Annotated in this window: 51 protein-coding genes and 1 tRNA gene (2 of these 52 running past the window's edge); 25 read left to right on the top strand and 27 right to left on the bottom strand. The window is 66.8% G+C overall.

Annotated elements, in window-relative coordinates; all coding sequences use genetic code 11:
• The 10 genes from imuA to DBV10_RS14170 all read left to right on the top strand — a co-directional run.
• A protein-coding gene (gene imuA / locus DBV10_RS14215) for a translesion DNA synthesis-associated protein ImuA (protein WP_124514266.1) crosses the window boundary here: on the top strand, positions 1 to 529 show its 3' portion. 353 nt of this gene lie to the left of the window's left edge; the window shows 529 of its 882 coding nt (coding positions 354-882); its start codon lies beyond the left edge, outside the window; its stop codon occupies positions 527 to 529.
• Positions 489 to 2,024 carry a DNA polymerase Y family protein gene (locus DBV10_RS14210; protein ID WP_124514265.1) on the top strand — a complete coding sequence of 512 codons (1,536 nt, stop codon included), beginning with the start codon at positions 489 to 491 and terminating at the stop codon, positions 2,022 to 2,024. The genes imuA and DBV10_RS14210 overlap by 41 nt, the downstream gene beginning before the upstream one ends.
• A gap of 20 nt (positions 2,025 to 2,044) precedes the next feature.
• Positions 2,045 to 5,317, top strand: a complete 3,273-nt coding sequence (locus tag DBV10_RS14205) for an error-prone DNA polymerase (RefSeq protein WP_124514264.1) — start codon at positions 2,045 to 2,047, stop codon at positions 5,315 to 5,317.
• A gap of 451 nt (positions 5,318 to 5,768) precedes the next feature.
• Entirely contained in the window at positions 5,769 to 6,722 is a 954-nt protein-coding gene (locus tag DBV10_RS14200; RefSeq protein WP_233589926.1) for an HlyD family type I secretion periplasmic adaptor subunit, read from the top strand.
• A 48-nt stretch (positions 6,723 to 6,770) separates the two neighbouring features.
• Positions 6,771 to 7,172, top strand: a complete 402-nt coding sequence (locus DBV10_RS14195; protein WP_124514263.1) for a hypothetical protein — start codon at positions 6,771 to 6,773, stop codon at positions 7,170 to 7,172.
• Between the two features lie 113 nt (positions 7,173 to 7,285).
• Complete coding sequence (locus DBV10_RS14190; RefSeq protein ID WP_124514262.1) at positions 7,286 to 8,179, top strand: hypothetical protein; 894 nt, start codon at positions 7,286 to 7,288, stop codon at positions 8,177 to 8,179.
• 3 nt (positions 8,180 to 8,182) lie between these two features.
• Complete coding sequence (locus DBV10_RS22915) at positions 8,183 to 9,250, top strand: hypothetical protein (protein ID WP_199740104.1); 1,068 nt, start codon at positions 8,183 to 8,185, stop codon at positions 9,248 to 9,250.
• The gene (locus DBV10_RS14180) at positions 9,247 to 10,044 is read left to right on the top strand and encodes a hypothetical protein (RefSeq protein WP_124514261.1); all 798 of its coding nucleotides are present in this window, start codon (positions 9,247 to 9,249) and stop codon (positions 10,042 to 10,044) included. Before DBV10_RS22915 ends, DBV10_RS14180 begins: the two co-directional genes overlap by 4 nt.
• Before the next feature lie 12 nt (positions 10,045 to 10,056).
• Complete coding sequence (locus DBV10_RS14175) at positions 10,057 to 10,488, top strand: calcium-binding protein (protein ID WP_124514260.1); 432 nt, start codon at positions 10,057 to 10,059, stop codon at positions 10,486 to 10,488.
• 57 nt (positions 10,489 to 10,545) lie between these two features.
• On the top strand, positions 10,546 to 11,457 hold the full coding sequence (locus DBV10_RS14170; protein WP_124514259.1) for a pseudouridine synthase: 912 nt from the start codon (positions 10,546 to 10,548) through the stop codon (positions 11,455 to 11,457).
• 95 nt (positions 11,458 to 11,552) lie between these two features.
• On the opposite strand, the gene DBV10_RS14165 is transcribed toward DBV10_RS14170, so the two are convergent.
• On the bottom strand, positions 11,553 to 11,915 hold the full coding sequence (locus DBV10_RS14165) for a hypothetical protein (RefSeq protein ID WP_124514258.1): 363 nt from the start codon (positions 11,913 to 11,915) through the stop codon (positions 11,553 to 11,555).
• 234 nt (positions 11,916 to 12,149) lie between these two features.
• On the opposite strand from DBV10_RS14165, the gene DBV10_RS14160 reads away from it, so the two are divergent.
• The 4 genes from DBV10_RS14160 to DBV10_RS14145 all read left to right on the top strand — a co-directional run bounded on the left by DBV10_RS14160 (position 12,150) and on the right by DBV10_RS14145 (position 15,048).
• A tRNA-Gly gene (locus tag DBV10_RS14160) sits at positions 12,150 to 12,223 on the top strand.
• A 222-nt stretch (positions 12,224 to 12,445) separates the two neighbouring features.
• Entirely contained in the window at positions 12,446 to 13,414 is a 969-nt protein-coding gene (locus tag DBV10_RS14155) for a sulfurtransferase (RefSeq protein ID WP_124514257.1), read from the top strand.
• A gap of 134 nt (positions 13,415 to 13,548) precedes the next feature.
• Entirely contained in the window at positions 13,549 to 14,742 is a 1,194-nt protein-coding gene (locus tag DBV10_RS14150) for a YeeE/YedE family protein (protein WP_233589925.1), read from the top strand.
• Positions 14,743 to 14,802: 60 nt separating this feature from the next.
• A complete protein-coding gene (locus DBV10_RS14145; RefSeq protein ID WP_124514256.1) occupies positions 14,803 to 15,048 on the top strand; it encodes a hypothetical protein in 246 nt (81 codons plus the stop codon).
• Positions 15,049 to 15,324: 276 nt separating this feature from the next.
• Here DBV10_RS14145 and DBV10_RS14140 read toward each other — a convergent pair whose 3' ends face one another.
• From DBV10_RS14140 to gabT, 6 genes are all read right to left on the bottom strand, one after another.
• Positions 15,325 to 16,821, bottom strand: coding sequence for an NAD-dependent succinate-semialdehyde dehydrogenase (locus DBV10_RS14140; RefSeq protein ID WP_124514255.1), 1,497 nt, complete (start codon positions 16,819 to 16,821; stop codon positions 15,325 to 15,327).
• A 187-nt stretch (positions 16,822 to 17,008) separates the two neighbouring features.
• Positions 17,009 to 17,827, bottom strand: a complete 819-nt coding sequence (locus DBV10_RS14135) for an ABC transporter permease (protein WP_124514254.1) — start codon at positions 17,825 to 17,827, stop codon at positions 17,009 to 17,011.
• A gap of 31 nt (positions 17,828 to 17,858) precedes the next feature.
• The gene (locus tag DBV10_RS14130) at positions 17,859 to 19,103 is read right to left on the bottom strand and encodes an ABC transporter permease (protein ID WP_199740107.1); all 1,245 of its coding nucleotides are present in this window, start codon (positions 19,101 to 19,103) and stop codon (positions 17,859 to 17,861) included.
• Between the two features lie 105 nt (positions 19,104 to 19,208).
• Complete coding sequence (locus DBV10_RS14125; RefSeq protein ID WP_124514253.1) at positions 19,209 to 20,246, bottom strand: ABC transporter substrate-binding protein; 1,038 nt, start codon at positions 20,244 to 20,246, stop codon at positions 19,209 to 19,211.
• Between the two features lie 55 nt (positions 20,247 to 20,301).
• Positions 20,302 to 21,411, bottom strand: a complete 1,110-nt coding sequence (locus DBV10_RS14120; RefSeq protein WP_124514252.1) for an ABC transporter ATP-binding protein — start codon at positions 21,409 to 21,411, stop codon at positions 20,302 to 20,304.
• Positions 21,412 to 21,439: 28 nt separating this feature from the next.
• Entirely contained in the window at positions 21,440 to 22,732 is a 1,293-nt protein-coding gene (gene gabT, locus DBV10_RS14115; RefSeq protein ID WP_124514251.1) for a 4-aminobutyrate--2-oxoglutarate transaminase, read from the bottom strand.
• A gap of 190 nt (positions 22,733 to 22,922) precedes the next feature.
• Between gabT and DBV10_RS14110 the strand changes: the two genes are divergently transcribed.
• Complete coding sequence (locus tag DBV10_RS14110) at positions 22,923 to 24,341, top strand: PLP-dependent aminotransferase family protein (RefSeq protein ID WP_124514250.1); 1,419 nt, start codon at positions 22,923 to 22,925, stop codon at positions 24,339 to 24,341.
• A 92-nt stretch (positions 24,342 to 24,433) separates the two neighbouring features.
• On the opposite strand, the gene DBV10_RS14105 is transcribed toward DBV10_RS14110, so the two are convergent.
• The 10 genes from DBV10_RS14105 to DBV10_RS14060 all read right to left on the bottom strand — a co-directional run bounded on the left by DBV10_RS14105 (position 24,434) and on the right by DBV10_RS14060 (position 34,248).
• Positions 24,434 to 25,108, bottom strand: a complete 675-nt coding sequence (locus DBV10_RS14105) for a GntR family transcriptional regulator (RefSeq protein WP_124514249.1) — start codon at positions 25,106 to 25,108, stop codon at positions 24,434 to 24,436.
• 62 nt (positions 25,109 to 25,170) lie between these two features.
• Positions 25,171 to 26,190 carry a TRAP transporter substrate-binding protein gene (locus DBV10_RS14100; protein ID WP_124514248.1) on the bottom strand — a complete coding sequence of 340 codons (1,020 nt, stop codon included), beginning with the start codon at positions 26,188 to 26,190 and terminating at the stop codon, positions 25,171 to 25,173.
• A gap of 57 nt (positions 26,191 to 26,247) precedes the next feature.
• A complete protein-coding gene (locus tag DBV10_RS14095; protein WP_124514247.1) occupies positions 26,248 to 27,513 on the bottom strand; it encodes a TRAP transporter large permease in 1,266 nt (421 codons plus the stop codon).
• Positions 27,514 to 27,537: 24 nt separating this feature from the next.
• Entirely contained in the window at positions 27,538 to 28,182 is a 645-nt protein-coding gene (locus DBV10_RS14090; RefSeq protein WP_233589924.1) for a TRAP transporter small permease, read from the bottom strand.
• A 150-nt stretch (positions 28,183 to 28,332) separates the two neighbouring features.
• Positions 28,333 to 29,676 carry an FAD/NAD(P)-binding oxidoreductase gene (locus tag DBV10_RS14085; protein WP_124514246.1) on the bottom strand — a complete coding sequence of 448 codons (1,344 nt, stop codon included), beginning with the start codon at positions 29,674 to 29,676 and terminating at the stop codon, positions 28,333 to 28,335.
• Entirely contained in the window at positions 29,667 to 29,963 is a 297-nt protein-coding gene (locus tag DBV10_RS14080; RefSeq protein WP_124514245.1) for a (2Fe-2S)-binding protein, read from the bottom strand. The genes DBV10_RS14085 and DBV10_RS14080 overlap by 10 nt, the downstream gene beginning before the upstream one ends.
• Positions 29,960 to 31,075 (bottom strand): FAD-binding oxidoreductase, encoded by a 1,116-nt coding sequence (locus DBV10_RS14075; RefSeq protein ID WP_124514244.1) that lies wholly within the window; start codon positions 31,073 to 31,075, stop codon positions 29,960 to 29,962. Before DBV10_RS14075 ends, DBV10_RS14080 begins: the two co-directional genes overlap by 4 nt.
• 29 nt (positions 31,076 to 31,104) lie before the next feature.
• A complete protein-coding gene (locus tag DBV10_RS14070) occupies positions 31,105 to 32,064 on the bottom strand; it encodes a 4-hydroxyproline epimerase (RefSeq protein ID WP_124514243.1) in 960 nt (319 codons plus the stop codon).
• A 32-nt stretch (positions 32,065 to 32,096) separates the two neighbouring features.
• The gene (locus tag DBV10_RS14065; protein WP_124514242.1) at positions 32,097 to 33,248 is read right to left on the bottom strand and encodes a branched-chain amino acid ABC transporter substrate-binding protein; all 1,152 of its coding nucleotides are present in this window, start codon (positions 33,246 to 33,248) and stop codon (positions 32,097 to 32,099) included.
• An 82-nt stretch (positions 33,249 to 33,330) separates the two neighbouring features.
• Positions 33,331 to 34,248 carry a dihydrodipicolinate synthase family protein gene (locus DBV10_RS14060; protein WP_124514241.1) on the bottom strand — a complete coding sequence of 306 codons (918 nt, stop codon included), beginning with the start codon at positions 34,246 to 34,248 and terminating at the stop codon, positions 33,331 to 33,333.
• A 250-nt stretch (positions 34,249 to 34,498) separates the two neighbouring features.
• Between DBV10_RS14060 and alaS the strand changes: the two genes are divergently transcribed.
• On the top strand, positions 34,499 to 37,126 hold the full coding sequence (alaS, locus tag DBV10_RS14055; RefSeq protein ID WP_124514240.1) for an alanine--tRNA ligase: 2,628 nt from the start codon (positions 34,499 to 34,501) through the stop codon (positions 37,124 to 37,126).
• A 131-nt stretch (positions 37,127 to 37,257) separates the two neighbouring features.
• Entirely contained in the window at positions 37,258 to 40,239 is a 2,982-nt protein-coding gene (locus tag DBV10_RS14050; RefSeq protein WP_124514239.1) for an HD domain-containing phosphohydrolase, read from the top strand.
• A gap of 70 nt (positions 40,240 to 40,309) precedes the next feature.
• Here the strand turns inward: DBV10_RS14050 and DBV10_RS14045 are convergent, their stop codons facing one another.
• From DBV10_RS14045 to DBV10_RS14025, 5 genes are all read right to left on the bottom strand, one after another.
• The gene (locus tag DBV10_RS14045) at positions 40,310 to 41,365 is read right to left on the bottom strand and encodes a GGDEF domain-containing protein (RefSeq protein WP_124514238.1); all 1,056 of its coding nucleotides are present in this window, start codon (positions 41,363 to 41,365) and stop codon (positions 40,310 to 40,312) included.
• Between the two features lie 39 nt (positions 41,366 to 41,404).
• Positions 41,405 to 42,163, bottom strand: a complete 759-nt coding sequence (gene trmB / locus DBV10_RS14040; protein ID WP_124514237.1) for a tRNA (guanosine(46)-N7)-methyltransferase TrmB — start codon at positions 42,161 to 42,163, stop codon at positions 41,405 to 41,407.
• A complete protein-coding gene (gene gluQRS / locus DBV10_RS14035) occupies positions 42,160 to 43,140 on the bottom strand; it encodes a tRNA glutamyl-Q(34) synthetase GluQRS (RefSeq protein ID WP_124514236.1) in 981 nt (326 codons plus the stop codon). Before gluQRS ends, trmB begins: the two co-directional genes overlap by 4 nt.
• Positions 43,137 to 44,270 carry an NAD(P)/FAD-dependent oxidoreductase gene (locus DBV10_RS14030; protein ID WP_124514235.1) on the bottom strand — a complete coding sequence of 378 codons (1,134 nt, stop codon included), beginning with the start codon at positions 44,268 to 44,270 and terminating at the stop codon, positions 43,137 to 43,139. Before DBV10_RS14030 ends, gluQRS begins: the two co-directional genes overlap by 4 nt.
• Positions 44,271 to 44,367: 97 nt before the next feature.
• Positions 44,368 to 45,306 carry a LysR family transcriptional regulator gene (locus DBV10_RS14025; RefSeq protein ID WP_124514234.1) on the bottom strand — a complete coding sequence of 313 codons (939 nt, stop codon included), beginning with the start codon at positions 45,304 to 45,306 and terminating at the stop codon, positions 44,368 to 44,370.
• Positions 45,307 to 45,410: 104 nt separating this feature from the next.
• Here DBV10_RS14025 and DBV10_RS14020 point away from each other — a divergent pair, with 104 nt between their 5' ends.
• From DBV10_RS14020 to DBV10_RS14005, 4 genes are all read left to right on the top strand, one after another.
• Complete coding sequence (locus DBV10_RS14020) at positions 45,411 to 46,112, top strand: pirin family protein (RefSeq protein WP_124514233.1); 702 nt, start codon at positions 45,411 to 45,413, stop codon at positions 46,110 to 46,112.
• Between the two features lie 53 nt (positions 46,113 to 46,165).
• The gene (locus DBV10_RS14015) at positions 46,166 to 46,579 is read left to right on the top strand and encodes a DoxX family protein (RefSeq protein ID WP_124514232.1); all 414 of its coding nucleotides are present in this window, start codon (positions 46,166 to 46,168) and stop codon (positions 46,577 to 46,579) included.
• Positions 46,580 to 46,694: 115 nt separating this feature from the next.
• Complete coding sequence (locus DBV10_RS14010; RefSeq protein WP_124514231.1) at positions 46,695 to 47,249, top strand: flavodoxin family protein; 555 nt, start codon at positions 46,695 to 46,697, stop codon at positions 47,247 to 47,249.
• Between the two features lie 104 nt (positions 47,250 to 47,353).
• Positions 47,354 to 48,238: a pirin family protein gene (locus DBV10_RS14005; protein WP_124514230.1), complete on the top strand. Its 885-nt coding sequence runs from the start codon at positions 47,354 to 47,356 to the stop codon at positions 48,236 to 48,238.
• Positions 48,239 to 48,360: 122 nt separating this feature from the next.
• Here the strand turns inward: DBV10_RS14005 and DBV10_RS14000 are convergent, their stop codons facing one another.
• The 4 genes from DBV10_RS14000 to DBV10_RS13985 all read right to left on the bottom strand — a co-directional run bounded on the left by DBV10_RS14000 (position 48,361) and on the right by DBV10_RS13985 (position 52,730).
• On the bottom strand, positions 48,361 to 49,146 hold the full coding sequence (locus DBV10_RS14000) for a sulfurtransferase (RefSeq protein WP_124514229.1): 786 nt from the start codon (positions 49,144 to 49,146) through the stop codon (positions 48,361 to 48,363).
• Positions 49,147 to 49,270: 124 nt separating this feature from the next.
• Positions 49,271 to 50,125: a MinD/ParA family protein gene (locus DBV10_RS13995; RefSeq protein ID WP_124514228.1), complete on the bottom strand. Its 855-nt coding sequence runs from the start codon at positions 50,123 to 50,125 to the stop codon at positions 49,271 to 49,273.
• Positions 50,126 to 50,135: 10 nt separating this feature from the next.
• Positions 50,136 to 50,909: a GGDEF domain-containing protein gene (locus tag DBV10_RS13990; RefSeq protein ID WP_124514227.1), complete on the bottom strand. Its 774-nt coding sequence runs from the start codon at positions 50,907 to 50,909 to the stop codon at positions 50,136 to 50,138.
• Positions 50,910 to 51,038: 129 nt separating this feature from the next.
• Positions 51,039 to 52,730: a SulP family inorganic anion transporter gene (locus DBV10_RS13985; protein WP_124514226.1), complete on the bottom strand. Its 1,692-nt coding sequence runs from the start codon at positions 52,728 to 52,730 to the stop codon at positions 51,039 to 51,041.
• A gap of 78 nt (positions 52,731 to 52,808) precedes the next feature.
• Between DBV10_RS13985 and DBV10_RS13980 the strand changes: the two genes are divergently transcribed.
• From DBV10_RS13980 to DBV10_RS23155, 3 genes are all read left to right on the top strand, one after another.
• On the top strand, positions 52,809 to 54,047 hold the full coding sequence (locus tag DBV10_RS13980) for a PLP-dependent transferase (protein ID WP_124514225.1): 1,239 nt from the start codon (positions 52,809 to 52,811) through the stop codon (positions 54,045 to 54,047).
• A 94-nt stretch (positions 54,048 to 54,141) separates the two neighbouring features.
• Positions 54,142 to 55,005, top strand: a complete 864-nt coding sequence (locus tag DBV10_RS13975) for a DUF2189 domain-containing protein (RefSeq protein ID WP_233589923.1) — start codon at positions 54,142 to 54,144, stop codon at positions 55,003 to 55,005.
• A gap of 51 nt (positions 55,006 to 55,056) precedes the next feature.
• Positions 55,057 to 55,245: a hypothetical protein gene (locus DBV10_RS23155; RefSeq protein ID WP_124514224.1), complete on the top strand. Its 189-nt coding sequence runs from the start codon at positions 55,057 to 55,059 to the stop codon at positions 55,243 to 55,245.
• A 15-nt stretch (positions 55,246 to 55,260) separates the two neighbouring features.
• On the opposite strand, the gene DBV10_RS13965 is transcribed toward DBV10_RS23155, so the two are convergent.
• The gene (locus DBV10_RS13965; protein ID WP_124514223.1) at positions 55,261 to 55,935 is read right to left on the bottom strand and encodes an arylesterase; all 675 of its coding nucleotides are present in this window, start codon (positions 55,933 to 55,935) and stop codon (positions 55,261 to 55,263) included.
• 15 nt (positions 55,936 to 55,950) lie between these two features.
• On the opposite strand from DBV10_RS13965, the gene DBV10_RS13960 reads away from it, so the two are divergent.
• A protein-coding gene (locus DBV10_RS13960; RefSeq protein ID WP_124514222.1) for an ABC transporter ATP-binding protein crosses the window boundary here: on the top strand, positions 55,951 to 56,253 show its 5' end (the start). 411 nt of this gene lie beyond the right edge of the window; the window shows 303 of its 714 coding nt (coding positions 1-303); the start codon lies at positions 55,951 to 55,953; its stop codon lies beyond the right edge, outside the window.

The following is a 56,253-nucleotide window of genomic DNA, read 5'->3' as shown; positions in this document are numbered from 1 at the left end:
AGCAGGGGCGTCGTCTGCATCGTCCGCACTGTGGGCGGCCGAGCAGGCCCTGCGCTGCCGCGATGTGCTGGCCGTGATGGCCTGGTTGCCGCAGGTGCCGCCAGCGGCGCTGCGCCGCCTGCAACTGGCTGCCGCGCAGCAGCAGCAATTGCTCTGGGTGTTCAGGCCCCTGGCGGTGGCGCCGCAGGCATCGCCCGCTGTGTTGCGGCTGCAGGTGCAGGGGCTGGGCGCAGCGGGTGGGGCGGCGGTGTTCCCGGGCATGCAGGTGCAGATCCTCAAGCGCCGGGGCCCGCCCCTGGTGCAGGGGCTGGACCTGCCCGGCTGCCACCCCCGGCTCGCGCAGGCCCTGGCGGCCCAGGCCCGGCGCCGGCAGGCCGCGCAGGAGGCTGTACTGGAGGCCGCACGGGGTGGCGGGCCGGGCATGCTGGGCATGGGGCGCAGCGAGGTGGTGCCCACGCCGGCACTGCGGGTGCCGGAGGGGAGGATGCATGCACTGGATCGCATTGCCACTGCCACGCTGGGAGGCTGATGCCCCCGCAGCCCCTCCCGCCCTTGCCGATGCCGGGGCGGCCGGCTGGTGGGCCCTGCGTTTCACGCCGCGTGTGGCGCTGGTGGACGGCGAGGCCGTGCTGCTGGAGGTGTCCACCACCGAGCGGCTGTGGGGCGGCCGCGAAGCCTTGCTGGCGCAGGTGTGCGCGGCGTGGTCGCTGGCGGCGCACGCCAATGAAGTCGATGGGGCTGATGGGGCTGATGGGGTCGCGGCAGGGCCGGGCGGCTGCCGCAGGCAGGCCCTGGACCCGCCGCAGCCGGTGTGGGGCTGTGGCCCCACCGCCCTGGTGGCGCAGGCCCTGCTGCGCTTGGCGATGGCGGGGCGAGCCCCGCCATCGCGGGTTCCGCAGGGGCTGCCCCTGCACACCCTGACCGCCTTGCGTCCCCATGTGGCCAGCCTGGAGCGCATGGGCTGCCGCACCTGGGGCGCCCTGCAGGCGTTGCCACGGGCGGGGGTGGCCCGGCGCTTCGGGGCGGGCGTGCTGCGGGTGCTGGACCAGGCGCTGGGCCATGCTCCGCAGGCGCACCTGTGGCTGGAGCTGCCCGAGCAATTGGTGCTCACGGCCGAGCTGCCGGCGCTGGCCGAATCGGCCGAGGCCCTGCTCTGGAGTGCGGGCCGCTGCCTCGCCGTGCTGCAGGGCTGGCTGCAGGCACGCCAGTTGGGCGCCCTGGGGCTGGAGCTGGCCTGGCGCCATGACCTGCGCCGCATCGACGGCGTGGCGCTGGTCCCCACCGCAGCGCTGCAGGTGCGCACGGCGCAGGCCACGCAGGACATGGCGCACCTGCGGCGCCTGCTGTCGGAAAACCTGGCGCGCACCACGCTGGCGGCCCCGGCCAACCAGATCACGCTGCGCCTGCTGGAAGCGGCCCCGCTGCCGCAGCGTAATGCCAGCCTGCTGCCGCCCGGCGGCCGTCAGGGCGGTGGCGATGCAGCATCCGCCCCGGCCGGCGAAGCCCTGCACCAGCTGCTGGAGCGCCTGTCGGCGCGCCTGGGGGCCGGCCAGGTGCAGGCGCCGGTGCTGCTGGCCGACCACCGGCCGGAGTGCATGCAGCAGTGGCGGCCTGCCGCCGAGGTGCTGGCAGGCCGGGCGGGTGCCGCAGGTGCGCCCCGCCCACCCGGGCCATCCGCCGAACCGCATGCGCCTGATGCCGCGCTGTGGCCCACCTGGCTGCTGCGCACGCCCCGGCGCCTGGCCATGCAGGGCCACCGCCCTTGCCACCATGGCCTGCTGCGCCTGCTGGCGGGGCCACACCGGTTCGAGGCCGGCTGGTGGTCCTGCGCCGAGGCCGAGTCCCCCGGGGACCCCGCCCATGTCAGCCCCAGCCTGGCGCTGCGCGACTACTTCATGGCCTACAACGACGTGGCCGGCCTGGTGTGGGTGTTCCGCGAGCGGCTGCCGCCACGGGCCGAAGACGAGGCCGAGCCCGCAGGCCTGCGGCCCCAGCGCTGGTTCTTGCACGGCCTTTTCGGGTGATGCCAGCGATGGATGCCTCCATGCTCCGCAGCGCCTCCACGGCCCCCGCAGCCTCGGTGCCTGGGGGCGGGGGCTTGCCCGGTTATGCCGAGCTGCACTGCCTGTCGAACTTCAGCTTCCAGCGCGGCGCATCACACCCTGCCGAGCTGGTGCAGCGTGCGGCCAGGTTGGGCTACCAGGCCCTGGCGCTGACCGACGAATGTTCGGTGGCCGGCGTGGTGCGCGCGCATGGGGCCGCCAAGGCATGCGGCCTGCACCTCATCGTGGGCAGCGAGTTCCTGTGGGGCCCGCTGCGGCTGGTGGCCCTGGCGCGCGATGCCAACGGCTGGGGCAACCTGTGCGAGTTCATCACCGCCGCACGCGCTGCGGCCCCCAAGGGGCAGTACCACGTGGGCCCGGCCAGCCCCTGGCATTTGCTGCAGGGGTGCGAGTTGCTGCTGGCGCCTTGCCGCGAATCTTTCGATGCTTCTGATTTGATAGCTGTTAGTGCTTTCCTGCAAAGCGCTAGAGGCCAATTTGATTCAAATTTTGACGGCCACCTCTGGCTGGCGGTGGAGCTGCACCTGGCGCCTGACGATGGCCTGTGGCTGGCCAGCTTGCAGCAGGCGGGCGCGGCGCTGGGCCTGCCGTTGGTCGCGGCGGGCGATGTGCACATGCACAGCCGCCGGCGCAAGCCGCTGCAGGACGTGGTCACCGCCGTGCAGCGCGGCTGCAGCGTGGCGGAATGTGGCTTTGCGCTGCAGCCCAATGCCGAGCGCCACCTGCGCCGGCGCGTGCGGCTGGCGGGCATCTATCCCCCCGCGCTGTTGGCGGCCACGCTCGTGGTGGCGGGGCGCTGTAGCTTCAGCCTGGACGAGATCCAGTACCAGTACCCGCTGGAGACCGTGCCCCCGGGCATGACCCCGGCGCAGGCGCTGGCCTGGCTGGTGCAAGAGGGCGTGCAAAGCCATTACCCCCAAGGCGCTCCCGAGAAGGTGCTGAACCAGATCCGCAAGGAGCTGGAACTGATCGCGCACTGCCGGTACGAGATGTATTTCCTCACCGTGCACGACATCGTGCGTTTTGCGCGCAGCGTGGGCATCCTGTGCCAGGGGCGCGGCTCGGCGGCTAATTCGGTGGTCTGTTATGTGCTCGGGATCACGGCGGTGGATCCCGAGAATTCGCACCTGCTGTTCGAGCGTTTCATCAGCCGGGAGCGCAGCGAGCCGCCCGACATCGACGTGGACTTCGAACACGACCGGCGCGAGGAGGTGATCCAGTACATCTACGGCAAATACGGCCGCGAGCGCGCGGCCATCGCCGCGGTGGTCACCACCTACCGCACGCGCAGCGCCCTGCGCGACGTGGGCAAGGCCCTGGGCGTGGCACCCGCGCTGGTGGACGCGTTCGCCAAGGACCACCACTGGTTCGACGAGGCCTTCGCCGCCGACCGCCTGCAGGAGCTGGCCCAGGCGGTGGGCGCGCCGCTGCACCGGCATACGGCCGCGCTGTGGCTGGAGCTGGCCGGCGAGCTCAAGGGTTTTCCGCGCCATCTGAGCCAGCACGTGGGCGGTTTTGTGCTCACGCAGGGCAAGCTCACGCGGCTGGTGCCGGTCGAGCCTGCGACCATGGAGAAGCGCTGCATCATCCAGTGGGACAAGGACGACCTGGATGACATGGGCCTGCTCAAGGTCGATGTGCTGGCCCTGGGCATGCTCAGCGCGCTGCGCCGCTGCCTGGACCTTCGCGCAGTGCTGCGCGGCGAGCGCTGGGGCCTCAAAAGCATTCCGCGCGAATGCCCCACTACCTACGACATGATCTGCGCCGCCGACACCGTGGGCGTGTTCCAGATCGAAAGCCGCGCGCAGATGAGCATGCTGCCGCGCCTGCGCCCGCGCGAGTTCTACGACCTGGTGGTGGAAGTCGCCATCGTGCGGCCCGGGCCCATCCAGGGGGGCATGGTGCACCCGTACCTCAAGGCGCGCGAACGCAGGCGGCAGGGCTTGTCGCTGGTGCTGGAAAAATCCGAGCTGGAAGAGGCCCTCGAACGCACGCTGGGCGTGCCCATCTTCCAGGAGCAGGTCATGCAGATCGCCATGATCGCGGCCGACTTCACGCCCGGCATGGCCGATGACCTGCGCCGCTCCATGGCCGCCTGGAAGCGCAAGGGCGGCGTGCACCGCTTCGAGGAGCCCCTCAAAAAAGGCATGAAGGCCAACGGCTACCCCGCCGAATTTGCCGACCGCATCTTCCAGCAGATGCTGGGCTTCGGCGAATACGGCTTTCCCGAAAGCCACGCCCACAGCTTTGCACAGCTGGCCTATGCCAGCAGCTGGCTCAAGTGCCACGAGCCCGCGTGTTTCCTGGCCGCGCTGCTCAACTCGCTGCCCATGGGTTTTTATACCGCCTCGCAGCTGGTGCAGGACGCACGCCGCCACGGCGTGCGTGTGCTGCCCATTGACGTGACCCACAGTCACCACGATTGCACACTGGAAGGCCCCGCCGAGCACCTGCTGCCTGCCAAGGGGCTGCCCAGGCCACGGCTGCCGCAGCCCGCAGTGCGCCTTGGCCTGTGCCTGGTCGGCAGTCTGGGCCAGGGCGCGGCAGACCGCCTGGTGCAGGCCCGCGCCACATCGCCCTTCACCACCACCGAAGACCTGGCCCTGCGCGCGCGGCTGAGCCAGCAGGACGTGCAGGCCCTGGCCGCCGCCGACGCACTGGCCGGCCTCTCGGGCCACCGGCGCCAGCAGATGTGGGACGCCGCCGCTCAGCACAGCGCCCCGGCCCTGCTGCGCGACGTGCCCGTGCTGGAGGCACCGCTGGCGCTGCCAGCCGCCCCCGAGGGCGAAGAAATCCTGTTCGACTACGCCGCCACCGGCCTCACCCTGCGCCGCCACCCCCTGGCCCTGCTGCGCCCGCGCCTGGCCCGCTGGCGCCTGCAGACCGCGCTGCAACTGGTAGCCACCCCCCATGGCCGCCAGGTGCGCGCCTGCGGCATCGTCACCGTGCGCCAGCGCCCCGGCACCGCCAAGGGCACCATGTTCGTCACCCTCGAAGACGAAACCGGCCCCGTCAACGTCATCGTCTGGCCCGCCATGGTGGACCGCTGGCGCAACGCTCTGCTCAGATCCCAGCTGCTGGCTGTGGAAGGCCTGTGGCAGTGCAGCGTGCCCGAGGGCGGCAGCGCGCATTCCACCACCTCAGGCCAGGCACCCACCGTGGTGCGCCACCTGGTTGCCCAGCGCTTCAAGGACCTGACCCCACTGCTCGGCCGCATGGCCCAGGCGCTGCAGGGCAGCCGGGATTTTCATTGAGCCAGCGGGTTGAGAATGGCGCACCACGGTCGGCAGAGACAGGTGCATGACAGGTCCACCGGAGAGCTGATACCGGCGGCACTCAGTGACGCACATTGTTGCAATCACCCGAAATCGCTCGCACTACGATGGGGCACAAACAATCAACACCGGGCCAACACGAGCAAGATCGGGCCCCTAGCAATGGCCCCAGGCCGCATCATCGTGAGCGACCGTACCAAAGTCATCCACCCCCTGGAACGCAGCGTGGTCCAGCGCATCCTCGTCAAAGACGGCGACCACGTAGAAGCAGGTCAGCCCCTGGTAGAGCTGGACCCCACCACCGCCCAGGCCGACAAAGCCAGCCTGGTGGAGACCCGCAAGGCCGCCCAGTCCGACTGGCTGCGCGCGCAGATCCTGCAGAAAATGCTATCAAAACAAGAGCTATTAGCGCACACCCATCAGGCGATAGATGCACAAAAAGGCCATAAATCAAGAGCTTCACCAGGACACCCCAGCAGACTGGACACCCGCCGACAAGGCCGACACCCAGGCCCAACTGGCCGCCGAGTGGAGCGACATCACCGCCCGCCTGGCCAAACTGTCTGCCGAACACCAGCGCCGCCAGGCCGAAATGGCCACCGTGCGCGCCATGATCGGCAAGCTCGAAGCCACCCTGCCCATCGCCCGCCAGCGCGAACAAGACTTCCAGGCGCTCACCACCCAAGGCTTCATGTCCGGCCACGCCAACCAGGACCGCACCCGCGAACGCATCGAGCTCGAACGCGACCTGGCCACCCAGCAGGCCCGGTACCAGGAAGCCCAGGCCGCCCTGACGGAGGCCGAACACACCCGCAGCGCCTACCTGGCAGAAACAAGACGCTCTTTAAGCGAACGCCAGGCCCAGGCGGACCTCAAGCGCCACCAGACCGGCCAGGAACTCACCAAAGCCACCCAGCGCGAACAACTGGCCACCCTTACGGCCCCGGTGTCAGGCACCGTACAGCAACTGGCCCTGCACACCGAAGGCGGCGTGGTCACCGAGGCCCAGGCCCTGATGGTCATCGTGCCCGATGCGGCCAGCGTCAGCGCCGAGGTCACGCTGGAGAACAAGGACATCGGGTTTGTGGCCCCGGGGCAGGATGTGGCCATCAAGCTGGAGACCTTCCCGTTCACAAGGTACGGCACGGTGAAGGCCAGTGTGGACAAGGTCACGCAGGACGCGGTGAATGACGAGAAGCGCGGGGCGATCTTCCCGGCGACCTTGAAGCTCAACCAGACAACGATCGACATTGATGGCAAACCAATAAAACTCGCGCCGGGGATGAATATCACGGCGGAGATCAAGACCGGGCAACGGAGAGTCATCGAATATCTGCTCAGTCCGATTCAAAGGGCGGGGAGTGAGAGTTTGAGGGAGCGGTGATCCTGCAATCACCGCATACATGCCAATCGACAACTGAAGGAAATGACCATGAACAACATGCAGTTTGACGAAGCGACACAAACCTACCGGGGCACGGTTGAGCTTTATCGCTGGAATGATAAAGAACAAGGCCAGACATTTATGGGGGTTAACAAGCCTTTGCAGATCACGCCCGAGTCGACAGATTGGTCATACCGAGATTTGTTTGCAAGCTATTGGCCGGACCAACTAGGCAGCGAAGGGATCTGGGAAAGCTTTTCGGTCAAGCCCGGGGTTTATATACAGCAGCATCAAACCCAGAATCCGCTAGCCCAAGCCACTGACGGCGCACTGCAGCAGCTGATGCAGGCCATGGCGAGGTTTTCGCCCGCGCCCGTGGCCGACACGGGGGGCATGATGGTGGGGGCGTATGCAGGCTTACAGATGCTTGGGGTGGACGGGGGGAACTAGAAAACTGCAAAGTCCGAGTGAATATTTTCTACTGCTAAAAATATAACAAGAAAAAATACAGGAAAACGCAGGACGCCAAAATTTCATGATCACCCCATTCACTGGAGCCTGTAATGCGTAAAAGCCAAAGAATTTCAGACCGTCTCACCCTGTCTTGGCGCCGTGCACTTTGGGGCGCCGTTCTGGCCGTGGCAGCCTGCATTGGTGACCCCACCCCTCTCGCGATGGCCGCTGATGCCCCGGTATCCGCACAGCAGCAATCACCGAAAGAGCGCCAGCGCATCGCGGCAGAGATGTTTCGCGAGCGGTGCAAAAAGGCCGGGGTGTTTATCCATCGCACGGTGGAGAACGTGGAGGGGGTTTTCTTGATGAAGCTGCGCCCGAAGGGAGTGAATTTTGATGAGCAGTATGTGCTGGATGATCCGTATGGTAGTGACGTTTACGGAGATGGATATATAAAAGAGTTTCTTGAGAGTAATTACGAATCTTGGTCAAAGATAAATCAAAACCCTTCTTCGAACCGACTTCAGAGAGGCTATGAATATGTTGAGGCTGTTGATCCCAAGGATGGGGTGAGATATCGGTATACGGGGTCTTTGAAAGCAGTGAGGCAAAAAAAAATCGATGCCCCAAATGTGCAGTTGGAGCTGAAGCGAAACCCAAACTACGATCTCAATGTCTACGATTACGTTCTCGAAAGAACCCCATCGACCGCTCCCCGTCCCCGTTACGGCGTAACCTATGACGATATTTCCACCCGTGAGGAGCGAAATCATTGGATTGCTGGCAGCTCTCTTCGAGTTGTTGACCTGCAAACCAATGAAGTCATTGCCGAGCGCATTGGGTATATGGTGGATTGGGCTCAGGGGAGCAGTGCGGGGGGGCGATCCCCCTGGTTGTTAGCTGCGAATAACGCTTGTCCAGAGTTCGCTCCTCGTCATGGCTCCCGGGCTCAGCTGGGGCAAACCATCCGTTTTGTTAATAAATCTTTGAAGCCTGAGAATTAATAAATGACCGCGCCGACTATTTCTGAATATCTCAATTATGCTCATTTGCAAATTGCCGCAGAAGCCTTCATTCGAGATGAGGTCAACGGACAACTTGCAGATGGCCAAGATCGCTATATTGCGGCCCTCGTCCGAGGAAACGACCACTCCAGCCGTTTTGTCGAGAGCCAAGCCAAGACATTCGCAGACGAATGGGAAGTCCTTGACCAAACCGCAAACACCAAAACCGGCTTCAGCGGCACGCTATTCCGCAACAGGGACGCCAATGAAACTGTCCTGAGCTTCCGCTCAACAGAATTCATCGACGACGCGGCGCGTGACAACAAGGCCACGAACGAGCTGGAGATCAAGGAGACTGGGTTTGCCTGGGGGCAGATCGCGGACATGCAGGACTGGTATGCAGAGCTGAAAGACGATGCCACCAAGCTGGGCGCAGGGCAGGCGTTCAGCGTGACGGGCTACAGCTTGGGCGGGCACTTGGCCACGGTGTTCAACCTGCTAAATGCGGGGGCGGCGCAGCGTGTGGTGACTTTCAATGGCGCAGGCGTCGGTTTGGTCAAGGACGGCACGCTGCAGGATGCGCTGAATGAGTTCAATGAGTTGCGCACCAGCCCGGATTTGTTGGCAGCGCGGTTCACCCATCCAGGGTTGGCCACCTTTTACCGGCGGCTTCAAGCGGAACTGGCCAGCGGACAAACCACCGTGGCCCAAGCCCAAGCCGATCTCAACGCGTTTTACACCGACGCCCACACCGGTGTCATGGTGCCGATCACCTTGGCCGGAGGGCAGACCGATGTGGGTTTCTCCATCGTCAACAGTGCCGATCTGGACGCCAATGTGGACGCCACCCTGACAGCCAAATTCACCAGCACCGGCGGCGCATCCACCAGCCCCGTGGCCAGCAGCAACAGCGCCACCTTGAGCCTGAAAGACACGGGCGAGGCCACGCGCCGTGTCACACACCGGTGTTGCTGGACAAAAAACGATATGAAATTAATAGCTGCTCGCGCCCGTCCAACAGGTGCTACAGGCCATAAATATCTCAAAACCTCCAGTATGGAAATCGCATGAAAACCAGCCGAACCTTTTTCTCTAAAGTCATCCTTGCTGCTTCCACATGCATCACTTTGCTGGCTTCAGCCAGCGAGCAAATAGCGCCGCCCGGCGGCATTCCTTGCGAAGCTGATTGGATCAACCGAAGTCGGTTTGACTCGGTGGCCACACTCGGATTTCTGAAGTATCTGGAAAGACAGGCAGAACAAACGGGCGATGCTGGCTTGCAACTGCGACTAGGTTTGATACGCAAGACCCGCGACGGCCTGTGGACGGCACCTTTGGACGGCAGCTATAACATCAAGTGGCTAGAAAAGGCCCAAGCTCAGGGCAGCAAGTCCGCCACCTGGCAGTTGGCCAACATCATGCACCCCAACGGGCACTATCGCGTCACGCATGAAGCCTATTTGCGTGCCGCGATGGCAGCGGCAGAGGAAGAGGGCAACCCTTGGGCGGCTACCCATTTGATGGAACTGACCAATGGACGCTACGGCCAGAGTACCAAACCGACAATTTGCATTGACGAATGGATGCCTGACGGCAAATGTGCCCCCGAAGAGCTTCTGCCCATTTCTTCCGCCCGCAAGTGGGCCGAAATCGCAGCTGAGGGCGGCAACGCGCAAGCTCAAGTGTGGCTTTGTATGGCGGCCGCAAACGGCAAACCCGAACGCGGACAACCCAAGGACGAAGCCGATGCGCGCAAGTGGTGCCAGATTGCTGTGCGCAATGCCTGTGCGTCGATTCCTGGCAGCAACTGGGTTAAGCAGCCATGGCGGCGGTCTTCAAATCATTTTTTTTCGCCAATGCAATAAGGGGAATTGGGCATGGAAAAGCACCTGACAGCAATCAATTCGAGTACGGGACAGCCATACACACTCGGTAAAACCGAGATCGCCAATGCCGTCACTTGCCTTAATGCGGAGCGCGCCGTCACCCCCAGCACTTCCAACGTCAGTGACTTGTTGCAGTGGGGCTCGAATGTTCGGCATGACCAGATCTGGTTGCGAAAAGCAGGCAATAACCTGGAAGTGAGTGTTATTGGGACAGGCGACAAAGCAATTGTTAAAGACTGGTACGTCGGCTCCAGTCGCCGTGTGGAGCAGATCTGGGCCAATGGCAAAGTGCTCACCGATGCCAAGGTGCAGTCACTGGTTGACGCGATGGCCGCTTTCTCGCCGCCGTCGGCCGGGCAGACCACTTTGCCTGCTGGCTACCAAACAGCACTCAACCCGGTAATTGTCGCAAACTGGCAGTAGTGCATGGCGCCTTGTTGTTGAGGCGGTGATCGCGGGGCACCCTAAAATCCCCGCGCCATGCATAACCCCCACCATCCCCATGTTCTGCCGGTGCGCGACGGCGTAAGCCCCAGTTGCGTGGTGCTGCCCACACATGGGCGGGGCAGCATGCTGGACTTTCTGGCCCAGCGGCTGCCGGTGGTGGCCCGCGATGAATGGTGCCAGCGGATGTGGGCGGGTGACGTGGTGGACGAGCGCGGCGAGCCGGTGGCGCCCGAGCGGCCGTTCGAGGGCGGGCTGCGCCTGTACTACTACCGCAGTCTGCCTGCCGAGCCCATGTTGCCTTTCTGCGAAGTGGTGCTGTACCAGGACGAGCACCTGGTGGTGGCCGACAAGCCGCATTTCATGCCGGTGACGCCCTCGGGCCGCTATCTGCACAACACGCTGCTGGTGCGGCTCAAGCGCCAGCTGGGCTTGCCCGAGCTGTCGCCGCTGCACCGCATCGACCGCGATACGGCGGGGCTGGTGATGCTGTCGGTGCAGCAGCGCACGCGCGGCGCCTACCAGGCCTTGTTCCGCGACCGGCAGATCACCAAGCACTACGACGCGATCGCGCCCTGGCGTGCGGATGTGGTCTTCCCTCGCGAGCATGTCAGCCGCCTGGAGGAAAGCCCGCAGCAGTTCTTTCGCATGCAGGAGGTGCCCGGCGAGCCCAACAGCCACACCCGCATGCAGGTGCTGGAGGTGGCTGGCAGTTGGGCGCGCTACCGCCTGTCGCCTGTTACCGGCAAGCGGCATCAGCTGCGCGTGCACATGGCGGCCCTGGGTCTGCCGCTGCGCAACGACCCGTTCTACCCGGTCGTCAACGATCCCCCCGAAGGCGATTACTCACGGCCCCTGCAGTTGCTGGCACGGTCGCTGGAGTTTGTGGATCCGATCACGGGGGATTCGCGGGTGTTCGAGAGCCGGCAGTCGCTGTGCCTGCTCTGAGAACGGGCCTCAAAACCGCCAATGTGGTCGGGGTGGAGGCCTCTTGGCAGGGCAGCGTGCTTGCACTTTTAGCCGCTTGGTCCCCCAGGATCAAATCAACGGAAGGGAATCGGTTTGCTCTGCGCGGGGGCATTTTGCGTGAGCCGTGAGTTGAAAAATTCGGCCAGTGCCCGCTGGGTATCAGGGTGCAGCCGCCAAGCGGTCCATCCCAATCCAATGCTTCGCAGGTAGATCGTGACATGCTCTGCTTCCAGCGGGTACTGGATAGCAATCGTGGGGTTGTCCTGCGACATCACAGGAACGCCGTTTCCGTTGCTGTCCTGTGGGGCGGGAGCGACTTCAGGCGCCATCTGCGAGCGCAGCGTAGCCAGCTCACGGATCAGGCTCTCGATCTCTGGCGCGGTAAGGGTCTTGTTGATTGCCAGGGTGGCCTGTGTGCGGTCGTCGCTCAGTTGCATGGAGCTTTTCCTTCTTTCGCAGGGAGTTGTGAACCCTCCATTGTGCTGCTTTCGGGCTGGCGTCTGCCGAAGGGTGCGAAACCACCAGCAGAAACGCCATGCTGTGGTCGTTCTGGATGCGTTTCCCGCGTGGCTACAATACGCCTGCAGTTGAAACTATGAAATGGCGAAAGCCCACTGGATAGTTTCAATCGCCTGATTGAAACGCCGTTGTAAATCAATGGCTTACAAAAGGCGGGTGTAGTTCAATGGTAGAACGGCAGCTTCCCAAGCTTCATACGAGGGTTCGATTCCCTTCACCCGCTCCAGCCCTTCCAGGCTGACCAGATTTTCCCCGCCCCTCCGCTCTTTTTGTCGGCTCTGCGTGTATGGCGTGGGTTGCTGTGCCCTTGCGGGCGGCTTTGCCAGCAAGCACTCAATCTGCATATTCATAGTCGTTTTGCTTGGTTGGGCCAAGGGTCCATCTCTTCTAAATTTCGTGCATCGGGTGCCGCAAGCCCTGGTATTTCAACAACACGGAAAGGAAGACGATGCTGACCTCGCTACGCACAACCGTTTTTTTGCAAACTGCGGGGACATGGCTTCGCGCCTCTGCGCTGGGTGGTGCCATGCTGGCCTGCAGCGCAGCATTCGCCGCCACCCCCATCCCCGCAGGCCCCCTGGTCACCACCGAATGGCTGGCGCAGAACCTGGACAACCCGCAGCTTCGGATTGTCGAGGTGAGCGTGAACCCGGGCCTGTATGAACGTGGCCATGTGCCGGGGGCAGTCAATTTTTCGTGGCACCAGGATTTGAATGACCGGGTGCGGCGCGACATTGTGGGCAAGGAGGCGTTCGAGGCGCTGCTGTCCAAGTCTGGGGTATCGCAGGACACCACGGTGGTGTTGTACGGCGACACCAACAACTGGTTTGCCGCCTGGGGTGCGTGGGTGTTTGACCTCTATGGCGTCAAGAGCGTGAAGCTGCTCGACGGCGGGCGCAAGAAGTGGGAGGCCGAGAACCAGCCATTGAACAACCGCGTGCCGGAGTTTGCCGCCACCAGCTACAAGGTGGCCAAGGTGAACACCGACCTGCGCGCGCGGCTGTCGGATGCCTTGGCCGCTGCCGAGGGCAAGAGCAACGCCAAGCTGGTGGACATCCGCTCGGTCGATGAATACATGGGCAAGATTTTTGCGCCTGCCGGGGTGCCCGAGCTGAGCATCCGTGCCGGCCACATCCCGGGTGCGGCCAATGTGCCCTGGGGCCAGGCGGTGAAGGAAGACGGCACCTTCAAGTCGGCCGAAGACCTGAAAAAGCTCTATGCCAGCGCGGGGGTGGACGGCAGCAAGCCCATCATTACCTACTGCCGCATTGGCGAGCGCTCCAGCCACACCTGGTTTGCGCTGTCCAAGATCCTGGGCTACAGCGTGAAGAACTATGACGGTTCGTGGACGGAATATGGCAATGCGGTGGGTGTGCCCATCACCAACCCGGCGGGCACCATCTGGGCCGCCAAGTGAGCAGATGGGCTGACAAGAACCTTTTGGGAAGAAGGTGGCAATGCAAGACACAAAGAAGAGATTTTGATTTTTGGTAGGGGTCTCTTTTACAGCCCGCTTCGTGCGGGCTTTTTTTATGCGCGAGGGGTGAGGTGATGGCGTTCAAGATCAATTTTTCTCATGTGGGTGCCCTGGCGCTGGTGGTGGCGCTGGGTGTTGCTGCCCACGCAGTGCAGGCGCTGCCGGGCGGGCGCACGCTGGCATTTGCACTGGTCACGGGCGGGGTGTTGGGGCTGGTGCTGCAGCGCACGCGCTTCTGTTTTTATTGCCATGCGCGCGACTGGTTTGAAGACCACAACCCGCGCGGGTTGCTGGCCATCGTGTTGGCGCTGGCCGTGGGGGTGGTGGGCTATACCGTGGTGCTGGGCAGCTGGTTGCCTGTGCCCCAGCCTGGCAAGCTGCCGCCCGACATGCACATCGGCCCGGTGAGCTGGGTGCTGGTGGCAGCGGGGCTGTCGTTTGGCGCAGGCATGGTGGTCTCGGGCTCGTGCATCAGTGCGCACTGGTACCGGCTGGCCGAGGGCTCGCCGGTGTCACCGTTTGCGCTGGTCGGATCGGCACTGGGTTTCGTCCTGGGCTTCACCACCTGGAAGTCCTTGTACAGCCTGAGCGTGGCCGACGCGCCCGTGGTGTGGTTGCCCGCACACCTGGGGTATGGCGGGGCGCTGCTGGTGCAACTGGGTGGGCTGGCCCTGGTGGCGGCCTGGTTGTGGCGCGGTTTTGCACGCGAGGCGGCCGCTGCATCGGTGCCAGGGGGCGTGCCCGGTTTGCGCACTGTGTGGCGCAATCTGTGGGCCGGGCGCTGGCCTTATTGGGTGGGCGGGCTGGCTGTGGGGCTAATTGGCGCGTTTGCGATTGTGCGCATGCGGCCGCTGGGGGTGACGGCCACGCTGGGCAGTGCGGCACGCCAATGGGCCCAGGGGCAGGGCTGGATTCCCGATCGGCTGGAGGGGCTGGATGGGTTTGCGGGCTGCGCCACTGCGCCGCAGTCCACCTGGTTCACGCCCAATGCCTTGCTCTTGGCGGGCCTGGTGGCGGGCGCGTTTGTTGCGGCCCTGGCCAGCCGCCAGTGTGCGCCGCGCTGGCCCACCTGGCGCGATGCCGTGCGGGGCCTGTCGGGTGGTGTGCTGCTGGGCTGGGGCGCGATGACAGGGCTGGGCTGCACCATCGGCACGCTGTTGTCGGGCGGCATGGCGGGGGCGCTGTCGGGCTGGGTGTTTGGGGCGGCCGTGTTCTTTGCCGTGGGGGCGGGGCTGCGGATCCAGCGGCTGTGGCCTGGCGGGCGCTAAGGATGCAGGAAAAAGGTCGTCCGATACACTGCGGCCCGCATGGATACCCGCACAAACACAATGACCCTGATGCCTTGGCGCTGGCTGGTGGCAATGGCTGCAGGCCTGGGCGGCTGTGCCTATTCACCGCCTGCACCGTTCATCGCCATCGGCAATGAGAAGGCCGTGTCCATCAACTGGGAAAACTCCACACTGGGCCCGGATGGTGCCCTCAAGGCGGCCGAAAAACACTGTGCGAAGTACGGCCTGGAGGCCGAGTTGTCCGCGCAGGTCAGCCGCTTTGAAGTGACCTATCGCTGCGTGTAGGCCTGCGGGGGGCGTGGTGGCGGCGATTTACAAGCCTTTTTGCCTGACTATGTACCTACCTCAGAGACCAACCTACCCGTTCGGGCTGAGCCTGTCGAAGCCAGGGCTTGCCGTGTGCGTGCAAGGCTTCGACAGGCTCAGCCCGAACGGGTGGGGGAGAAGTGTCTGAGGCATATACATAATCAGGCCTTTTTGGCCCTCTGCGTTCGCCCAATCAGCGCAGGTAGCTATGAAAATCATAGTGATTCACGCCGAATGGACAGCGACCAGGGGCGCTCACTTGCCGCTCTGGATGTCCCCCAGGCACAGGTACTTGATCTCCACGTAGTCGTCCATGCCGTAGTGCGATCCCTCGCGGCCCAGGCCCGACTGCTTGACGCCGCCAAACGGCACGTGCTCGGTGGCCAGGATGCCCACGTTGGCACCCACCATGCCGTATTCCAGCGCCTCGGTCACACGGAAGATGCGGCCCACGTCGCGGCTGTAGAAGTAGCTGGCCAGGCCGAACTCGGTGTTGTTGGCCGCGGCTATGGCCTCCTGCTCGGTTTTGAACTTGAAGACCGGGGCGAAGGGACCAAAGGTTTCCTCGCGCGCGCAGAGCATGTCGGCCGTGGCGTTGGCCACCACGGTGGGCTCGAAGAACTGGCCTGAGCCCAGCGTTTTCAGGCGCTGGCCGCCCGCCACCACCTGGCCGCCCTTGGCCAGCGCGTCGTCCACATGGCGCTGCACCTTGGCCAGCGCGGCTTCCTCGATCAGCGGGCCCTGGTTCACGCCCGCTTCAAAGCCGTTGCCCACCTTGGCCGTTTTCACCTTGGCGGCAAACTTGGCCACGAACTCGTCGTACACGCCTTCCTGTACGTAAAAGCGGTTGGTGCATACGCAGGTCTGGCCGGCATTGCGGTACTTGCTGGCAAAGGCGCCTTCCACGGCGCTGTCGATGTCGGCGTCGTCAAACACGATGAAGGGCGCGTTGCCACCCAGCTCCAGCGACATCTTCTTGACCGTAGGGGCCGACTGCGCCATCAGGATACGGCCCACTTCGGTGCTGCCGGTGAAGCTGATGTGGCGCACCACGTCGCTGGCGCACAGCACCTTGCCGATGGCGATGGAGTGGTCGCTGTCGGCGGGCAGGATGTTGAACACGCCGGCCGGGATGCCTGCACGCAGGGCCAGCTCGGCGGCGGCCAAGGCGGTGAGCGGCGTCAGCTCGGCAGGCTTGATGACCACGGGGCAGCCGGCGGCCAATGCGGGCGCGACCTTGCGGGTGATCATGGCCAGCGGGAAGTTCCATGGCGTGATGGCCGCGCACACGCCGATAGGCTGCTTGAGCACCATCAAGCGGCGGCTGTTGTCGAACTGCGGCAGGGTCTCGCCGTTGATGCGCTTGGCCTCCTCAGCAAACCACTCTACAAAACTCGCGCCGTAGGCGACTTCGCCCTTGGCCTCGGCCAGGGGCTTGCCTTGTTCGGCCGTCATGATGCGGCCCAGGTCGTCCTGGTGGGCCATGAGCAGGTCGAACCACTTGCGCAGGATGATGCTGCGCTCCTTGGCGGTCTTGGTTTTCCAGGGGCCCCAGGCGGCGTTGGCGGCGGCAATGGCTGCCTCGGCATCTTGCGGGTCCAGGTTAGCCACATCGGCCAGCTTCAGGCCCGTGGCGGGGTCGTTCACGTCAAAGCGGCTGCTGCCCGCCACCCACTGGCCGTTGATGAGGCCGTCGGTCTTGAGCAGGGTGGGGTCGTTCAGCAGGGCGAGGGGGGAGGTCTTCATGTCCATGGGAGGGCTTCCGGGCGAGGTGAAGGGGAACGAAATGGCGAAATGGGGTGGAGTGCAGGCGGCCTGGGCCAGCGCGACGGACTGCGTTGGCTGCCAGATGCAAATCGGCACAGGCTAGCACGCGCTGGTGGGGCGGTTGTCACCAATGTGGCACTTGCAACAGGGGCTCCTGGTGGGCACGGATGCGTCATGCGCGCCGCCCGCGCAACCACTCCAGCGCCAGCAGCAGGCTGGTGGTGAAGAGGATGAGCAGTGTGGCCACGGCGGCGATGGTGGGCGAGATGTTCTCGCGGATGCCGGTGAACATCTGGCGTGGCAGCGTGGCCTGCTCTGCGCCCGCCAGGAACAGCGTGACCACCACTTCGTCGAACGAGGTGGCAAACGCGAACAATGCGCCCGAGATCACGCCCGGCGCAATCACCGGCAGCGTGACGCGAAAGAAGGTGTTGAACGGTGTCTCGCCCAGGCTCAGCGAGGCGCGCACCAGGTTGTGGTTGAAGCCCGCCAGCGTGGCCAGCACGGTGGTCAGCACAAAGGGGGCGCCCAGGGCTGCGTGCACGATGATGAGGCCGAAGTAGCTGTCGGCCAGCCCCAGCGGCGCAAAGTACAGGTAGGTGGCCACGCCCACCACGATGATGGGCACCACCATGGGTGCAATCAGGATGCCCATGAGCAGGCCCTTGAAGGGGAATTGGGCCCGCGACAGGCCCACCGCCGCCAGCGTGCCCAGTGCCGTGGCGATCACCGTGGCCGCGGGCGCGACGATGAAGCTGTTGCGCGTGGCGCGCGCCCACTCGGCCGACTCGAACAGGTGGCGGTACCACTTGAGCGACCAGCCGTGGATGGGGTAGGCGAGGAAGGAGCTTTCGGAGAACGACAGCGGCACCATCACCAGGATGGGGGCCAGCAGGAACACGAGCACGGCCACGCACAGTGCGCGCACGGCCCACCAGCCGAGCTTGTCGGCCAGCGTGGCGTAGAGGGGGAATTGGGGAAGGCGAAACATGGTGAGCGACTTTCAGCATTGGAGGGCGTGATCAGCCCAGACTCAATTCGGCCTTGCCAGCGCGGCGGTACACGCCATACAGCAGCAGCGTGGCGGCCAGCAACAGGGCCCCCAGGGCGCAGGCCATGCCCCAGTTCACTTCCACGTTGGTGTAGCGGGCGATGTAGTAGCTCAGCATCTGGTCATCGGCCCCGCCCAGCAGGGCGGGCGTCACGTAGTAGCCGATGGCCAGGATGAACACCAGCAGCGCGCCCGCGCCAATGCCTGGGTAGGTTTGGGGCACATAGACCCGAAAGAACGCGGCGATGGGCGAACTGCCCAGCGACACGGCGGCACGCAGGTAGGTGGGCGGCACGCTTTTCATCACGCTGTACAGCGGCAGGATCATGAAGGGCAGCAGGATGTGCACCATGGCAATCACCACGCCCGTGCGGTTGAACAGCAGCGCCAGCGGTTGCTCGATCAGGCCCAGGCCCATCAGCCCCCGGTTGACCAGGCCTTCGGACTGCAGCAGCACGATCCAGGCGGCCACACGCACCAGGATCGAGGTCCAGAACGGCACCAGCACCAGGATCATCAGCACATTGGCCGAACGCGCAGGCAATGAGGCCAGCCACCAGGCCAGCGGGTAGCCCACCAGCAGACACACCAGCGTGACGACCAGGCTGACGTGGAAGGTGCGCAGCAGGATGCCGCCAAAGGCCCGCTGCTCTTCGGGCATGCGCTCGATCTGGCCAAGTGCATCGCGTTGCAGGTCCACCGAGGCGAGCAGGTAGTCGGGCGTCCAGCGCGCGCCGTTCTTGGCAATGGCACGCCACAGCGGCGCTTCGCCCCAGCGCGGGTCGGCGGCCAGCAAACGCTCCTGGATGGCCTCTGGCGGGCCTTCAAAAGGCAGGTCACGGTACGCGCCCATCACCATGGAGCGCGCGCCGGGCACCTCGGAGTTGAGCCGGCGCGCCAGGGCGCCAGCGTCGGAGCGGTCGGGCAGGCGGGCGAGGTCACCCACCAGCGCGGCATAGGCCGCAGCCGGTGGGGCGTCGCGCCGGTCCCAGCCATCGAGCGCCCGCATGGTCGCGGGCAGCGCGTTGGCCACCTCGGGGTTTTCCACCGCCCGCTGCAGCAGCGCGGCAATCGGCACCAGCAGCGTGAGCAGCAAGAACACCAGCAGGGGCAGCGTGAGGCTGAACGCCCGCCATTGGCGCCGCACCTCGGCGCGGGCCAGGGCTTTGCGCAGCGCGCCGGGCGCATGGCGGTCCGGGGCGCTGGCCTGGGCCATTTCGGGGGCGTTCATGGCGATCACGCCGGAGTGGGCTTGCATGGTGGTGGGCTCGGTCTGCTGCAGGGGGTGGCTCATGGATCGGGCGGGCGGCGGCAGCCTGGCTTACTGCGTGGCCCAGGCGGCAAAGCGCTTTTCGAGCGCCTCGCCCTGGTCCGACCAGAAGCCCACGCTGAACTGCAGGGCTTCCTTGGCATTGGTGGCCGAGGTGGGCAGGTCGTCCAGCACCTTCTTGTCCAGCTTGGCCAGCGCCTTGGTGTTGGCAGGGCCGTAGGCGATGTTCTGGGCGTACACGCTCTGGTTGTCGGCCTGCATGCCAAACGCGATGAACTTCAGTGCTGCGTCCTTGTTGGGTGCGCCCTTGGGGATGACCCAGTAGTCCAGGTCGTAGATGCCGCCGGGCCAGTAGATCTTGAGGTTGCGGCCTTCGCGGTTGGCGGCGTCGATGCGGCCGTTGTACACCGTGGTCAGCGCCACATCGCCCGCCACCAGGAACTGCGGCGCCTGGGCACCGGCTTCCCACCACTGGATGTGGGGCTTGAGCTCGGTCAGCTTCTTGAAGGCGCGGTCGGCGCCGTCCTTGGTGGCCAGCACCTTGTACACGTCGGCGGGCTTCACGCCGTCGGCCAGCAGCGCAAATTCGAGGTTGTAGCGCGCGCCCTTGCGCATGCCGCGCTTGCCGGGGATCTTCTTGGTGTCCCAGAAATCGGCCCAGCCCGTGGGCGCGGTCTTGAGCTTGTCGCCGTTGTAGGCCATCACGGTGGACCATACAAAAATGCCCACGGCGCAGTCGCTCACGGCGGCGGGCAGCAGGTCGGCCTGGGGGACGATCTTGCTGTAGTCGAGCTTTTCAAACAGGCCTTCGTCGCAGCCGCGCGCGGCGTCGGGCGACTCGACCTCGACCACGTCCCAGGTCACCTTCTTGGCCTCGACCATGGCCTTGATCTTGGCCTGCTCGCCGTTGTATTCCACGGCCACGACCTTGTTGCCCGCTTTCTCGTAGGGCTCGTAGAACGCTTTCTTCTGGGCATTGGCATTGGCGCCGCCAAAGTTGACGACAGTGATCTGTGGCTGCTGCGCCAGGCTGGGCAGGGCCAGGCAGGCAGACAGGGCGGCGCAGGCGATCAGGCTCTTGTTTTTCATGGTGCGGTTTCCTAGGGGTTGGGGGAGGGGACAGGGATCAACAAAAGAGGGAGCTTCAGTGCACGGTGGGCAGGGCGTAGATGCGCGTGGACTCGGTAGGAAACTCCAGCAGCACGGCGTCGCCGGGTGCGGGGTGGGGGTTGGCATCGGCACGGGTCAGCGGCAGCTTGACGGTGGCCTGTGCCTGGTCCGCACCGATGTCGCACACCAGGCGCAGGTGGTCGCCGTAGTAGATGGCGCGGGCCACCGTGGCGCGCAGGGCCGGGCCCTGGGGGGTTGTGCCGGCGGCATGCAGCGCAATGCGCTCGGGGCGGATGCAGGCCTCAGCGCGCGCGCCGGGCGCCAGCTGGTTCACGTTGAGCCCGGGCAGCCGCTGGCCGTCGGGCAGCTGCAGCGCACAGGCGGTGCCGTGGCCCTGCAGGGTGCCGGTGACCACCGTGCTGTCGCCCACAAAGCCCGCCACGAAGCGGTTGGACGGGGTTTCATACAGCGCTTCCACATCGGCCAGCTGCTGGATCACGCCTTCGTTGAACACCGCCACGCGGTCGCTCATGGTCAGCGCCTCGCCCTGGTCGTGCGTCACGTACACAAAGGTCACGCCCAGTTGGCGGTGCAGTTCTTTCAGCTCGATCTGCATGTGCTCGCGCAGCTGCTTGTCGAGCGCGCCCAGGGGTTCGTCCATCAGCACGAGCTGGGGGTTGAACACCAGGGCGCGCGCCAGCGCCACACGCTGCTGCTGGCCGCCCGACAGGCGCGCGGGCAGGCGGTCGGCCATGCCCGACAGGCGCACCATGTCCAGCGCCTTCTTCACGCGCTCGGCCTGTTCGGCCTTGGGCACCTTGCGCACGGTGAGCGGGTAGGCCACGTTCTGCCCCACGGTGAGGTGCGGGAACAGCGCGTAGTTCTGGAACACCATGCCAAAGTTGCGCTTGTGGGGCGGTGTGCGCGTGATCTGCCTGCCGTCCAGCAGGATGTCGCCGGCGGTGGGGGATTCAAACCCCGCCAGCATCATCAGCGTGGTGGTCTTGCCCGAGCCCGAGGGGCCGAGCAGGCTCAGGAACTCGCCGCGCTGGATGTCCAAATCCAGCGCGCGCACCACAAGCTGTTCGCCGTCGTAGGTTTTTTGCACGCCGCTGAAGCGGACCAGGGGTTCTGCGTGGTTCATGGTGGTGGGGCTGTCAGGGAAAGGGGGTTCAGCCCACGGCGGCGAAGCTGTCGGCCAGGATGGCCAGGCCTTCTTGCAGCAATTCGTCCGACGCGGTCAGGGGCACCAGGATGCGGACCACGTTGCCGTAGGTGCCGCAGGACAACAGGATGAGCCCGCGCCGCGCGGCCTCGGCCACGACCTTCTTGGTCAGTGCGGCATCGGGGCGGTGCACGTCGCCGTTCTCGAACAGCTCGATGGCCACCATGGCGCCCAGGCCCCGCACGTCGCCGATGGCGGGCACCTTGGCGGCCAGGTCCTTCAAGGCCCGGACCAGCAGCGCGCCCATGTCCTGGCTGCGGGCCAGCAGGTGCTCTTTTTCAAAGGCGTCGATCACGGCCAGCGCTGCGGCGCAGGCCACGGGGCTGCCGGCATAGGTGCCGCCCAGGCCGCCGGGGCCGGGGGCGTCGATCACTTCGGCGCGGCCCACCACGCCCGACAGCGGGAAGCCGCCCGCCAGCGACTTGGCGGTGGTGATGAGGTCGGGCGCCACGGGCCACTGCTCAGAGGCGAACCAGGTGCCCGTGCGGCCCGCGCCGGTCTGCACTTCGTCGGCAATCAGCAGGATGCCGTGGCGGTCGGCCAGGGCCTTGAGGCCGGTGATGAACTCGGGCGGCGCCACGTAGAAGCCGCCTTCGCCCTGCACGGGCTCCACGATGAACGCGGCCACGCGCTCGGGCTCCATGTCGTTCTTGAAGATCAGCTCCACCGACTGCAGCGCCTGTTCCACGCTCACGCCGTGCAGCGCGTTGGGGAACAGTGCGTGGTGCACTTCGCCGGGAAAGGGGCCGAACCCGGCCTTGTAGGGCACGACCTTGCCTGTCAGGCCCAGCGTGAGGTTGGTGCGGCCGTGGTAGCCACCGGTGAAGGCGATGACACCGGGGCGCTTGGTGTGGGCGCGGGCGATCTTGATGGCGTTTTCCACGGCTTCGGCACCGGTGGTCAGCAGCAGGCTTTTCTTGGCGAATGCGCCGGGCGCCAGGGTGTTCAGGCGCTCGCACAGTTCCACATAGGGCTCGTAGGCCACCACCTGGAAGCAGGTGTGGGTGTACAGATCGAGCTGGGCCTTCACGGCGGCGATCACGCCCGCATGCAGGTGGCCGGTGTTGAGCACGGCAATGCCGCCAGCAAAGTCGATGAAGCGGCGGCCCTCCACATCCCACAGCTCGGCGTTGCGGGCCTTTTGGATAAAGAGTTCGTGGGATTGCCCCACGCCCCGCGCCACGGCGGCGTGGCGGCGGGTGAGGAGGGCGGCGTTGGTGAAGTGGCGGTCTTGTTGCATGGCGTTGGATCGGGGAGTGGGCTGCGAAATGAAGGAATGGGGCGAATTCTGGAAGTCGCGCCACGGACCGTCCATGTACAGCGGAGCGCTGTTTTGCGCGCACTGTGCAGGTCTAAAATCCTGTACAGGCAATCCCTGATCTGGTGTGCGCCAACACGGTGCACAATTCGCCCCCTTTTTTGCTCTCCTGATGCTCACTCTCAGCCCGGACCTCCAGACACCTCTGGTCAGCCAGATCGTCGATGGTCTGCGGGGCCTCATCACCGGGCAGGTGCTCAAGCCCGGCAGCAAACTCCCGTCCATCCGTGCTTTTGCGGCGGCCCATGGGGTGAGCGTGTTCACCGTGGTCGAGGCCTACGACCGGCTGGTGGCGCAGGGCTGGCTGGTGTCGCGGGCCAATGCGGGCTTTTTCGTGAAGCGGCGGGGCGACGAGGGCGCGGCGCCCGGCGCTGGTGCGCCAGAGCGGCCGGTGCCCCGCTTTGATGCGCGCTGGTACCTCAAACAGATTTTTGAAAACCGCAACCTGCCCATGAAGCCGGGCTGCGGCTGGCTGCCCCATGACTGGCTGTTTGGCGATGCGGTCAAGCGCAGCATGCGGCAGCTCTCGTCGGATGGCCCCGAGCTGGACGGCTACGGCCTGCCGCATGGCCACATGGCGCTGCGCATGGTGGTGGCCGAGTCGCTGGCCGAACACCACCTGGCGGTGGATGCCGACCAGGTGCTGCTCACACAAGGCTCCAGCCAGGCGCTGGACCTGGTGGCGCGCCGCCTGGTCAAGCCGGGCGATGTGGTGCTGGTGGACGACCCGGGCTATCCCAACCTGCTGTTCATGCTGCGCTTTGCAGGGGCCCATCCGATCGGCGTGCCACGCACGGCCACGGGCTACGACCTGCCCGCGCTGGAAGCCCTGCTGGCCGAGCACAAGCCCACGGTGTTCTTTACCCAGCCGCGCCTGCAAAGCCCCACCTGCTCGGTGGCCTCGGTGGCGCAGCTGCACCGCCTGCTGCAGCTGGCCGACCAGCATGGCTTCATGCTGGTCGAAAACGACATCTACGCCGACATGGACACCGGCGTGCGCCCCTCGCTGGCCAGCCTGGACCAGCTCAACCGCGTGATTTACCTGGGCAGTTTCTCCAAGACGATTTCGCCCAACCTGCGCACGGGCTTCTTGGTGGCGCGGCGCGATCTGCTCGATGAGCTGGTGCAGCTCAAGATGGTCTCGGGCCTGACCTCGTCCGAGATCACCGAGCGCATCACCTTTGGCGTGGTGACGGATGGCCGCTGGCGCAAGCACCTCAAGTCGCTGCGCGAGCGGCTGGCCGAGGCGCACCGCACGGTGGGGCGGCGCCTGCTGAGCCTGGGGTTCGAGCTGTTCCACGAGCCCGAGGCAGGCATGTACCTCTGGGCCCGCCACCCGGACCTGCCCGACAGCGCCGAGCTGTCGAAGGAGGCCACCGGCGCGGGCATCCTGCTCGGGCCGGGGCAGCTGTTCCTGGTGGAGCCGCGCCCCACGGGCTGGCTGCGCTTCAACGTGTCGTTCAGCCAGGATGAGCGCATGTGGCGCTTTCTGGAGCAGCGCATCGAGCTGGGGCAGCAGACCGCCCTGTAGCCCTGCGCTTTGCCGCAAAGGCTTTTGGGCTTGTAGCGCGCGTCTGCTGTGCCCTACCAGCTATCAAATTGATAGTTTTTGTGGCGGTGGAGTTAGCGGTCGATGATGCGCCGGGCAAACCGCTCCAGGTACTCCATCAGCTGCTCGGCGCCGGCCATGGCCTGGGCTTCGTCGCCGCTGGCGATGCCCTGGGCCAGTTGCATGTGCGCGCGGGCGCCTTCGGACACCTCGCCTTCGTGCTGGTAGGCATACCAGAAGCGGCGGCACAGCACGATGAGCGGGGCCACGGACTTGACGGCCGACTGGTTCTGGCTGGCCTGGTGGGTGACCAGGTCCAGCTCGTGGTCGGCCAGCATGTAGTCGTCCAGGTGCCCTCGCTCGGCGGCTTCCATCATTTTTTCGGCACAGCGCACGATGGCCTGGCGCTGTGGCCCGGTGGCGCGGCGCGCGGCGCAGGAGGCCAGCAGGCGTTCAAGCACGCGGCGGGTCTGGATCACGTCCAGGTGGTCGGCCAGGTCGATGTTGGAGACCTGCAGGCCCCGGCGCGGCTGCTGCACGATGAGGCCGATCGACACCATGCGCAGCAGGGCTTCGCGCACGGGGGTGCGGCCCAGGCCCGTGCGTTCGGCGATGTCGGCCTCCACCACGGGGCTGCCGGGCTGCAGCTGCAGGGTGGCAATCATGGTCTCGATGGCGTCGTAGGCCACGTCCGCCGCGCGCCGCTTGGGTGCTGGTTCTCGCTGGGAGGGGGGGCTGCGGAGTGTCATCGGGCGTGGAGGGCTGGGCGTTGCGGGAGGCCGCATCTTATGGGATGCGGCCCCGGGGCCTGTCAGAGGCTGGCGCCTGCCTTGCGCAGCTCGGCAATCTGGGGCGACTTGGGCAGCCACATCTTGTCGAACTCCTGGATCAGGCCGTCGGGGTTGAAGGACGATGCGGTCTTGAAGGCGATGGAGGTGCCCTTGAACTTCTCGACCAGGCCGGCCTCGGTGGCCACGATGTCGTTGATCTGCGCATCCAGCGACTGGGCCACCAGCTTGCGGATGAGGTCCTTGTCCTTGGCGTCCAGGCCCTGCCAGATGCGCCCTGACACCAGGGGCGCGAAGGGCATGAACAGCGCATTCATCTGCAGCAGGGTTTTGGCCACCTTGTCGAAGCGCTGGTTCCATGAGAACTCGATGTCGGCCTCCAGCCCGTCCACCTGGCCGTTGCTCATCGCGTCGAACACCTGCGGCGTGGGAATGGGCGTGGGCGCGGCGCCCAACATTTGATAAAAGTCGCGGTACACGGGCGTGGGGTTGATGCGCAGCTTCATGCCCTTGATATCGGTGGGCAGGGCGATGTCCTTGGTGGAGAACACGGCGCGCATGCCGGTGATGCCCCAGCCCAGGCCGATGGTGCCCGTCTCGCGCGGCAGTGCCTCCAGCAGCTTGGTGGCGGCCGGGTGCTTGACCAGCTTGGCCACGGCGGGCGTGGAGCGCACCAGGTAGGGCGCGTTGATGGCGGCGATGCTGGCCACGCGCGAGCCCAGCTCGGCCGCCTGGATCCAGCCCATGTCGAGCGCGCCCGACTGCAGCTGCTGCATCATGGCCGCCTCGTTGCCCAGCTGGCCCGAGTGGAAGACCGTGACGCTCAGGCGGCCGTCGGTTTCCTTCTTGATCGCCTCGCCAAACTGCAGCGCCGCGCGGTTCCACGAGTGGCCGGCGGGCGTGATCAGGCCCAGGCGGAACTCCTTGGCGTCGGCGGCGCGCACCAGGGCCGGAAAGCCCAGCCCCGTGACGGTGGCTGCGGCCACGGCATGGCGCTGGATGAAATGGCGGCGGGTGACAGTGTGGGCGGGCTGGGTCGTCATGGTGAACTCCGTGTGAAAGAACCTTGGGAGGGGGACGGGGATTTGCCGGGCGGCGGGCTACTTGAGCAAACCGAGCGACAGGCTGGGGAACAGCGACAGCATCACCAGCGCCACGCAGCTGATGATGAAAAACGGCAGCGTCACGATGAACATCTTTCCGGGCTTGGCCCCAGTGACGGCGGATGCAACAAAGAAGCTCAGGCCCACGGGCGGGGTCATCAGCCCCAGCACCAGGTTGACGACGATCACCACGCCAAAGTGGCGCGGATCGATGTGGTAGACCTCGGTGGCAATGGGCAGCAGGATGGGCGCGGTCATGATGAGGCCGGGGATGCCATCGATCACGGTGCCGATGACCAGCAGGATCACGTTGGTGAGCAGCAAAAAGGTGACAGGGTCGTGCGCCACGGTCTGCACCCAGGCGGCCACCATCTGCGGCACCTTGCCGTAGATCAGCAGCCACGAGAACACCGCGGCCGCCGCCACCAGGAACAGCACGATGGCCGAGTAAATGGCCGAGCGCAGCAGGATGGCGGGCATCGCACTGAACCGGAACTCCTTGGTCACATAGCGCCCCACCAGGGCCGAGGCCAGCGCGCCCACGGCCGCCGATTCGGTGGGGTTGGCCAAGCCACTCAGGATGGAGCCCACGATGATGATGGGGATCAGGAGTGTGGGGCTGGCCTGCACCACGGTGCGCGCGCGCTGGGCCAGCGTGCGCTTTTCGCTGCGCGGGTAGTCATACACAAAACCCATGAGCGCGATCACGATGAAGAACAGCACCGTGAGCAGCACGCCGGGCAGGATGCCGGCAATCAGCATGTCGCCCACGGCCACCTGGGCCAGCACGCTGTAGACCACGAACATCACCGAAGGCGGGATGATGGGGCCCAGCATGCCGCCATACACCGTGAGGCCGGCCGCAAAGGTCTTGTCGTAGCCCTGCTTTTCCATCTCGGGCACCATCACTTGCGACATGATGGCCACCTGCGCCGTGGCCGAGCCGATGATGGACGACACCAGCATGTTGGCGAGGATGTTCACGTAGGCCAGGCCGCCCTTGACCGAGCCGATGAAGGCCATCGACAGGTCCACCAGCCGGCGCGTGATGCCGCCGCTGTTCATGATCTCGCCGATCAGGATGAACAGCGGGATGGCGATGAGGCCGTAGCTGTCCACCCCGCCGAACATCTGCAGGGGGAAGGACTGGAACAGCACCGGGCTGCCAATGCTGAGGATGTACACCGCGCCCGACAGGCACAGGCACACCCCGATGGGCACGCCCACCATCAAGGCGGCGAGGAAGAACAGGGTGGTGATCATGGCGGGGCTCTGGTGGTGGGTGTGTCAGTTGACGGCGTCGGCGTTGACCACGTCGAAGCCAGCGTGTTGCACGCGCTCGGCGGCGCCCATGTCTTCGAGCAGGTTGGCCAGGGCGTGCACGCTGAAGGTGGCCGAGAAGGCGGGCAGGATCAGTTGCAGCACCCAGGTGGGCCAGTTCAGCGTCTGGGTGCGTTCGGTGTAGAGGAAGTTGAAGCTCTCGGCCGCAAACTCCTTGGCGTCAAAGCCATGGCGCGCGATGCCCACCGGGTCCATCCACACCCAGCACATCGTCAGCATGGCCAGGCCGAACAGCAGCACGCCCGAGGTGGCCACCACCTTGAACGCCTTGGCGCCCCGGGCGCCGAGGTGGTCGGTCAGCATGGTCACGGCAAAGTCCATGCGCAGCCGCGTCATGACCGAGGCGCCCACGAAGGTCAGCCAGACCACCGTGTACACCGCCGCCTCGTCCACCCAGTAGATCGGCATGCCGGTGTAGCGCGTCACCACGTTGAGCAGGATCAGCACCACCAGCAAGGTCATGAGGGCGGTGAGCAGCTGCCGCTCGGTGCGCAGCACCTGGGTGGACAAGGCCAGCACCCAGCGGACAGGGGCGCGTGGCGTGCGTGGCAACCGGGCTTGCGGGGCAGGGGGGCTGGGGTGGGTGGACATGGTGGGGGCGAAGGAGGAGGGGTGTGCCGTGGGTGAGAGGGAAACCGTGTGTTTTTAATATCTGACAAATATATTTAAAAGCAAGATGGATGCCTGGAGGGTGCGGGTAAGCCCTGAAGAAAGGGACGGGGCGTGGCCGGAGGTGCGCCGTCAGCCCGTGGGCGCTTCGGGGGTGGCGGGCGTGGGCGTGCAGGCGGCCAGCGTGCCGATGCGTGCCGGCGCCAGCAGGTGCCGTGGCGCGGCGGGCGTCCAGCCGAACAGCTGCTGCGTGGCGGCACCGCAGATGCGCCCCTGGCAGGCGCCCATGCCGCAGCGGGTGTGCAGCTTGGCGTCGATCCAGCCCTGGCGCGGGGCCAGGTCGGCATAGGGCACGTCTTCGCAGCGGCATACGAGGGTGTCGGGGCGGGCCAGGGTGTTGATGGCAGCGTTCAGCACAAACGATGCCTGCAGGGCCTGTGCAAAGCCGTCCCAGCGTGCGAGCTGTGGGCGCAGCGCCCGGGCCTGCTGCACCTGCCCCGCCGCCGCATGGCCGGCCATGGCACCCTGCACCAGGGCGCGTTCGCTGCCGCCAAAGCCGGTGCATTCCCCGGCGGCGTATACGCCGGGCACGCTGGTGCGCATCTGCGCATCCACGGCCAGGCCCTGGCCATTGCTCAGCGGCCCGCCCAGGGCGCAGCCCAGCAGCTGCCCCAGTTGGGTGTTGGGCACCAGGCCAAAACCGCAGGCCAGGCGGTCGCAGGCGATGGTTTCTTCGCCTTGCATCCCCCGGCGCAGCCGTACCGACTGCACCTGGACGGTGCCTTGTGCCTCCAGCACATGGGTGCTTGCACGCAAATGGGGGTTGAGCAGCGCAAGGGCCTGCAGAGCCTTGGCGGGCCAGCGCGACAGTTGCGCAGCAAAGCCCGCAAGGGATGCCCAGGAGGCCTGCTCGGCAATGCGCACCACGGTGGCCCCTGCCTGGGTGGCGGTGGCTGCCGCTGCCAGCAGCAGCGGGCCTGTGCCGGCCATGGCGATGCGCTGGCCGCGCACATCCAGCCCCGCCTTGATGAGCGCCTGCAGCGCACCTGCACCCGTCACGCCGGGCAGCGTCCAGCCCGGAAAAGGCAGCAGCAGCTCGCGCGCGCCGGTGCACAGCACGGTGCGGTGGCTGTGTTGGGTCCAGCCCCGGTCGGCGTCTTCCAGCAGCAGGGCGGGGGCCTTGTCCGTGGGGTGGGTGGCCCCCAGCCCGACCACCCGGGTGCCGGTGAGCACGCGGATGTTGGTGTGCTGGGCGAGGGCGCTGCGGTGTTGCTGCGCCAGCGCGGGCAGTGCAACCTGCGGGCCGTCGCGCCAGATCTGGCCGCCGGGCTGCGGGTTGTCGTCCACCACCGTGATGGAGGCGCCGCTGGGGGCCGCCGCCAGCGCTGCGGCCATGCCGGCCGGGCCCGCGCCGATGATGAGGAGGTCGCAGTGCTCGTGAGGGGCGGAGGGCGGGGCCGTGGGGGTCATGGGCATGGCGTGGCGCTCCCGGGGGCGGTGCCCGCGTCGGTGTGGATCTGCAGGCCTTCGGTGCACATCGTCTGGCAGGCCAGGCGGATGCGGCCCTGGATGCGCACCCGGCATTCGTGGCACACGCCCATGCCGCACAGCGGTGTACGTGCCTCGCCCGTGACCGAGGTGCGCGCGTTGCCTGGCGGCTGCTGCGCCAGCGCGGCGGCCACGCTGGTGCCGGCGGGCGCCTGCCGGGGGATGCCGTCCACGGTGATCTGCACAGTGTGCGATGGGCTGGAAGGGGATGTCATGCGGCACCCAAGGAGTCAAAACGCCATGCCGCATAAGGCGTGGGGTCGATCGGGGGCGTGCCCCCGGTGATCTGTGCGGCCAGCAACTGCGCCGTGGCGGGGGCGGTGGTCACGCCCAGGCCCTCGTGGCCCACGGCCAGCCAGAGGTGGGGGTGCTCCGGGTGCGGGCCGATGATGGGCAGGCTGTCGGGCGTGGCGGCGCGAAAGCCGGTCCAGGTGCGGATGGCATTGAGGTCGGCCAGGCCGGGCAGATAACTGAGCGCCCGCTGCAGCATGCGTGCCAACACGGCGTGGTTGACGGCCGGATCGGTGGTGTCGAACTCGCGCGACGAGCCGATCAGCAATTGCCCCGTGGGCCGGGGTTGCACATTGAAGGCCACCGAGGTGCCATCGCTGTGGTGCGCGCTGGTGATGTAGCCCAGCTCCACCAATTGGTGGTGCACGGTGCCGGGGTAGCGGTCGGTGATGACGAGGTGGCCCTTCTTGGGGCGCAGCGGCAGGCCGGGACACAGCTGCGGGGCGTGCATGCCGCTGGCCAGCACGATGGCGCCCGCACTGCGCTGGCTGCCGTCGCGCAGGGCGACGGTATGGCCGTCGATGCGCGTGGCTTCGGCCTGTTCAAAAACAACGTTCCCATGCGCTGCGGCCTGGTCTAGCAGCCACTGGGCTGCGCGCGGGGCATAGACCACGCTGTCGCCCTGCACTTGGAGCGCGCCCGCCAGGCCGGGGCGCAGCGCGGGTTCGCTGCGGGCCAGGGCAGCGGCATCCAGCATGTCGCAGGCGATGCCGTGGGCCTGCAGGGTGGCGCGCTTGTCGTGTGCGGCCTGCAGCTCGGCATCGTTGGCGGCCAGCCAGAGCGTGCCGCAGGCGGTGAAGGCACAGCCTGCATCCATGCGCGGCGCCCAGGCATGCCAGAGGTCCAGCGATGTGCGGCTCAGCGCCAGTTCGGCAGGGTTGTCGTCCATCACCACCAGGTGGCCCATGCCCGCCGCCGTGGCACCCCCCAGCCGCGCGTCGATAACGCGCACCGACAGCCCGGCCAGGGCCAGCGCATGGGCGCAGGCGGCGCCGACGATGCCAGCGCCAATCACAAGGACATCGGTAGTTTGCATGGGGGCCTGTGCGGATGGCAAAGGCCGGGTTACAGCCGGATGCCCCAGCCGAAAGGGTCGCTGTCTTCGATGAGCAGGGTCGCCTCGGCGCTCATGTGGGCGCGGCCGCGCAGCGTGGGGATGAGCTTGCCATCGCCCTGCAGCGCGTAGCTGGCCTCGAACTGGCTGCCGATGATGCTGGCCTGGCGCCAGACGGCACCGGGTGCGAGCTTGCCGTCTGCGGCCAGGCAGGCAATCTTGGCGCTGGTGCCGGTGCCGCAGGGCGAGCGGTCGTAGGCCTTGCCGGGGCACAGCACGTAGTTGCGGCTATTGGCGGGGACATAGGCGGGGTCCTCGGCGTTGTCGTCGTCGGCAAACAGCTCGATGTGGTCGATCTCGCCGCCGTTGTCGCCCCGGACGCCCTGGTCCTTGAGGGCCTGCTGCACGGCGCAGCTGTAGTGCATCAGCGCCTCCAGGTTGTCGCTGGCCACGCGCTGGCCGTGGTCGGAGATCAAAAAGAACCAGTTGCCGCCCCAGGCCACGTCGCCCACCACGCGCCCATGGCCGGGTACATCCACTGCCAGTTGGTGGTGCAGCCGGTAGGCGGGCACGTTGCGCACGCTGACCGAGCCATCGGCGTGCAAGGTGGTGGTGACGGTGCCCACGGGGGTTTCGATGCGGTGCTCGCCGGGCTGGATGCGGCCCAGATAGGCCAGCGATGCCACCAGGCCGATGGTGCCGTGGCCGCACATGCCGAGGTAGCCGCTGTTGTTGAAGAAGACCACGCCCGCCGCGTTGGCCGGGTCTTGCGGCTCGCAGAGCAGGGCGCCCACCACCACGTCGCTGCCGCGCGGCTCCAGCACGGTGGCGGCACGCCAAGCGTCGTGCTCGCGCGCCAGCCGCTCGCGCCGCTCGGCCATGCTGCCCGCGCCCAGGTCGGGAAAGCCGCCGACGACCAGCCGTGTGGGCTCGCCGCCGGTGTGGGAGTCAAGGATCTGGATGCGTTTCATGGCGTTGGCTTGAGTGACTGGGCGTGGAGGGGTCAATAGCTCGCGAGCGGTACGGGCGCGGCGTTGCGGAAGGTCAGCACGGTGATGGGCGCTTGCTGGAGGTTACCTTTGTCGTCGTAGGCATAGGTGCCCGCCACGCCCTGGTAGCTGGAGCCGACCATCTGCGCACCCACCTTGGCGGGCTGGGTGGAGTTGGACTTCTGCATCGCGTCGGCCATGAACATCACCTGGTCATAGTAGGACGCGGCATAGGCGTCGGCGTCGAGCTTGAAGCGTGTCTTGTACTTGGCCTTGAACGCCGGGCCGCTGGCCACCTTGTCGAGCATGGTGCCGCCCTGCGCGCAGACCACGGTGTCGTTCACGGCGTCGCCGCCGAGCTTGCCGACTTCGGGGCTGCACAGGGTGTCGCCGCCCAGCAGCTTGGCGGTGAGACCGAGCTGCTTCATCTGCCGTGCCATGGGGGCGGCCTGGGGCGCATAGCCGCCAAAGAAGATGGCCTGGGGCTGCTTGGCCTTGAGGCTGGTGAGGATGGAGAGGAAATCGGTGGATTTGTCGGTGGTGAACTCCTGGCCCACCACCGTAAGGCCCTGCTTCTTGGCCTCTTTGGTGAACTGGTCGGCCACGCCCTGGCCGAAGGCGGTGCGGTCGTCGATCACGGCCACCTGCTTCACCTTGAGCACCTGGGCGGCATACACGGCCATGTTCGAGCCGATCTGGGTGTCGCTGGCGATGATGCGGAACAGGTTCTTGTAGCCGCCTTCCGTCACCTTGGGGTTGGTGCCCACGGTGGACACCATGGTGCCGCCGTCGTTGTAGACCCGCGACGCGGGGATGGCCACGCCCGAGCAATAGGGCCCCATGACGAACTTCACACCGCTGTCTACCAGCTTCTGCGCCACGCTCACACCGGTGCGCGCGTCGCACTGGTCGTCTTCCGACACGAGTTCGAATTTTAGCGTTTTGCCCTCGACCACGATCTTTTTCGCGTTGAGCTCCTCGATGGCCAGGCGCACGCCGTTCTCGTTGTCCTTGCCCGCAAAGGCGTTGGGGCCCGAGAGCGGGCCACTGTGGCCGATCTTGACCACCTGCTCCTGCGCGCTGGCGTGGTGGGCATGGCCCGCCAGCAGCAAGGCCGCGATGGCAGCGGGCGTGAGCGTCCGAAATCCGAAAGATGCACGTGTCATGGAAAACCTCTTGTGTGTGCTTGATGGAAAGGGCCGGTGTCTCGTCCGGCCCGGTGACGGAAACAGGTAAACGGGCGGCTTGTCAGGCCACGGACTGGTACTTTGTCGGGCGGGTTTCGAGCGCCTTGCGGACCACACGCTCGACAAACGCGCGCTCCTCGCCCACCAGCGGCAGGCGGGGGCGGCGCATGTGTTCGGTGCCCACACCCACCAGCAGGTCGATGAGCTTCAGGTTCTGCACCAGTTTGTTGGACACATCCAGGTGCAGCATGGGCGTCATCCACTGGTACAGCGGCAGCGCCTCGGCAAATTGGCCGGCCTTCATCAGGTCGTAGAGCGCCACGGTCTCGCGCGGGAAGGTGCAGCCCACGCCGGCCAGCAGGCCGTCGCAGCCCAGGGCCAGGCCTTCGTAGGCGAGGTCGTCCACGCCCAGGAAGAGCTGGTAGCGGTCGCCCACGGTGTTGCGCAGGTCGGTGATGCGGCGAATGTCGCCCGTGCTTTCCTTGATGGCGGCGATCCACTCGCAGTCGGCCAGCTCCAGCATGTGCTCGGGCTTCAGGTCTACGCGGTAGGCCACGGGGTTGTTGTAGACCATCAGCGGGCGCTGAGCCGCACCGGCCATGGCGCGCACATTGGCCATGGCCTCGCGCGCGTCGGCCACGTAGATCACCGAGGGCATGACCATGTAGCCCGCCACGCCCAGCTGGTTGGCGCCGTCGATGTAGCGCAGGGCTTCGCGGGTGCTGGTTTCGGACACATTGGCCAGCACGGGCACGCGGCCGTCGGCGGCTTCGAGGGCGATCTGGGCGACCTTCAGCTTCTCTTCCAGGCTCAGCGTGCTGGCTTCGCCCAGCGAGCCGCAGGTGACCAGGCCGTGGATGCCGTTGCGGATCTGGAAGTCGATGTGGCGGGCCGTGCCCTCAGCGTCGATGGACTCGTCGGCGTGAAACTTGGTGGTGATGGCGGGGAAGATGCCTTGCCAGCGGGGTTGGGGGTTCACAGGGGCTCCTTGGGGTGAAAAGTGGATGGGTGGCTTGGTTGTTAAATATATTAGCAAGATATTTAAAACGCGCAAGCGGAAAAACAGGGGGTGCGGCGCAGCGCTGGCAGCAGGGCGCTGTCGCAATCCGGCCACGGTGGTGAAGTTGGCAAACCTATAATGAAAGGTTGGTCCCGATAGGCGGCCTGCAGGCATTGGCCTGCAGGGCAACTAGGCATTGGCCTGCTGTGTGCAACCACTCCACCACACCATGAGCATTCCCACTTTTTCTGTCGCTGACATCCGCAAGTCCTTCCTGGACTTCTTCGTCTCCAAGGGCCACACCGTCGTGGCGTCCAGCCCTCTGGTGCCCGGCAACGACCCCACGCTGATGTTCACCAACTCGGGCATGGTGCAGTTCAAGGATGTGTTCCTGGGCACCGACAAGCGCTCGTACAACCGGGCGGTCTCCGTGCAGGCCTGCCTGCGTGCGGGTGGCAAGCACAACGACCTGGAGAACGTGGGCTACACCGCGCGCCACCACACTTTCTTTGAAATGCTGGGCAACTGGTCGTTTGGCGACTACTTCAAGCGCGAATCGCTCAAGTGGGCCTGGGAACTGCTGACCGAGGTCTACAAGCTGCCGCCCGAGCGCCTGCTGGCCACGGTCTATCAGGAAGACGACGAGGCCTACGACATCTGGACCAAAGAAATCGGCCTGCCACCCGAGCGTGTGATCCGCATCGGCGACAACAAGGGCGGCCGCTACAAGTCCGACAACTTCTGGATGATGGCCGACACCGGCCCCTGCGGTCCCTGCTCGGAGATCTTCTACGACCACGGCCCGCACATTGCTGGCGGCCCCCCTGGCAGCCCCGATGAAGACGGCGACCGCTTCATCGAGATCTGGAACAACGTGTTCATGCAGTTCGACATGGCCGAAGACGGCTCGGTCACGCCGCTGCCTGCGCCCTGCGTGGACACCGGCATGGGCCTGGAGCGCCTCGCCGCCATCCTGCAGCACGTGCACAGCAATTACGAAATCGACCTGTTCGACGCGCTGATCAAGGCCGCCGGCCGTGAGACCGGCGTGGCCGACCTGAACCACAAGAGCCTGCGCGTGATCGCCGACCACATCCGTGCCACCGCCTTCCTGGTGAGCGACGGCGTGATCCCCAGCAACGAAGGCCGCGGCTATGTGCAGCGCCGCATCGTGCGCCGCGCCATCCGCCATGGCTACAAGCTGGGCAAGAAGACCCCGTTCTTCCACAAGCTGGTGGCCGACCTGGTGCGCTTGATGGGCGATGCCTACCCGTCGCTGCGTGCGCAGGAGCAGCGCATCACCGACGTGCTCAAGACCGAGGAAGAGCGCTTCTTTGAAACGCTGGCCAATGGCATGGAAATCCTGGACGCCACCCTGGACGGCGGCGCCAAGGTGCTGCCCGGCGACGTGGCCTTCAAGCTGCACGACACCTACGGCTTCCCGCTCGACCTGACCAACGACGTGTGCCGCGAGCGCGATGTCGAGGTGGACGAAGCGGGCTTCAAGGCTGCGATGGAAAAGCAGAAGGCCCAGGCCCGCGCTGCTGGCAAGTTCAAGATGGACAAGGCGCTGGAGTACACCGGTGCGGCCAACCAGTTCACCGGCTACGAGCACTTGGCCGAGACGGCAAAAATCGTGGCCATCTACGTCGATGGGACCAGCGCTGCCGCCCTGAAGGCCGGCCAGAACGGCGTGGTCGTGCTCGACACGACACCGTTTTACGCTGAAAGCGGTGGCCAGGTGGGTGACGAGGGTGCCATCACCAGCGGCTCGGCCCGTTTTGCCGTGGGCGACACGCTCAAGATCAAGGCCGATGTGTATGGCCACCACGGCACGCTCGAAGAGGGCACGTTGAACGTGGGCGACACCGTGCAGGCGCAGGTCAACACCGCCGTGCGCGCCGCCACCATGCGCAACCACTCGGTCACGCACATCATGCACAAGGCGCTGCGCGAAGTGCTGGGCAGCCATGTGCAGCAAAAGGGCAGCCTGGTCAACGCCGATCGCACGCGCTTCGACTTTGCCCACAACGCGGCCGTGAGCAGCGCCGAGATCCGCGAGATCGAGCGCCGCGTGAACGAGGAAATCCTGGCCAACACCGCCACCGGCGCGCGTGTGATGGACATCGAATCGGCCCAGAAGACCGGCGCCATGATGCTGTTCGGTGAAAAGTACGGCGAGACCGTGCGCGTGCTCGACATCGGCACCAGCCGCGAACTCTGCGGCGGCACGCATGTGCACCGCACGGGCGACATCGGCCTGTTCAAGGTGGTGGGTGAAGGCGGCGTGGCCGCTGGCGTGCGCCGCATCGAGGCGGTGACGGGCGCGAATGCGCTGGCCTACCTGCAGAGCCTGGAAGACACGGTCAGCCAGGCCGCCAGCACCCTCAAGGCGCCGGTGGCCGAGCTCAACGGCCGCATCAGCCAGGCGCTGGACAATGCCCGCGCGCTGGAGAAGGAAGTGGCGGCCCTGAAGGGCAAGCTGGCCTCCAGCCAGGGTGACGAGCTGGTGAACCAGGCGGTGGATGTGAAGGGCCTCAAGGTGCTGGCGGCGGCGTTGCCCGGTGCCGACGCCAAGACCCTGCGCGACACCATGGACAAGCTCAAGGACAAGCTCAAGACCGCCGCCATCGTGCTGGCCGCCGTGGAGGGCGACAAGGTGCAGATCGCCGCTGGCGTGACGGCCGACAGCGTGGGCAAGCTCAAGGCGGGCGAGCTGGTCAATTTTGTGGCCAGCCAGGTGGGCGGCAAAGGTGGTGGCAAGCCCGACATGGCCATGGCCGGTGGCACCGATGCCGCCAAGCTGCCTGCAGCGCTGGCATCGGTGACCGGCTGGGTCACGCAGCAGCTGGGCTGATGCCCTCCGGCTTTGCCATGGCGGTGCTGGGGCCGCGGTGGCAAAGCCTTGCACCTGCCCAGGCGGCCGGTGCACCGGGCTTGCCAAAAAGGGGATGACGGAACAAGGATTTCGCCCCTACATTCGGCCGCATGGACGACACCCTGCGCGAAAGCCCGCCCCAGCCGCCGCCCGCCGTTTCTGGCCAATCCCCAGTCCTGATGGACCCGTCAGTGGCCGACCTGCCCTGGTGGCGGCGCATCACGGTGCCGTTCGAGGTGTTGATCGCCTCCGTCGTGGTCGCGGCCATGCTGCTGCTCACGGCGCTTTTGGTCTACCAGGTGAGCACCAGCGCACGCCAGGCCATCATTGCGGCATCGGACGACAGCGCGCAGCACATCAGCCAGCTGGTGGCCGAGCGGGTGCAGCGCATCGTGGACCCGGCCGATGCCTCCATCCGCCTGCTGGCATTCGACCCCATTGCCTCGGCCACTTCCCTGCCTGCGCGCATGCGCCGCCTGCCGGTGCTGGCGCGCCTGCTGGAGCAGAACCCGCTGCTGTCGGCCGTGTTCATCGGCTACCCCGACGGCCAGTTTTTGCTGGTGCGCCCGGTGCGCGACGAGGCGATGCGCCTGCGGCTGGATGCGCCCCGCGAAACCGCTTTTCTCGTGCAGTCCATGGCACGCGAGCGGGGCGTGAGCAGCATGGTGGGGCGCTGGAGCTACTACGACGCGGCGCTGCGCCAGATCGACTCTTCCGTGCGGCCCGAGTACCGCTACGACCCGCGTGCGCGCCCCTGGTATGCGGAGGCGGCAGAGAGAAACACCCAGATTCTGACGGCACCCTATGTGTTTTTCACCACGCAGGAGGTGGGCGTCACGCTGAGCCAGCCCAGTGAGGACGGGCGCGCCGTGATCGGGCTGGATGTGGCGCTGACCGATCTGGGGCGCGAGATTGCCGGGCTGCGCCTGATGCCCCGCACCGAAATCGCGGTGGTGGACAAAGACCTGCGCGTGCTGGCCTACCCGGACATGTCCCGGGTGCTGGCGCGCAGCGGGGAGTCACCCGGCCTGCGGCTGCGCGCGCTGGGGGATCTGGGGGTGGGCAGCCTGCAGGCCATGCAACTGCAGGGCCCGCAAGGCGGCAAGCCGCAGCGCGTGGTGGCCGATGGCGAGGAGTGGCTGGCCCGTGCCTTGCCGCTGGCGTCGATGCGCTGGCAAGGGCTGCAGATCCTCATGGCCATTCCCACCGGCGAATTGCTGGCGGACGTGAACGAGAACCTGCGGCGCCAGGTGTGGCTGTCGGTGTCGCTTATCGCGCTGATGCTGCCTTTTGGCTGGCTGGCCGGGCGGCGCGTGGGGCGCAGCCTGTCCGGGCTGGCGTCGCAGGCCCGGGCACTGGCCCGGTTCGACTTCCGCCGCCCGCCCCGCCCACTGTCGCCCGTGCGCGAGGTGCGCGACCTGGCGCAGGTGATGGACCGTATGTCGGACACGATCCAGGAGTTTCTGCACATCACCCACCACATCAGCGCCGAGTCGCGCACCGACCGGATGCTGTCGAGCGTGCTGTACGAGCTGGTGCGCGCCACCAGCTGCACCGGAGGGGCGGTGTACCTGGTGGAGCCCCAGCGTGCCGGCCTGCTGCGCGCCGCGCGCCATTGCGAGGACCCCGGGCAGCAGTCCCGCTACCCCGAACACCTGGGCATGGTGCATTTCATTAACCACACGCAGGCCCAGGAGGGGGACTTGCACGAGGACGATGACGAGACCGACGCGGTGCGTGTGCTGCGCGTGCAGCTGCGCACGCGCGACGGGCAGCCCCTGGGGCTGCTGGTGCTGCGCTATGGGGCCGGTGCGCTGCAGGACGACGCGCATTTCCGCGCCTTTGTCGAGAAGCTCTCGGGCACGCTGTCGGTGGCGATTGAAACCCGCAGCCTCATCGAGGGGCAGAAGAAGCTGCTGGACGCCGTCATCCGCCTGCTGGCCGACGCGATCGACGCCAAGAGCCCCTACACGGGCGGGCATTGCGAACGGGTGCCGCAGTTGGCCGAGGCGCTGATGCAGCGCATGTGCGAGGCCGAGGAGGGGCCTTTTGCCCAGGTGTCCATGACCGACGCCGAGCGTGACGAGTTCCGCCTGGGCGCCTGGCTGCACGACTGCGGCAAGGTCACCAGCCCCGAGCACATCATCGACAAGGCCACCAAGCTGGAGACGCTCTACAACCGCATCCACGAGGTGCGCATGCGCTTTGAGGTGCTGTGGCGCGATGCCGAGCTGGACTATTGGAAGCAGCAGGTGGCCGGCGTGGACCCTGTGCGCCTGCAGCGCGAGCTGCTGCAGCGCCGCGAGCGCCTGCAGGCCGACTTTGCGTTTGTGGCCCGCTGCAACGCCGGTGGCGAGTTCATGGCCGCTGCCGATGTGCAGCGGCTGGCCGCCATTGGCCGGCAGGTGTGGCAGCGGCATTTTGACGACCGGCTGGGCCTGTCGGCGACCGAGGCGGGGCGGCTGGTGGACGTGCCGGTGCGGCCGCTGCCGGCCAACGAGCCATTGCTGGCCGACCGGCCCGAGCACATCGTGCCCTGGGGCGCGCGCAAGCCGCCGGTGGAGGTGGGCAACCCGGCCAACCAATGGGGCTTTGACATGGTGCTGCCGCCGCAGGAGGCGCACCTGGGCGAATTGCACAACCTGTCGGTCCAGCGCGGCACGCTGACGGAGGAAGACCGCTTCAAGATCAACGAGCACATCGTGCAAACCATCACCATGCTCAGCAGCCTGCCGTTTCCGCCGCACCTGGCGCGCGTGCCGCTGATTGCGGGCTCGCACCACGAAAAGCTGGATGGCACGGGCTATCCGCGCCGCCTCAAGGCGGCCGAGCTGACCCTGGCCGACCGGGTGATGACCCTGGCCGACATCTTCGAGGCGTTGACGGCCGCCGACCGGCCCTACAAGCCGCCCAAGACCCTGACCGAGTCGTTCAGGATCATGGCCCACATGGTGCGGGAACGGCACATCGATGCCGAGGTGTTCCGCTTTTTCCTGGTCAGCGGCGTCTGGCGCGCATATGCCGGGCAGTTTTTGGCACCTGCGCAGTGCGACGCGGTGGATGTGGAGGCCCTTCTGGCGTCGCTGCCCTGAGCCTTGCCACGGGGCCGGTAGGCGGCGCGCGCACGCCGCCGGGGCGTGTCGGGGCGGCTCCGGGCCGTTGTCAGAACAGTTCGACGTCGTCGTTAGCCACCTTGGCCGCGAGGTGGCCATTGGCCACCAGGTCGTCATAGAAGCAGACCTGGTTGCGGCCATGCTCCTTGGCGTAATAGAGCGCCTGGTCGGCCTGGCCCAGGATTTCGACGGGAGAGCCTTTGGTGGTGCTGACAAAGCCCAGGCTCACCGTGACCCGGCCCACCTGCGGGAAGTGGTACTCCTGCACCGCCAGCCGGAAGCGGTTGAACACCTTGTGGGCCGTGCCAAGTGTGGTGGAGCGCAGCAGCACCACGAACTCCTCGCCGCCAAAGCGGAAGATGCGGTCGTGGCTGCGGAAGGAGCTGCGCAGGATGTTGGCGATCAGGATCAGCACTTCATCGCCGTACAGGTGCCCGAAGCGGTCATTCACCTGCTTGAAGTGGTCGATGTCCACCACCGCCAGCCATTGCTGCACGGTTTCCTGTTCGTTGGCGGCGGTGCCGTCATCGGCAAGAAAGGACTCATTCGCGGCACTTGCGCGGCTGGCCAGCCCGCTCAGCGTGTGCCGCGAGAACTGCTCGTCGAAGGTCTTGCGGTTGAACAGGCCGGTGAGCGCATCGCGCTCGCTGTAGTCCAGCAGGCTCTGGTAGTTCTGGTACACCTGGAACACGCCCATGAGCACATCCAGCTTGTGGGCCGAAAAGGGGCGCGACTGCGTGATCTCCAGGCAGGTGCTGACCTTTTCGTGCATCCACACCGGCAGCCACAGCACGTAGCGGCCCTTGCGGGGCGATGCCAGGGCGCTTTCGCCATGGGTTTCCACGCAGCCACGCAGCGCAGGGTAGTTGTCCAGCGGCTCGCGGCGGGGGTCAGCGGCGGGTTCCGAGTCGGTCGAGACCAGTTGGCCGTTGTCCACCCAGGTGCGGGGGCGCACATGGGGCACGCCCCCATGGGTGAACAACTCCAGCGCCCGGACCTCGATGATGCTGCTGAGCTTTTGCAGCGTGGACAGCACCGACACCTCCAGCCGCAGGTGGTCGCGGTGGCCAGTCATCTCCACCAGGTTTTGCAGGATGGGTTTCATGGGCGGTGTGTGGCGGGCCGGTCGGGGCATGGGGTGGGTCTAGTTGCGGCGCACGAACACCACGTCCCACACCCCATGTCCAAGCCGCAGGCCGCGGTTTTCAAACTTGGTCAGGGGGCGGTAGTCGGGTTGCGGTGCAAAGCCGGCGGCGGAGTTCTGGAGCAGGGGCTCGGCGCTCAGCACCTGCAGCATCTGCTCGGCGTAGGGTTGCCAGTCGGTGGCGCAATGCAGGTAGCCACCGGGCTTGAGGCGGGCGGCCAGCTTGGCCACCAGCGGGGGCTGGATCAGGCGGCGCTTGTTGTGCTTTTTCTTGTGCCAGGGGTCGGGGAAGAAGATGTGCACGCCATCCAGGCTGCCTGCGGGCAGCATGTGGTCGATGACCTCGACCGCGTCGTGCTGCAGGATGCGGATGTTGGTCAGGCCCTGCTCGCCGATGCGCTTGAGCAGCGCGCCCACGCCGGGCTCGTGCACTTCGCAGCACAGGAAGTTGTCATCCGGGCGCACACGGGCAATGTGGGCTGTGGCCTCGCCCATGCCAAAGCCGATTTCGAGCACCAGGGGGGCACTGCGGGCAAAGGCCGTGGCTGCGTCCAGCGGGGCCGGGGCATAGGGCAGAACGAAACGGGGGCCGAAGTCTTCAAAAGCCTTGGCCTGGCCGGTGGTGGTGCGGCCGGCACGGCGCACAAAGCTCTTGATGGTCTTGGGGTGGGTCACGCCTGCGGGCGCTGCACCGGGGGCGGAAGGAGCGGCAGCGGGCGCTGCACTCGGGGGGGCGGAAGCAAGGGTCGGTTCAATCACGGTGAGCCATTGTAGTGACGTCGCCACGCCACCACCCACTGTGCCAGCGCGTCACCGAGGCTATTGTTGTGTGGATGTTCCAGTGCCGGCAGGCCCAGTGCCCGGGCGGCCTGCGACAGGGCTTGTAGCGGGTCGGCCAGGTCCAGCGCACGGGCGCCGTTCTGCTTGGAGAGCTTCTCGCCGTTGTCGCCACACACCAGCGGGGTGTGCAGGTACCGGGGCGTGGGCACGCCCAGGGCTTGCTGCAGCCGGATCTGGCGCGGGGTGTTGTCCGCCAGGTCCTCGCCGCGCACCACGTCGCTGATGCCCTGGTCCGCATCGTCCACCACCACGGCCAACTGGTAGGCCCAGAGCCCGTCGGCACGGTGCAGGACAAAGTCGCCCACGGTGCGGGCCACATCCTGCTGCTGCGGGCCCAGGCGGCGGTCGCTCCAGTGCTGGAGGGTGTTTGCTATTGAATTGGTAGCTGCTTGGGCGCTTCTGTCGGGCGCCAGGGCCTGCTTTTGCTTGAAATCCGTGGCGTTGAAGCGCCAGGAGCGCCCGGTGCGGCCCTGCAGCCCGTGGCGGCAGGTGCCGGGGTAGGGCAGCGCGGCGTGGCGTTCGCGCGCGTGGCCGAGGGCCGCCTGGGCGTCCTCGATGTCTTTGCGCGAGCAGGCACAGGGGTAGGCGTGGCCCTGGGCCACCAACTGGTCCAGCGCCCGCTGGTAGTGTGCTGAACGTGCAGACTGCCACTCGGGCGGGGCGTCGGGCACCAGGCCGCAGGTGGCGAGCTGCTGCAGGATGAACCGGTCGGTGCCCGGCATGCAGCGGGGGGTGTCCACGTCTTCGATGCGCACCAGCCACCGGCCACCATGGGCCCGCGCGTCCAGCCAACTGGCGAGGGCCGCGACCAGCGAGCCGGCGTGCAGCGGGCCGGTGGGCGAGGGGGCAAAGCGGCCGATGTAGCGAGCGGCCCCAGGGGCCGCGCCCTCCGTCATGCAACCGCGAGTGCCAGCTCCAGGCCCGACACGAAGGCGTCTTCCACGCGGTGCCCCAGGCACCAGTCGCCGCAGGCGCCCAGGCCCATGGCGGTGTCCCACAGGTGGCTCTTGCCCAGGGGGTGGGTGGTCTGCGCATAGCGCCAGCGGCGCGTGTCGGCATGGGCGGGGGTGGCGCGGATGCCGGTGACTTCGGCAAAGGCCTTGAGGAGCTTGGCCTGCACGCGGGCTTCGTCGTCTTCGAGGTGCTCGGCCGACCAGGCGGGGCTGGCCTGCACCGTCCAGCGCTCGACCACATTGCGGCCGGGCTTGGACGATTCGCGTGCCAGCCAGGCGATGCGGTGGTGGGTGCTGCGCGCTGCGTTCCACTGCGGGCCCAGCGTGGTCAGCCCGGGGCGCACGGCCTGTGGGTAGGCCAGCATCAGCGTCCAGCAGGGGGCAATGGCCACCTTGGAGAGGGCGTCGGTCAGGGGCGTGTCCACCGCCGAGTTGGCCAGCAGCGCCTGCGCGGGCACGGCGGGCTGGGCCAGCAGCACGGCATCAAAACCGGCATAGACATGCTGGCTGCCGCCGGGGCCTTCGGTGCGCAGCTGCCAGCCTGGGGCGTTCAGGGGGTCGGGCTCGATGCGCGTGACGCGGGTGTCGGTAAGGAGCTGGCCGGCCTGGCGCAGCGGTTCGGCCCAGGTGCTCACCAGGGCCTGCATGCCGGGGCTGGCCACCCAGTGCGCTTCGCGGTGGGGCAGACCGTTGGCGGTCACGCGGCCTGCGGCGTCCAGCACCTGCACGGAGTTGGCGCTCCAGCGCTTGCAGATGCCGGGCACGGTGTCGATCGCGCGGGCAAAGCGCGGGTCGCGCACGGTGAAGTACTGGGCGCCGGCATCAAAGTTGCCGAAAGGGGTGTCGATGGTGGCGGTGCGGCCACCGGCCTCTGGGGATTTCTCGAACACCGTCACGCGGTGCCCGGCCTGTACCAGCGTGCGGGCGCAGGCAATGCCCGCCATGCCGGCGCCGATGATGGCGAAGTGGCGCTGGGGTTTGCCGGAGAACGTGACGGGGGGCGCCACGGGGGCGGTGGTCGGGGCGCTGGTGCGTCGGAGCCGTTTGGCGGGGAGAGGGTCGGGGGTGCTCATGGAAGGCCTTTCGGTGACGGTCGGCGGATGAAATGCAGTGCAGAACCAACGGTGACCACTCTACACGTGCGGCCGGGGGAGCGGCGCTTGATCGGGATCAGAAATGATGGTGGTTTTCCAGCAGAGCGCGGCGTGTGGCGGGGCTTTGCAGCTGGTTCAGCCACCACTGCAGCGCGCGGCCGGGCGCGGTGAAGCCCGGGCCGCCCCAGGCGTAGTGCACGCGCACGTTGCGCTCGGGCCGGGCCACGCGGCGCGCCACCAGGCGGCCGGCCTCCAGGTAGGGGCGCACCATGGGTTCGGGCAGAAAGCCGCCGCCCAGGCCGCGCAGCTGCACTTGCACCTTGGCCTGCATGGTGTCCACCGTGAGCACGTCCTGCCCGCCCAGCAGGCCCATGGTGGCGCCGCCGCGCGTGGCCGAATCGGCCACGGCCACGGCGCGGTGCTCCAGCAGGGTGGCGTCGGAGATGGGCTCGGGCGCGGTGGCCAGCGGGTGGTGGGGCGCCACCACGTAGATGAACAGCACATCGCCCAGCAAGGCCTGCTGCAGGCCCGCCACGTTGGAGGCCGCCACCGAGACGCCAATCGCCAGGTCGGCGCGGCCCGAGGTCAGCGCCTCCAGCGTGCCGGTCATGATGCCGTCGCGCAGCTTCAGGCGCGTGGGCGGCTGCATGGCATAGAACGCGTCCACCAGCTCCAGCATGGTGTGGGGCGAGATGATGCCGTCGATGGACAGCGTGAGCTGTGGCTCCCAGCCCGTGGCCACGCGGCGCACGCGGTGGGCCACGGCGTCGATGTCCTGCAGCAGGCGGGCGCCTTCGCGCAGCAGCTCCACCCCGGCTTCGGTGGGGCGGGCCTGGCGCGCGCTGCGGTCGAACAGCAGCACGTCGAGCGCGTCTTCGATCTGGCGCACGCGGTAAGTGAGGGCACTGGGCACCAGGCCCAGTTGCCGTGCGGCGGCGGCAAAGCTGCCCGCCTCGGCAATCACCTGCAGCATGGTCAGCGCATCGGGGGTGAGGACATCGCGGGCGTTTTGCATGGTGGCGCCATGTTAATTCAGATTATTTGAATAATCCCATCAATCCATCTGCCCCTGCTGGCGGGCCTGCAGTCCTACAGTCGAGTCTTGAAAGGAGCACTCACATGCTGACTGTTCGTAAATCGCAAGACCGGGGCCACGCCGACCATGGCTGGCTCCATTCCTTCCACAGCTTCTCGTTTGCCGGGTACTACGACCCCGCCCACATGGGCTTTGGCAACCTGCGTGTCATCAACGAAGACCGCATCGCGCCGGGCACCGGGTTTGGCACCCATGGCCACCGCGACATGGAGATCATCAGCTACGTGCTGTCGGGCGAACTGGCCCACAAGGACAGCATGGGCAACATCAAAGGCATCCCGCCCGGCGATGTGCAGCGCATGAGCGCGGGCACCGGCGTGCAGCACAGCGAGTTCAACCACGCAGAAGGTCAGACTACGCACTTTTTGCAGATCTGGATCGAGCCCAATGTGCGGGGCATCCCGCCCAGCTACGAGCAAAAGACCTTTGCCGAGGCCGAAAAGCGCGGTGCGCTGCGCCTGGTGGCCTCGCCCGATGGCGCCCGGGGCTCGGTCAAGATCCACGCCGATGCGGCGCTGTATGCCGGCTTGCTCGACGGCGAAGAGTCTGTCACGCTGGTCCTGAACACGGCACGCAAGACCTACGTGCACCTGGTGCGCGGCACGCTGAATGCCAACGGGCAGGCCCTGTCGGGCGGCGATGCCCTGCTGCTGGAAAACGAAACCACCTTGTCGTTGACCGAGGGCCACGACGCCGAGGTGCTGGTGTTTGACCTGGCCGCCTGACCGTTTGTTTGATTGATTGCTTCTCAACCCCTTTCACTCAGGAGTTCTTCACCATGTTCACAGCCCTGCAAAACCCCCTGGCCCTCGCATCGCGCCTGCTGCTGGCCGCCCTGTTCCTGCCTGCGGGCATTGGCAAGCTCACCGGCTTTGCCGGCACGGTGGGCTACATCAGTTCGGTGGGCCTGCCCCTGCCCACGGTGGCTGCAGCCGTCGCGGCGGCCGTGGAGGTGCTGGGCGGCCTGGCGCTCATCTTCGGCATCGGCACGCGGTTTGCCGCCCTGGCGCTGGCCTTCTTCACGCTGGTGGCCAGCTTCTTCTTCCACGCCTACTGGAACCTGCCCGCCGACAAGCAAATGATGCAGCAGCTCATGTTCTTCAAGAACGTGGGCGTGACCGGAGGCCTGCTGGCCCTGGCGGCCTTTGGTGCTGGTGGCTGGAGCCTGGACGCGCGCCGCTCGGACCGCTGAACCGCCCCGGAAAAGGGCCTGCTGGCTGCAGGGCCGCAGTTTCTGGCATTCAATCCGTTTCTTGTCGTTTTTTCTCCCTCGTTCGTTCACCCATCGTTTCAACAGGAGTTCTCTCATGGCACACATTGCAGTTGTTTACCACTCGGGCTACGGCCACACGCAACGCCTGGCACAGGCCGTGGCCGAGGGCGCGGGCGCCCAACTGGTCGCCATCGATGCCGAAGGCAACCTGCCCGAAGGCGGCTGGGAGACCCTGGCGGGCGCCAGCGCCATCATCTTCGGCACACCCACCTACATGGCCGGCCCGAGCTGGCAGTTCAAGAAGTTTGCCGATGCCTCGTCCAAGCCCTGGTTCAGCCAGGCCTGGAAGAACAAGCTGTTTGCGGGTTTCACCAACAGCGCCAGCACCAACGGCGACAAGCAGATCACGCTGGACTACCTGTTCCACCTGGCCATGCAGCACGGCGGCGTGTGGGTGGGCACGGGCATGATGCCCGCCAACTCCAAGGCCGCCACGCGCAATGACGTGAACTGGATGGGCACGTTCAGCGGCGCGATGTCGCAGTCGCCGTCGGACGCCTCGGCCGCCGAGATGTTCCCTGGCGACCTGGAAACTGGCAAGCAGTTCGGCCGGCGCGTTGCCGACATGGCGGCCCGGTTGGGCGGCTGAAGCTGGTAGGCTGGCGGCGTTGTTGTTGTCCAGCCTTCCAGGAGTTGCCCCATGAATCACCATCTTCTCCCTGCATCTGCCATCGGCGCCGTGGGGGTGTTGTCATGAGTGCGTCCCTGCGTCTGTCAGGCCACGCCAAGGACCTGGGTGGTGGTTTCACGGTGCGGCGCCTGTTGCCCGCCATGCAGCGCCAGGCGGTGGGGCCTTTTCTGTTCTTTGACCACTTCGGCCCGGTGACGGTGGAGCCCGATGCGGGCCACGATGTGCGGCCCCATCCCCACATCGGCCTGGCCACGGTCACTTACCTGTTCTCGGGCGCCATCATGCACCGCGACAGCCTGGGCTATGTGCAGCAGATCGAGCCCGGGGCCATCAACTGGATGACGGCGGGGCGTGGCATCGTGCACTCCGAGCGCCGCCCGGAAAACCTGGCGAACCAGGCCTATGTGAACCATGGCATTCAGCTGTGGGCCGCGCTGCCGCTGGCCCACGAAGAAGCCGAGCCCAGCTTTGTGCACACGCCGGCTGCAGCCATCCCCGAGGTGAAGGTGGGGGCGGCCACCGTGCGGGTGTTGATTGGCGAGGCGTTTGGCCAAGCCTCGCCGGTCGCCACCTACTCCCGCACGCTGTACCTGGATGTGCAGTTGCCCGCCGGTGCCACGCTGGAGATCCCTGCGCTGGTGCCCGAGATGGCGGTATATGCCGTGGATGCGCCGGTCCGTCTCAACGGCGACACGGTGGCGGCACAGGTCCTGGCGGTGGTGGAGGCAGGCCAGCCCATGCAGCTTGCGGCGGGCGACAGCGCCGTGCGGTTGATGGTGGTGGGCGGCGAAGCGCTGGATGCGCCGCGCCACATGTGGTGGAACTTTGTCTCCAGCCGCAAGGAGCGCATCGTGCAGGCCGCTGCGGACTGGGACGCCCAGGCCTTGGGCCGGGTGCCGGGCGAGGTGGAGTGGATTCCGCTGCCGGAGCACCGGTTCAAGACTTGACGGAAGGCGCTGGCGGCTGACGCTGCAGACGCACCCAGGCTTCGCCGTAGGGCGGGCTGGGGATGTGACTTCTTATTCAGACCAGATTGGGCTCTGGGGCAAGGTGGCAGAGCGCAAGTAGCTCACTTATCCATAGCATTGTCGCCGTGGGGTTTCACCGCTTCGGTGGCCAGGCCGGTGTCCAGCACCCTGCGCTCATCGAACACAAAGCAGCCGCCGTGGTAGTGCGCGCCGTCCGTCAGCTCAAAGTACTTCAGAATGCCGCCCTCCAGCTGGTAGACATGCGACAGGCCTTCCTCGCGCATGAGAATGGCGGCCTTCTCGCAGCGGATGCCCCCGGTGCAGAAGCTCACCACGGTCTTGTCCTGCAGCTCGGCCTTGTGGGCGCGCAGGGCGGGCGGAAACTCGGTGAACTTGTCGATGCGCCAGTCGATGGCATTGTCGAAGGTGCCCGCATCCACCTCGAAGGCGTTGCGGGTGTCGAGTGTGACCACCGCGCGGCCTTCATCGTCTTGCCCCTGTGCCAGCCAGCGGTGCAGCGTGGCCGGGTCCACCGACGGCGCGCGGCCTTCGGCGGGCCGGATGGTGGGGTGGTCCATGCGGATGATCTCGCGCTTGACCTTGACCAGCATCTTGCGAAACGGCACCGTGGCCGACCAGCTCTCCTTGGGCTCCAGGTCGGCGAAGCGGGCGTCGGTGCGCAGTTGCCCGACAAACCCCCGTACGGTATCGGCCGGGCCGGCCAGAAAGAAGTTGATGCCTTCCTCGGCCAGCAGGATGGTGCCCTTGAGCTGTGCGGCCACCGCGCGTTCGTGCAGCACCTCGCGCAGCGCGGCGGCATCGGGCAGCTGCACGAACTTGTAGCAGGAGATGTTGAGGACGGTGTGGGTGGTGTTGGCGGTGTTCACGGCAGTAAAAATGCACAAAGGCCCGCTGGCGGGCCTGTGGGGTCACAGTGGCCATGGCCGCGCACCGGGCACCACCATGTGGGGCACGCGCGGGCCATGCCCGGCGCGCTCAGTTCAGCGCAGGTCAGGCTGCGGGCGACAGCAGCGTGGTCTCTATCTTGTTGGCCAGCTGGGCAATGGCCAGGGCTGCCGGGCAGCCGGGGGTTTGCAGCAGCAGCAGCTGGCGGCGCATCACGGCATCGCGCACCGACGGGTCGGCCGGGATGTCGCCCATGTGGATCAGGCGCATGGGGCGGCCGGACTCGGTGCTCACAAAGCGGTCGAGCACCTGCTGCAGCTGGCTGGTGATGGCACGGCCATCGCCCGGGCGCGCCGCCTGGTTGATGACCATGCGCACATGCTGGCGCTTTTGCTGCATGGCCAGCACCTTGATGGCGGCGTAGGCGTCGGTCAGCGAGGTGGGCTCGGGCGTGGCCACGATCAGCACCTCGGAGGCCAGGGACACCGAGAACAGCACAACGTCGGAGATGCCCGCGCCCGTGTCGAGCAGCACCACGTCGTAGCGCGGGGTGAGCGCCTGGATCACGCTCAGGAACTGGTTGCGCACCTCGGGGGTGAGGCGCGAATACTCCACCATGCCGGAGCCGGCCAGCAGCACGTCGAAACCACCGGGGGCGGTGATCACGGCATCGTCCAGCGCGGCCTTGCCGGTGAACACGTCGTGCAGCGTGATCTTGGGGTGCAGGTTCAGCACCACGTCGAGGTTGGCCAGGCCCAGGTCGGCGTCCAGCACCAGCACACGCTGGCCGCGGCGGGTGAGGGCGGCCGCGAGGTTGGCCGACACAAAGGTCTTGCCCACGCCGCCCTTGCCGCTGGTGACCGCAATGATGCGGGCGCCTTGCGGGGCGGGGGCCGTGGGGGTGGCGGGGCCGGCAGGGGCTGCAGGCGTGGTAGGTTGAGGGGTCAGCGCGTCGCTCATCATCTAACTTTCAGTAGGCGCTGCCTGTGGGGTTGGGGTCCAGCGGGGGCAGGTCGCCCCAACCCGAGGGGGTGTAGAGCGGGCCAAACAACAGGCTTTTCTCTTCGGCACTGACGGTGCTGTCGGGTTGCTCCTCGATGCTGACGCGGTTGCGGCCGGCCGACTTGGCCTGGTAAAGCTGGTGGTCGGCCCGGTCGGTCCACAGCAGGGTGGTGGAGCGGATCCACTGCATGGCAAAAGCGCCACCAACGCTCACCGAGACATTCAGCTCCACCCCGGGCGAGATCCGGATGGGCGTGTTGGCCACGGCCCGGCGGATGCGCTCGGCCACCACGCGGCCAAACGCGGCCTGGCAGGCGGGCAGCACCACGGCAAACTCCTCGCCGCCGTAGCGGGCCAGGGTGTCCATGGGGCGCACGCAGGCGCTGAGCGTGCGCGCCACCGACTGCAGCACCACATCGCCCGCCAGGTGGCCGTGGGTGTCGTTCACCTTCTTGAAGTGGTCGATGTCGAGCATGAGCAGCAGGGCGGCTTCGCCCGAGCGGGTCACGCGGTCGATCTCGCGCTCGAGCACGGCGCGGAAATGCCTGCGGTTGGCCAGGCCGGTGAGGGGGTCTTTGAGGGACAGCTCGCACAGACCGTCAATCAGGCCTTGCAAGTAACGCGAAGGGGCTTCGCGGTGCAACGCTGCTTCGCTGCCGCCGGCCTGAGCCACCAGCGCGTGAGCAGTATCCAGGCGTAGTTCGCGCAGATCTACCAGATGAGAGGCCGCAGAGTCAGACACAAATGGAGCAAAGAGAGTTGGGAACGTGTTTGCAATCTCGCACAGCCTCTGGAAGATTCAGCAAACACGTTCTGGAAGTGTACCAGCGCCTCAAAGGCTGGAGGGCCGGCAGGCGGGTATAGCTAACCCTCATCCCGCCCTGGGAATGGGCTCTGGCAGCTGCTGCAGCGCCATCAGTGCTTCGGCGTCGGTGCGGTACATGGCCAGGCCTGCGCGGGGCTCCAGCAGCCCGGCCTGCCGCAGCACCTGTTCTGCGGGCAGCTTCAGGCCACTCAGGTGCAGGGTTCCGCCCCGGGACTGTAGGAGGACCAGCAACTGGGCGAAGGTCTCCACCCCGGTCACATCGATGCGGTTGATGGGCTGGGCCAGCAGGCACAGGTGCACCACGTCGGGGTGCTGGGCCAGGTGCTCGGCCACGCGCCGCTCCAGTGCGCTGGCCGAGGCGAAGTCCAGCTCCGCGTCCATGCGCAGCGCCAGCAAGCGGGGGGCCAGCGGGGGCAGGTGCCACAGGTGGCGGTCGCGCAGGCTGCCGTCCGGGTGCAGGCCCACCTCGATGATGCGCGGGTGCAGCCGCTGGTAGAGGAAGTGGCTCAGGTTGATCAGCAGCCCCACCAGCACGCCCCAGTACATGCGCGGCGCCGTGGCCAGCGTGAGGGCAAAGGTGATGCCGCTGATGATGGCCTCGACCCGCGACACCCGCCACAGCCGCAGCAGCGTGCCGGGTTTGATCAGGCTGGTCACGGCTGTGACCACCACCGCCGCCAGCACCGATTGCGGCACGTGGTAAAGCGCGGGGGTGAGCCACAGCAGCACCACCAGGACCAGGCTCAGCGCAAACAGCGTGGCCCAGCCGCTCTTGGCGCCGGCATACAGGTTGATGGCCGAGCGTGAGAACGAGGCGCTGGTGGCAAAGCTGCCGCACAGGCCACTGCTGATCTTGGCCAGGCCCTGGCCGATCAGGTCCTGGTTCTCGTTCCATTGTTCGCCGGAGCGCTGGCTCTCGACCTTGGCGCTGGAGGCGGTCTCTAGAAAGCTCACCAGCGTGACCACCAGCACGGGCATCACCAGGGCGGAAAAGCTGGACCAGGGCAGGGCGCCCGGCCAGTAGGGGGCGGGCAGGCCCGAGGGCAGGGCGCCCACCACCGCACCACCGGCGTCGGCATAGCCCAGGGCCCAGCTCAGTGCGCCCGCGGCCCCCACGATCACGATGGCGGCCGGGAAGTTGGGCCGCCAGCGGCGCGCCAGCATCAGCAGCGCCAGGCTGCCCAGCCCGAAGGCGGCTGCCGTCAGATCGAACAGGCCGGGCGATGGCGTGGTCAACAGGGTGCTCCAGTCCGCCGCCCGCAGGCCGGTGAGCGCGCGCAGCTGCGAGCCCAGGATCAGCAGCGCCGCCGCCTGCGTGAAGCCGCTGAGCACGGGCGAGGTGACCAGGTTGAGCAGCCAGCCAAAGCGCGCCACCCCCATCACCAGTTGCAGCAGGCCCGAGAGCATGGCCATCCACGCCGCCATGGCCACCCACTGGGCGCTGCCGGGCTCGGCCAGGCCGGTGAGCGAGGCGCCAATCAGCAAGCTGGTGAGTGCCGTGGGCCCCACGCCCAGGCGGGTAGATGCGCTGAACAGCACGGCGATCAGCGCCGGGATCAGCGAGGCGTAGATGCCCGTGACCAGCGGCATGCCTGCGAGCGCGGCATAGGCCACGCCCTGGGGCACCAGCATCAGGCCCACGGTCATGCCGGCCCAGAACTCGCCCTTGAGCAGGTGGCGGTCGGGGCGGGGCCATGTGAGAAACGGAAACCAGCGGGTCAGCGAGGGCGGCATCATGGCCCGATTGTCGCGTGTCAAGGCGGCTACCGCGCACCAGGTATGCGGCGGCCGGCGTGTCCCGGGCGGCGCGCTACCATGGCCGGCATGAAAGACCACGACTCCGATCTCGCCACCCGCCTCGTCCACCACGACTACCTGCCGCCCGCCGGGTTCGAGGCCCCCCAGCCCGGGGTCTACAAGGCGTCCACCGTCATCTTCCCCAACGTGGCGGCCATGCGCTCGCGCGAGTGGAAGGACAAGAGCGGCTACACCTACGGTCTGCATGGCACGCCCACCACGTTTGTGCTGGAAGAGCGCCTGTGCACACTGGAGGGCGGCCTGCAGTGCGTGCTGGTGCCCAGCGGCCTGGCCGCCATCGCCAATGTGGGGCTGGCCCTGCTCAAGCCCGGCGATGAGGTGCTGATCCCGGACAACGCCTACGGCCCTGGCAAGGACTTCGCCAACGGCGAACTCGCCCGTTTTGGCATCACCCATGCGTTTTATGACCCGTTGGACCCAGCCGACCTGGCCGCCCGCATCACGCCCGCGACCCGGCTGGTGTGGCTGGAGGCCCCGGGCTCGGTGAGCATGGAGTTCCCCGACCTGTGCGAGCAGGTGCGCATCTGCCGCGCACGCGGCGTGACCACGGCGCTGGACAACACCTGGGGCGCGGGCCTGGCGTTTGCGCCGTTTGACCTGCTGGGCGATGGCACCCTGGGGGTCGATATTTCTGCCCATGCGCTCACCAAGTACCCCAGTGGCGGCGGCGACGTGCTCATGGGCAGCGTCATCACGCGCGACCTGGGGCTGCACATGAAGATCAAGCTCACCCACATGCGGCTGGGCCTGGGCGTGGGGGTGAACGATGTCGAGGCGGTGCTGCGCGCGCTGCCCAGCATTGGCCTGCGCTACCGCGCCCACGACGACGCCGCTCGCCAGTTGGCGCGCTGGTTGCAGCAGCAGCCAGCCATCGCCCAGGTGCTGCACCCTGCGCTCGACGGATCACCCGGCCACGCGCACTGGAAGGCACTGTGTGGCGCGGTGCAGGGCGGGCAGGGCGCAGCGGCGGGCCTGTTCAGCGTGATGATCGACGCGCGCTATTCGCAGCAGCAGGTGGATGCGTTCTGCGACGGCCTGCGCCTGTTCAAGCTGGGCTACAGCTGGGGCGGCCCCATGAGCCTGGTGGTGCCCTACCACATCGCCAGCATGCGCAGCCGTCCGGCACCGCACCTGAAGCCGGGCACGCTGGTGCGTTTTTCCATCGGGCTGGAAGCGGTGGAGGACCTGCGGCGCGATCTGCAACAGGCCATGGTGCGCGCCTTCCCCGCAGCCTGAGCTGGGATTCGGGGCCGCAGCCCGGCGGTCGAGACCGGCGGGCTACGGGCTTTCCTCAGTGGCGCCGCCGCAGCTGCGGGCTTAGTGTGGCGGCATGACCGTGACATCTTCCAAGCCCGCACCGGACGCACTCAGCGCACCAGATCCGTCGGAATCCCAACACGCCGAGGCCATTGCAGACCGCGTGAAGGCCCAGACCAACCAGCCCGTGCAGCTGCAGCCGCTGCGTTTGGCCGACCCGTTCCGGTGGCTGCTGCGCGGCCTCGCGGATGTGCGCGCCGCGCCGGGCATTGCGGTGTTCTGCGGCATGTGCTTCTGGGGCATGGCCGTGGTGCTGGGCTGGGTGTTCCGCACCCGGCCGGAGTACACCATGTCGCTGGCCAGCGGCTGCCTGCTGCTGGGGCCTTTTCTGGCCATGGGGCTGTACGACACCAGCCGCCGGCGCGAGGCGGGCCTGAAGCCTGAGCTGAGCGAGTCGCTCACCTGCTGGGACAGCCACATGGGCAGCATGGGCATGCTGGTGCTGGTGCTGGTGGTGCTGGAGCTGCTTTGGGGCCGGGCCTCGCTGGTGGTGTTCGCGGTGTTCTTCAACACCGGCATGCCATCCACCACGGGCGTGCTGCAGGCGGTGTTCAACCCGCAGAACTGGGGCTTTGTGGCCGTGTACGCCGTGGTGGGCGGCGTGTTTGCCGCGCTGGTGTTCTCCACCTCCGTGGTGTCCATCCCCATGATCCTGGACCGCGACACCGATGCGCTCACGGCCGGTATCACCAGCATGCGGGTGGTGCTGGAGAACCCGCTCGTCATGCTGCTGTGGGGCGCGCTCATCACCACCATCGTCGCGGTCTCGCTCTGGTTCTGGGGCGTGGGGCTGTTGCTGGCGGGCCCGGTGCTGGGCTTTGCGAGCTGGCACGCCTACCGCGCATCCGTCGTGCCGCTGGGGCCTGGGGCCGCGTGAGGGGCATGTGCATGCTGTTACAGTGGACCTCTACTTCAGGAAGCAACTACCTTGGCAACACCTAACTACGGATACGAAAAGCGCCAGCGCGAACTCGCCAAAAAACAGAAAAAAGAAGAGAAGCTGAGGGCCAAGGCGCACCGCAGGCCGGATGAGCCGCAGGGGGACCAGCCCGCTGACGATCAGCCCGCCAGTGACGCTGCCGCCCCCAGCCAGCCTGCGGGCCCTGCCAGCGCCTGATCCCTGGGCCTGGCGTCAGCGCAGCAGCTTTTTCAGTTCCGGCCACACATTGGCCAGCATCTGCGGATGCGCCTCGGCGCGCGGGTGGATGCGGTCAGGCTGGAACAGGCGGGTCGGGTCCGGCCCATCCGCCACCCCTTTCAGCAGAAAGGGCACCACGGCCGCCTTCTGGGTCTGCGCCACGGTGGCAAACAAACCTGCAAACTTGTTCGCGTAGTCGGTGCCGTAGTTGGGCGGCACCTGCATCCCCACCAGCAAGACCTTGGCCCCGGCCTTCTGGGCGGCCTGGGTCATCCAGGTCAGATTCTCTTCGGTGTTCTTGAGCGGCAGGCCGCGCAGGGCATCGTTGCCGCCCAGCTCGATCACCACATGCGTGGGCTTGTGCTGGGCCAGCAGGGCCGCCAGGCGCGAGCGGCCGCCCGAGGTGGTCTCGCCGCTCACGCTGGCGTTGACCACGGTGGCATTGAGCTTGTCTTGTACCAACTGTTTTTCCAGCAGCGCAACCCAGCCGGAGCCCCGTGCCAGGCCATATTCGGCGCTGAGCGAGTCGCCCAGCACCAGCAGCAGGGGCGCACGCGCGGGCTGTGCCGGGGCCTTGGCCTGGGCCAAGGCGGTGGGGGCGCAAAGCCCCACCAGCGCGCCGGTGGCTGCGCTCACGATAAAGTGGCGCCGACGTAGGTATCGAATCAAAGCAAAAATCCTTTCATGTCCGAATCCTCCCCCCTGCCCCAGGCACCGTCTGCAACCCCCATCATCGCCGTGGAGCATGTCTTCAAGTCGGTGACCGATTCCACCGGGACCCTCGACATTCTGCGGGATATCGATTTCCGCCTGGCCGCGAGGGAAACCGCCGCCATCGTGGGCGCGTCGGGTTCGGGCAAAAGCACGCTGCTGTCCATCATCGCGGGGCTGGACACCCCCACGCGCGGCACGGTGCGCCTGGACGGGCATGACCTGTTCGCCATCGACGAGGACGAGCGCGCCGCGCTGCGCGCGCAGAAAGTGGGC

Source organism: Acidovorax sp. FJL06 (genome assembly GCF_003852545.1).
In the GTDB taxonomy this organism is placed as follows: Bacteria; Pseudomonadota; Gammaproteobacteria; order Burkholderiales; family Burkholderiaceae_C; genus Acidovorax.
Note: the sequence above shows the minus strand (reverse complement) of the source record. Positions and strands in the feature narration are given on the sequence as shown.

Excerpts from the sequence above, each read along its gene's own strand:
- DBV10_RS14030 (WP_124514235.1), bottom strand. The coding sequence starts at position 44,270 with ATGAGCACCCCCGACCCTCTCCCCGCCAAACGGCTCCGACGCACCAGC.
- DBV10_RS14180 (WP_124514261.1), top strand. The coding sequence starts at position 9,247 with ATGAAAACCAGCCGAACCTTTTTCTCTAAAGTCATCCTTGCTGCTTCC.
- DBV10_RS14190 (WP_124514262.1), top strand. The coding sequence starts at position 7,286 with ATGCGTAAAAGCCAAAGAATTTCAGACCGTCTCACCCTGTCTTGGCGC.
- DBV10_RS14145 (WP_124514256.1), top strand. The coding sequence starts at position 14,803 with ATGACCCTGATGCCTTGGCGCTGGCTGGTGGCAATGGCTGCAGGCCTG.
- alaS (WP_124514240.1), top strand. The coding sequence starts at position 34,499 with ATGAGCATTCCCACTTTTTCTGTCGCTGACATCCGCAAGTCCTTCCTG.
- DBV10_RS14125 (WP_124514253.1), bottom strand. The coding sequence starts at position 20,246 with ATGAAAAACAAGAGCCTGATCGCCTGCGCCGCCCTGTCTGCCTGCCTG.
- DBV10_RS14170 (WP_124514259.1), top strand. The coding sequence starts at position 10,546 with ATGCATAACCCCCACCATCCCCATGTTCTGCCGGTGCGCGACGGCGTA.
- DBV10_RS14200 (WP_233589926.1), top strand. The coding sequence starts at position 5,769 with ATGCACAAAAAGGCCATAAATCAAGAGCTTCACCAGGACACCCCAGCA.
- DBV10_RS14175 (WP_124514260.1), top strand. The coding sequence starts at position 10,057 with ATGGAAAAGCACCTGACAGCAATCAATTCGAGTACGGGACAGCCATAC.
- DBV10_RS14050 (WP_124514239.1), top strand. The coding sequence starts at position 37,258 with ATGGACGACACCCTGCGCGAAAGCCCGCCCCAGCCGCCGCCCGCCGTT.
- DBV10_RS13995 (WP_124514228.1), bottom strand. The coding sequence starts at position 50,125 with ATGAGCGACGCGCTGACCCCTCAACCTACCACGCCTGCAGCCCCTGCC.
- DBV10_RS13975 (WP_233589923.1), top strand. The coding sequence starts at position 54,142 with ATGACCGTGACATCTTCCAAGCCCGCACCGGACGCACTCAGCGCACCA.
- DBV10_RS14020 (WP_124514233.1), top strand. The coding sequence starts at position 45,411 with ATGCTGACTGTTCGTAAATCGCAAGACCGGGGCCACGCCGACCATGGC.
- DBV10_RS14090 (WP_233589924.1), bottom strand. The coding sequence starts at position 28,182 with ATGTCCACCCACCCCAGCCCCCCTGCCCCGCAAGCCCGGTTGCCACGC.
- DBV10_RS14155 (WP_124514257.1), top strand. The coding sequence starts at position 12,446 with ATGCTGACCTCGCTACGCACAACCGTTTTTTTGCAAACTGCGGGGACA.
- DBV10_RS14140 (WP_124514255.1), bottom strand. The coding sequence starts at position 16,821 with ATGGACATGAAGACCTCCCCCCTCGCCCTGCTGAACGACCCCACCCTG.
- gabT (WP_124514251.1), bottom strand. The coding sequence starts at position 22,732 with ATGCAACAAGACCGCCACTTCACCAACGCCGCCCTCCTCACCCGCCGC.
- DBV10_RS14165 (WP_124514258.1), bottom strand. The coding sequence starts at position 11,915 with ATGCAACTGAGCGACGACCGCACACAGGCCACCCTGGCAATCAACAAG.
- DBV10_RS14100 (WP_124514248.1), bottom strand. The coding sequence starts at position 26,190 with ATGACGACCCAGCCCGCCCACACTGTCACCCGCCGCCATTTCATCCAG.
- DBV10_RS14130 (WP_199740107.1), bottom strand. The coding sequence starts at position 19,103 with ATGGCCCAGGCCAGCGCCCCGGACCGCCATGCGCCCGGCGCGCTGCGC.
- DBV10_RS14025 (WP_124514234.1), bottom strand. The coding sequence starts at position 45,306 with ATGCAAAACGCCCGCGATGTCCTCACCCCCGATGCGCTGACCATGCTG.
- DBV10_RS14045 (WP_124514238.1), bottom strand. The coding sequence starts at position 41,365 with ATGAAACCCATCCTGCAAAACCTGGTGGAGATGACTGGCCACCGCGAC.
- DBV10_RS14135 (WP_124514254.1), bottom strand. The coding sequence starts at position 17,827 with ATGTTTCGCCTTCCCCAATTCCCCCTCTACGCCACGCTGGCCGACAAG.
- DBV10_RS13985 (WP_124514226.1), bottom strand. The coding sequence starts at position 52,730 with ATGATGCCGCCCTCGCTGACCCGCTGGTTTCCGTTTCTCACATGGCCC.
- DBV10_RS14085 (WP_124514246.1), bottom strand. The coding sequence starts at position 29,676 with ATGCCCATGACCCCCACGGCCCCGCCCTCCGCCCCTCACGAGCACTGC.
- DBV10_RS14150 (WP_233589925.1), top strand. The coding sequence starts at position 13,549 with ATGGCGTTCAAGATCAATTTTTCTCATGTGGGTGCCCTGGCGCTGGTG.
- DBV10_RS13980 (WP_124514225.1), top strand. The coding sequence starts at position 52,809 with ATGGCCGGCATGAAAGACCACGACTCCGATCTCGCCACCCGCCTCGTC.
- DBV10_RS14195 (WP_124514263.1), top strand. The coding sequence starts at position 6,771 with ATGAACAACATGCAGTTTGACGAAGCGACACAAACCTACCGGGGCACG.
- DBV10_RS14070 (WP_124514243.1), bottom strand. The coding sequence starts at position 32,064 with ATGAAACGCATCCAGATCCTTGACTCCCACACCGGCGGCGAGCCCACA.
- DBV10_RS14210 (WP_124514265.1), top strand. The coding sequence starts at position 489 with ATGCACTGGATCGCATTGCCACTGCCACGCTGGGAGGCTGATGCCCCC.
- DBV10_RS14015 (WP_124514232.1), top strand. The coding sequence starts at position 46,166 with ATGTTCACAGCCCTGCAAAACCCCCTGGCCCTCGCATCGCGCCTGCTG.
- DBV10_RS14205 (WP_124514264.1), top strand. The coding sequence starts at position 2,045 with ATGCTCCGCAGCGCCTCCACGGCCCCCGCAGCCTCGGTGCCTGGGGGC.
- DBV10_RS22915 (WP_199740104.1), top strand. The coding sequence starts at position 8,183 with ATGACCGCGCCGACTATTTCTGAATATCTCAATTATGCTCATTTGCAA.
- DBV10_RS14095 (WP_124514247.1), bottom strand. The coding sequence starts at position 27,513 with ATGATCACCACCCTGTTCTTCCTCGCCGCCTTGATGGTGGGCGTGCCC.
- gluQRS (WP_124514236.1), bottom strand. The coding sequence starts at position 43,140 with ATGACGGAGGGCGCGGCCCCTGGGGCCGCTCGCTACATCGGCCGCTTT.
- DBV10_RS14075 (WP_124514244.1), bottom strand. The coding sequence starts at position 31,075 with ATGCAAACTACCGATGTCCTTGTGATTGGCGCTGGCATCGTCGGCGCC.
- DBV10_RS14120 (WP_124514252.1), bottom strand. The coding sequence starts at position 21,411 with ATGAACCACGCAGAACCCCTGGTCCGCTTCAGCGGCGTGCAAAAAACC.
- DBV10_RS14005 (WP_124514230.1), top strand. The coding sequence starts at position 47,354 with ATGAGTGCGTCCCTGCGTCTGTCAGGCCACGCCAAGGACCTGGGTGGT.
- DBV10_RS14010 (WP_124514231.1), top strand. The coding sequence starts at position 46,695 with ATGGCACACATTGCAGTTGTTTACCACTCGGGCTACGGCCACACGCAA.
- DBV10_RS14110 (WP_124514250.1), top strand. The coding sequence starts at position 22,923 with ATGCTCACTCTCAGCCCGGACCTCCAGACACCTCTGGTCAGCCAGATC.
- DBV10_RS14105 (WP_124514249.1), bottom strand. The coding sequence starts at position 25,108 with ATGACACTCCGCAGCCCCCCCTCCCAGCGAGAACCAGCACCCAAGCGG.
- DBV10_RS14065 (WP_124514242.1), bottom strand. The coding sequence starts at position 33,248 with ATGACACGTGCATCTTTCGGATTTCGGACGCTCACGCCCGCTGCCATC.
- DBV10_RS14080 (WP_124514245.1), bottom strand. The coding sequence starts at position 29,963 with ATGACATCCCCTTCCAGCCCATCGCACACTGTGCAGATCACCGTGGAC.